Origin of the sequence: Actinoplanes sp. NPDC026670 (genome assembly GCF_040638175.1) — a bacterium.
Classification (GTDB): Bacteria; Actinomycetota; Actinomycetes; order Mycobacteriales; family Micromonosporaceae; genus Actinoplanes.
Genome location: NZ_JBEZXU010000056.1, coordinates 1 through 56,671 on the forward strand (window position 1 = coordinate 1; position 56,671 = coordinate 56,671).

A 56,671-nucleotide genomic window follows, 5' to 3' on the forward strand; every position below is an offset into this window, starting at 1 on the left:
CTGGAAAACGCCCCGGATACCAGTGGTGAGCGACGGCTGGCGGACCGGGTCCGGTCCCGGCTCGCCGGCCGGCCACCGGCCGCCGGTTCGGCGGGCGAGCCCGCCACGACCGCCAGCCGTCGCTCAGCGATGGAAAGCGCCCCCGATGACCATGGTGAGCGACGGCCGGCGGTCTTGGCGGCGTGGGATGAGGGCGTTCCGGATAGCACCGGGGGCGGGGTGGATGCCTCTTTCGCTGGGCGGAGCACGTCGGCCGTACCGAAGGATGGTCCTCGTTTGTGGAACATCGGCCGGTTGCCGGCCGAACCGCTGGCGCCCGGGGCGTCTTTCGCGCCGTTGCTGGAGGTCAGTGGGGTCCGGCGGTCGTTCGGTGGGGTGCGCGCCGTGCAGGATGCCACGTTCACCGTCACTGAGGGTGAGATCGTCGGGATCATCGGGCCGAACGGCGCCGGTAAGACGACGCTCTTCGAGATCCTCGCCGGATTCACCGCAGCCGACGGCGGTGTGGTCCGTTACCAGGGGAGACCGGTCACATCGTGGACTCCGGAGCGGCGGGCCCGGTCGGGTCTGGTGCGATCGTTCCAGGATGCCAGGCTGTTCCCGGCGATGACGGTCCGTGAGAACGTGATGGTCGCCGCCGAGGCCGGCGCCCCGGTCCGTCTCGGACTCGACATGATCGGCGACGACCGTTCCGAGGCCGCGAAGACGGCCGGCGCCGACGCCGCCCTGCACGCCATGGGCCTCGGCTGGCTGGCCGGGCGGCCGGTCGGGGAGCTCTCCACCGGCACCCGCCGCGTCGTCGAGCTGTGCTGCCTGCTCACCCTGCGCCCCCGGCTGCTGCTGCTCGACGAGCCGTCGTCGGGTCTCACCCAGGCCGACGGGAAGGCGCTCGGCGACCTGATGCTGCGGGTCCGCGCCGAGCTCGGCACCACGATCCTCGTCATCGAACACGACCTGCCACTGCTGTCCCGGGTCGCCGACCGGCTGATCGCCATGGACGCCGGAACGGTGATCGCGCAGGGGCCGCCGGACCAGGTCCGTAACCATCCCGCGGTCGTCCTGTCCTACCTCGGCACCGACGCGGCTGCCGTGGCCCGGTCCGGAGACCCTTCCTGATATGGAGGTTCCATCGATGGTCCTTGACACGTTCTGGAGAAGGCTGGCCGCTGCGGCCGCCTCCGGCCTGATCGGTGCGGGCGCCGTGCTGTTCGTGCAGCCGGCCCCGGCGCTGGCCGCGGCGAAACTGCACGTCTCCAAGACCAGCGGCATCGCCGACGGCGAGAAGATCACCGTCTACGGCACCGGGTTCACTCCCGGCCTCACCGATCTGGCGCTCGGCCAGTGCGTCAAGAACCCGGCGACCGCCACCGACTGCAATCTGACCGGCGGCGCCGAGTTCGTCTCCACCGACACGTCCGGCAAGACGAAGACCCTGACCCTGACCATCCAGAAGTCGTTCACCGGCAAGAGCTGCGACAACGGATGCGTGGTGGCGGCACAGCTGCTGCCGTCCAGTCACACCGCGGCCGAGGTCGCGGCCAACAAGGTCCAGGTCACGATCAAATTCGCTTCGGGTACGTCCACGGCCACCGCGACTGCGACCGCGGACGACTCGGATGCCCTGCCGAAGACCGGTCCCGGCCAGGAGTGGGCGACGGTGGTGCTGATCGGCAGCGCTCTGCTGCTGCCCGGAGCGGGTCTGCTGCTCCTGCTCCCGGCGGCCCGGCGCCGGCGGGTCGCGAGTTTCCGGTAGCCGCGTTCCGCCCACTCCGGCGGGCGGAACGGTTCAGGGGTGTGGGGCCGGCTTGCGCGGGGCAGGGTCCCACACCCCCGATCCGTGCCTTACTTGCCCAGGCTGGCCTGGTCGATGACCTGGTCCGCGGCCGGGGCCACGATGCCGTCGAACTTGGCGCCGAACTCGCTGAACGTGACGCCCTCGCCGGTGGCGGACGGGCCGATGCGCACCGGGTACGGCTCGCCGACGGTCGCGACGAACAGCAGGGACTCGGCGTCGCCGGAGTCCTTCAGGGTGATCACCGGCTGCTCGCCGACCTTGGTCGCCTCACCCTTGGACAGGGTGCCGGTCGGCTTCAGCAGCTCGTTCACGTCGGCCGCCGCGAACAGGCCGCTGACCTGGTCTTTCGCCGGCACCAGAACCCACTTGCCACCGGTCGCCGCGGCCATCGTCTTGGCCTGCTCGGGACCTGCGAGCAGCGCCCAGAAACCCTCGGACGGCTTCATGTACTGCTTGCCGCCGACCGACAGGATCTCGACGTCGGCGTCCTTGGCCATCGACATCTTGCCGGTGAAGTCCGAGCCGGAGACCTTGAAGTCCAGCGACATGGTCTCGCCGTCGGTCGTGGCCGAACCGGCGATGTGGAACGAACCGGCCTTGGTCAGGGCCTCCTTGGCCTTCGCCAGGATCTCGTCGGCGGTCAGCGCCGCCACCCCGTTGTCGGCCGGCGCCTGCGAGGCCGCGGTCCCGCCCTTCGACTCGGTGCTGTCGGAACCGCCGCAGCCGGAGAGCAGCATGCCGGCGGCGGCCAGGGCAGCGAGGCCGGCCCGGAAGGCAATCTTCGTCATCGATCTTCTCTCAAATACCGCGGCGTGGACCCCCGCGCCGCGCGGAATCATTCTGAGCTCGGAAACCTATCGGCGGAGCACAACGAATCGATTACCTTTATGCGGCGATTACAAGGCATATCTCATGGTAGGCGGCGGGTTACCCGACGTCACAGGTGACCTCAGTCGGACAGCTCGTCGTAGGTGACGACGTCGGCCTTCGCCGGCCGCTTGATCACCGGGAGCGCGGCGTCGAACTCGGTGATGGTGGCGTTCGACGTCGCGGTGGTCCAGTACCTCGGGTGGCGCTTGCCGGTGGTCAGGATTCCGGCCCGCCATTTCGGGTCGGTCCGGCTGGTCAGGTTGACCCAGGAGTCGGCGCCCGTACCGGAGACTCTGCCCTTGATCAACGTGCCTGCGCCAGGGCCTGCTCCTCAGCCGGCGCCGCCGGGCTTGCGGACGCGGCGGGAGCCGCGCCGGCGGCCGCGCTCGGGGCGGCCGGTGGAGCGGGCCGCGGTGACTCCGCGGCCCCGCATCCGGCCAGCAGCAACGCGGACACCGCCAGCGCGGCGCCGATGCGCGTCGACACGATCGTCATCGTTCCCCCGTCATGATCACTTGAGTGATCCGACTCTATCGACGGGGGCAAATCAGTATTCGCGCAGCAGGGAGCCCGCCCCGTACACCTTGTCCTTGATGCCGTTCTCGCGCAGCGCCATCCACCAGGTCGCCGCATTGATCGCGATCACCGGCTTGCCGAGCCAGCGTTCCGCCTCGTCGGCCAGCCGGACCATGGACAGGTTGGTGCCGCACTGGACGATCGCGTCGACGTCGGGGGCGTTGACGTTGAGGATCGCGGCACGCAACTCGTCCTCGGTGACGTGTGCGATGGACACCGCGGTCGGGCACTTCAGGCCCTCGATGGCGGTCACCTCGAAGCCGATCTCACCGAAGAACCGGACCACGTTGGCGTCACCGACCGGCTGGTACGGGGTGACCACCCCGATCCGGCGGGCTCCGTAGAGTTTCAGCGCCCGTTCGCACGCCTCCGCGCCGGTGGCCACCTCGAGCCCGGTGATCTCCTTGATCTGGGCCACGAACTCGCGGTTGCCCTCGACGCCGCCCCAGAACGTCTCGGCCGACATGCCCATCACCATGTAGTCGGGTTCGCAGGTCAGCACCCGCTCGCAGGCGAAGCCGATCTCACCGCGGATCTGGACCAGCAGGTTCTCGAAGTTCGCGTCGTCGGACAGGTCCTGGTTGCGGATGTGGATGCGGGAGAAGTGCGAGGTCACGCCGGGTACGGCCATCGCGTAGAAGTCGGGTTCGACGATCGTGTTGGTGGACGGGGCGATGACGCCGAACTTGCGGCGCCAGCCGAGGGCGTCGGTCATGAGGAGGCTCCAACGAGTACGGGGCGGGTGGTGGCCCGGAGGGTGAGCCAGGCCGCGACCAGCAGGCAGCCCTGGGCCGCGGTGTTGATCGACTGCTCCAGCCACTGGAAGGCGAGGGTGTGGTGCTCGTCGGACGAACGCAGCGGCACCAGCCCCATCACCAGGACCAGCCCGAGCGCGTAGAGGCTGACCGCCCACCACTGTCTGTGCCGGCCGGCGACGACGGCCCCGAGCACACTGACCGCGGTGACGCCGAGGGTGGCCGCCACGAACAGCGGGTTCAGGCTGCCGGACAGCAGCGCGCCGGCCACGCAGAGCGCGAAGGTCAGCGCGAACGGCCAGAAGTGGGTCCTCCGCCCGCGTCGCACGGTGACCGCGAGGGACCACGACAGCAGGGTGGCGCCCGCCGCCATCAGCGGGAACAGCGACTGTTCGAGCAGCGTCCAGTCGCCGGCGCCGGCGGCGTACCCCAGTTTCCAGAGGCATTTGGCGAAGCCGCCGGCGCCGATCAGGATCGCGCCGGCGAGGCCGGCCTTCTGCGCGGCTGCGGTCGGCGCGGTCCGGCCGAGCAGGGCGAAACCGATGGACCCGAAGATGACCGGTACGAAGTCCTCGACCGCCAGGATGATCGGATAGTCCATCAGGAGTCCCCGAAGAGGTCACGCTTGCGGAACGCGGCGGTGGCGAACCGGTAGGCGGCTTTCGGACCGGTCAGCCAGGCGACCCGGCCACCGTTCCTCGTGCCGGCCAGGACCTTCGCCGCGAGCCACGGGGTGACCGTCTCGACCCGGTCGGCCAGGATGTTGAAGATCTTCTTGGCCTTCTCCAGCTCGGCCGGGTCGTAGTCCTGGAGCAGCAGGTCGGTGACGACCATGCCGGGGGAGAGCAGGGCGACCTTGACCGGGGTGTCCTTGAGCTCCTTGGCCATCGCGAGGGTGGCGTAGGTGAGGGCTCGTTTGGTCGCGCCGTAGGGGGTCAGGCCGGGAACGATCTGGCCGTTGGAGCCGAGGCCCTCCATGTTCCAGAGCGTGCCGTGGCCCTGGGCGAGCATCGCTTCCAGCACGACCGCGCTGGCCTGGAGTGTTCCCTCCAGGTTGAGCCCGACGACACTGGAGATCTCGGCGGGGTCGAGCTCCCACAGCGGCTTCCGCGAGTTGGACATCCCGGCATTGTTGACCCAGATATCGACTTTTCCGAATTTGTCGACCGCGGCGTCCCAGAGCTTGCCGACGTCCGCCCGATTTGTCACGTCGGCGGCCACTGCGAGAGTGCCGGGAATCTCGTCCGCAGGGAGCGTCCGCCCGCAGTAGGCCACCGAAGCACCCTGGGCGAGGAACGCATCGACCAGGCCCCGCCCGATCCCGCGCGTCCCACCGGTCACCACGACGACGGTCATGAGGTCCACTCCAGAAGGCCGTGCAGCACCGAGTCCAGGTTGCCGCCGTGGAACAGCTCGTAGACCACGGCGAGTTGCCTACCGGCCGACATCCCCGGCGCGGCGTCGATCGAGAACTCCCGCGCCTTGACCTTCCAGACGTCGGTGAAGTGCAGCGACTGGAACGACGCCCGCCCGAACCCGACCGCGTTGCCCCACGCGTCAGGCCCCTCGAAGAACAGCCGGTTGCCGTCGCGCCGGGTCTCGGTGGTGAACGTCCGGTCCAGCCCGGCCCCCTGCCAGGACACCGTGCGCCGGGTCCGCAGCAGGTCGACCGGGTCGAGAGCGAGGGACGCCTCGACCGTGCCGCGCAGTTTCTGGTCGGCGCCCCACAGCTCCAGCGAACCGGTGAACGCCCCGGCCTGCTTGGTCGGCAGGATGTACGGCACCGGCCCGTTCCGCGTCTCCGCCTCGATCAGGTCCGCCACGAGTGACGGGGTGCGCGTGTAGAGGCCGTTGAAACAGCCGACCACCGCCCAGCCCTGGTAGAGCACCGACGAGTAGACCTGCGTCTCGCCGTCCGGCAGGACCTGGTTCCAGGTGTTCAGGTCGACCTGCCAGCCCGGGCCGTAGTAGTGCGAGTCGACGAACGACCCGTACGGCTGCCCGGTCCCGAAGAAGTCCGGCCCGGTGTAGACCCGGTTCGAGTCGGAGTCGATCACCCCGAACGAGAACGGCGCGCCGAGCCGGAACTGCCCGGCCAGTGGGCCACCCCCGATCAAACCCCCATCCATCCGGTACGTGGTGACGCCGTCCACGTACTCCGAGGATCGTCTGATCTCCTCGAATCCGCACCACGTGCCGTTGTGGTCGAACAGCGACGGCCGTCCGTGCCACTCGCCGGCGATGCGTTTCTGCCAGACGGACGGCTCAGTCATTGCTCACCAGGGCCAGGCGCACCGATTCGCTCTGCTCCTCGCCGAGCAGCCGGACCGTCTGCTTCCACACCGGATCGATCTCCGGGCTGAACAGCAGCTCCCGGTGGGCGGCGTCACGGTCCGCGGTGCCGGCCGCCTCGACGCCCTTCTCGACCAGCGCCGCCCAGTGTTCGAGGTAGGCGTCGACGGCGTCGCCGATGCCCTCGAAGGCGGCCTGAGTCGCCCGGTTGACCAGCATCCAGGGCGACATGAGCGCGTACTGGCGCGGGGTCAGGTGGGCCGGGGACAGGCCCTCGCGCTCGGAAACGGATGAGTACAGGGAGGTCAGCGGCTCGTAGACGGTGTCCAGGTAGGACAGCGACGTGGCCAGGTCGATCCGCGGGATCAGGTCGAGGTGGAACGCGTAGTTGTCCCCGTTGGCCACCGAGTCCAGCGTGAAGTGCGGGACGCCGGAGTCCGGCGCGGTGAACGCGAAGATCATGTGGCTGTCCAGCCCGATCGGCGGGACGACCAGCGAGACGTTGACGACCTTCACGACCGGTCCGTCGCCGCGCCACACCCGGATCCGGCCGACCGGGCCCATGGCGGAGGTCAGCTCCCGGTCCTCGTCGAGCGAGACCACGAAGCGGGCGAGGATCCTGTCGAGCGTGGTGTCGGAGAGGGCGGCGGGCAGGCTCATTTGGTTTCCTCTTCCTCTGCACCCATCAGGCGGGACGCGGCGACGGTCGGGTGTTCGCCGCGGGCCTTGTGCACCCAGGCGCGGGACAGTTCCGGGCTCTCCCGGCGGGCCGGCGACGGGATCACGGTCGCCGTCCGGCGCGGCACGTCACCGGTGATGAAGTCGTCCTCGTTGAGCAGCCAGCCCTTGTCGGCGAGTTCCTGGCGGCGGCGCCGGTACTCGACCGCGATGATGTCGCTCTTGATGTGCAACTCGGCGCCCAGGTCGAACGGCAGCAACTCGGGCCGGACCTTGTTCACCACCTCGGCGTCCTCGTAGAAGATGCGCATGGTGCGGTTGATGGCGTCCTTGTTGGCCCACGTGCCGGTGAAGAAGGTGCGCAGCGCGACCCACTTGACCAGCGTGGTCGTCTCGTCGATCGGGATGTTGGTGTCGTAGATGATCATGTCGCCGATCGGCAGCCGCACATGCAGCTTGATCATGTTGGGCAGCATCCAGCCGGCCGACGTGGTGACCGGCGGCCGCTTCTTCAGGTCGTTGCCGACCAGCCGGCCGAACTTGCCCCACAGCCCGGACGGCTTCGGCGGGTGCAGATCGACGGTGGCGAACGCCGACCACTCGTCCGGGTGCTCGACCTCGTAGTCGGGGACCTGCGGCATGTCCGGGTTGCCGAACCGGCCGGCGTGCACGAACGGCGCGTGTGCGATGTCGCAGCCGTTCTCCAGGATCCGCTCGTAGTTGGCCTTCCACAGGAACTCGCCGGTCACCGTGCGGAACTTGCCGCCGTTCTCCACCAGGTCGTCGAATTCCGGCCAGACCGGCATCGGCGGACGCTCTTCCTCCGGAAGATCACCCATGAAGACCCAGACAAAACCATACTTTTCTTGTACGGGGTACGAGTCGACGCGTGCCTTCTTCGGGATGCCCCGCCCCGGGAGGTTCGCCGGGATCTTCACGCAGGCGCCGTCCGGTTCGTACTCCCACCCGTGGTACGGGCAGACGATCTTGTCGTCGTTGAGCCAGCCGCCGGACAGCGCGGCGCCCCGGTGCACGCACAGGTCGCTCAGCGCCACCACCCGGCCCTGCTTGGGGGTGCGGTAGACGACGAGATACTGGCCGAGCACCGTGATCCGGGCCGGTTTGGTGGTGACCTTGTCGGAGAACTCCACCGCGTACCAGAAGTTCTTGAGCATGGCAGCTACCTCCGCCGCATTCCGGCGATGTCAGGGTTTTTCAAGGCTTTGTGCAAAGCGCCGGAGTCCGCTCCGCGCAGGTGGGTGTCGAGGAACGCCGCGGTGACGTCCACGAGAGCGGCCCGGGTGGCCGCGGGGTCGGTGGTGGCGGCGAGGTCGAGGAACGCGCGGGCCGCGGTGTCGTCGACCGGGTGCACGATTCCGAAGTGGTTCGCCCCGGCGAAGGTGACCTGCACGTTCGCGCCGTCCGCGGTGGGCAGCGCCTCGTCGAAGGTCCGGCTGATCGGGTCCCTGCGGGTCGCCGCCTCCTCGCCGTAGCGGTCGGCCGAGCCGTTGATGACGCCGTCGTTCTCGCCGTTCATCAGCAGCACCGGGCAGTCCACCTGCGCGGGCAGCACCGTGCCGGCCGGCCAGCCCAGCATGGTCGCCACCATGGTGTGCGTGCCGTAGGCGGCCACCGCCTTGACCTCGGGGAAGAACCGGGCGCTCTGCAGGATGACGGTGCCACCGGCGGAATGGCCGATCAGCGCCACGTTGTCGAGATCCAGGAGCCCTTCGACCGGGCCGGTGATCTCCCGCAGCGCGTTGATCACGGCGGGCACCGACGGGGTGGTGGCCCGCGTTCCGTAGGCGTCCGGTTTCGCGGCGGCCAGCTCGACCCCGGGCGTGATGCCCTTCAGGCCGCCGAACAGCTCACCCACCCAGTCGTAGGTGACGGCGACGTAGCCACGCGAGGCGAGTTCGACGGCCAGCCACCGGTAGGCCTCCTGGCCCACGTTGACGCCGGAGACGATGATCGCCACCGGGTACGGCGCCTGTGCCGGGTCGGCCGGGAAGACGCCGGAGAGCCGTTCCGCGTCCGAGCCGGTCGGCTTCGACGGATAGAAGACCCGCAGGTGCGCGGTGTCGAACGGCGCCTCGGCCCCGGGAATCGCAGCCGCCCACCAAACCGAACGAACCGTCGTGTGCCCCGCTGCCGCCCGGCCGGCGTCGTGCCCCTCGGCCGCCCGGGCATCTTCGTGCCCCTCGGCCGTCCGGGCATCTTCGTGCCCCTCAGCCGCCCCGGTAGTGCCCTGCCCCGCTGTCGTGGTCATCGTTTTTCTCCGGCCCGCGGGAGCTGACGGTCGCCGCCCCACAGGGCCCGGACCAGCTTGTTCGTGGTCTCCTCGCCGAAGAACCGGACGCCCATCACGTTCGCCGGGTCCCGCTCGGCGATGTTGCGCCGGATCGTCTCGTCGGTCCGGGCGAGCGCGGCCTGCTCGTCGGCCGGCACCGGCTCGGCCTCGTCGACCCAGCGCAGCCAGCGGTCCACGTGCGCGTGCGCCCGCTGCGACACGATCTCCAGGTTGCGCTGCGAACGCTCGAACGAATAGCAGTATGCCGTCGGCGACAGACTGGCCCGGATGAACCCGGCCCGGCTCACGAAGTACTCGAACTCCGGGTCGGACCGCAGTTCCAGCCACTCCTCGTCGAGGCCGGCGTAGTACTTGTCGAAGTAGTCGGCGTCCTCGACCATGTTGGTCCGCGGCACCGAGTCCAGGTAGAACCATCCACCCGGCCACACCAGCAGGGCGATGCCCAGGTGCGGCACCCTGACCTGCGGGCCGAGCCAGGCGGTCAGGTGCAGATTGGCGAAACTGGCGCCCGGGTTGCCGATCCACGAGTGGACCATCCAGTCGATCTCCGGCCCGGCGTACGCCTCCAGTGATCCACCGGGCCCGTCCGGGTAGGTGCCGTAGGTCTGCAACTCCAGCGTCGACGGGTCGCGCGTCAGCTCGAACCGGGCGTCGATCTTCGCCTTCAAATCGGCGAGCAACTGCCGGTAGTAGTTGAACGTGTCGTGCACGTCGATGACCGGCGAGTTGTCGACCATGTCCTCTACGTGCTGGATCGTCTCGGCCACTATGTGCACCCTTCGTTATCGAATCAATGCGTCAAGTCGAGTCAATGCGTTCGTCGAGTCAACGCATCAAGTCGATGCGTCAAGTCGAGTCAATGCGTGGACCAGGTCCCTGCCCGGTCAGCGGGTCTATGCGTGGATCAAGTCGATGCGTGATCTGCGGGTCTACGCGTGGATCAAGTTGATGCGTGATCTGCGGGTCAATGCCTGGAACAGGTCCATGCCCGGTCAGCGGATCAAGGCGTCGACCAGTCGCCATGGGCGGCCGTCGACGAGGTCGGTGTTGCGCGAGACCAGCCGGTTCGCTGCTTGGGCGGGTGCGACCTCGGCGGCGCCGTAGGCCGCACCGGCCGGGATGTCGGTGCGGACCGGAGTGGAGATCCGCCCGGTGAACGGCCCCTCCCATTTGGTCCAGAGCGTGAAGTCGGGAGTCATCGCGAGGATCGCCGCGGGCTGGCCGAGCGGGGTGGCGACGACCAGGTTGAGCCGGTTCTCGGCGGCGCGTTCGGGCAGGCCGAGGGCGAGCTCCCAGTCCTCCTGCGCGTCGTAGGGGACCGCCACCACGTCGGCGTCCAGCAGTGCCGCCAGCCGGAACGTCTCCGGATACAGCGCGTCGTCACCGGCGATCACCGCGAGGCGCCCCCATTCCAGGTCGACCGGGACCACCTCGGTGCCCGGCCCGCCATGGATCCGCGGTTGCCGGGCGACGACGCCGTCCGCCCCGATCACGACACCCTCACCGTCGATCACGGTGACCACATGCGCCCCGCTCCCCGCCAGCACCCCCGAAATAGCGTGGCAACGTGCGGCGCAATCCGAACCAGAGGTCACCACGCCGCCGCCGCCCGAGTTCGCGTGGTGAGGTGTGGCTCGATCTGGACCGGAGGTCGGCACGCTGGTGTCGGCCGGGTTCGCGTGGTGAGGTGCGGCTTGATCCGGACCGTAGGTCGGCACGCTGTCGGTTGCGGGGAGCACGATCAGCTGCGCGCCCTTTGCCACCGCTTCGCTCAGGAGCGCGATGTCGCGGACCACGGCCACCGGCAGTGACGGGGCGCCGGGTGGGCGCTGCCGTCCTACCGGTGCGGCGCCGATCGGGCCGTACAGCGCGGGGCGGCGGGACGCGAAGATGTCCGTACCGTCCGGTCGCCGTTTGTCGTCGGCCTGCACCGGGTCGATGTCGGCGACGATCACGGCCTCGCCGGTGCGGGGGGCCTTGGCGACCACCGTTCCGTCGGGGGCGACGATCTGCGACTCGCCCGCCCCGTGCAGCCACTCCGGTGGCACCCCGAGCCGGGCAGCGATCGCCGGCAGCTCGTCGCGGGGCAGCAGCGGACCGACCTTGTTGGCCGCCACCACCCACACCTTGTTCTCCGCGGCGCGCACCGGGATGTGCAGGTCGGCCTCGTCCAGAGCGAAGCTGTTCAAGCTGTTCAGCAGCACCTGGGCGCCGCGCAGGGCGAGCCCGCGGGCCACCTCGTTGAGCACGCCCTCCATGCAGGCGTACATCCCGATCCGGCCGAGCGGCGTGTCCACCACCGGGCCGACCGTGGCGCCGGGCTCCAGGAAGTCGTTCTCGGCGCCCATCAGGGTCTGCTTGTCGCAGGTCCCGACGATCTCGCCGGCCGGGTCGAACAGGAAGTTCGTGCCGCCGGTGGTCCCGTCCGGGTGGGCGTGCGTGAGGTTGATCTTGATCCAGATGCCGTGCCGGCGGGCCCGCTCGGCGATGGCGGTCAGGAATTCGTCACCGGGCCGGGTCGCCCGCTCGTGCGCCTGGGCGCGGGACGCGTACCAGGAAAGATGGTTGCAGAACTCGGGCAGGACCACGAGTTGCGCTCGCTGCTCGGCGGCGGCGTCGATGACGCGCAGGCAGGCGGCGAGATTTTCCGCGACGTCCTGGCCGGCCTCGATCTGGGCGGCGGCGACGCGTACAGCACCGGGCATCCGGTTCCCCCTAGCGAAACGGCGTTTCCCAAAACTACACTCGGGTGCCGCTTAGCAACAGGGGTTATCTCGATGGCAAAGATATTTTTGAGGAGCACAGGGTGCTTGTGCACGTCGTTCTGATGAAGTTTTCGGATGCCGGGGATGCTGCCGAGGCCCGGACGCGCCTGGAGAAGCTGGCCGGGGCGGTTCCGGCGATCCGTTCCCTCCGTGTCCACCTCGACGAGCTGCACACCGAAGTGTCCTGGCACCTGCACCTCGTGACCACCCACCAGGACGCCGATGATCTCCGGGCATATCAGCAGCATCCGGCACATCTCGAACTCGGCGCCTGGCTCCGCCCGCTCCTGACCTCCCGAGCTGTCGTCGACTACACGGAGAACTGACCAACACGGAGAACTGACCAACGCCGAGAACTGACTGCGCCGAGAACTGAAACGCCGGCGGGGCCGGCCGAGATCGCGACCGGCCCCGGTTCAGTTCAGGCGCCGAGGAGCCGGTACAGGGTGGCGGTGGCCTTCTTCGCCTTCGGCGCGGACACCTTCTTGACGGCGCCGAACTTGTCGTACGTGGCGGTGCACGACTTCGCATCCGGCGGGCTGAGCTTGAAGCTCGTCGTGGTCCCGGTGGCCTCGTCGACGATCGCCTCGAACGGCACGGCCTTCGCCCGGTCGCCGAGCTTGGTCATGGTGGTGACCGGCAGGATCCGTTCGTCCTGCGGGATCCTGGTCATGTCGACCGTCCCGGTGAACTTCGTGCCGTCCTGGGACACGTTCGACGCCACCGAGGCGAGACCGCCGACTCCGAGCGGGTCGAGGATCTTGGGGCCGTAGACCAGCATCTGCCGGGACGCCTCGCCGACCTTTGCCGGATCGACCTTGTGCCAGCCCTTCGGGACGCCGTTGGCGGCGTGCAGTGACGCCGGTTTGAAGGCGATGCTGAAGAAGGACTTGTCCTCGCCGATCAGGAGATAGCTCATCGTGACCGAGCCCACTCGCGGAACCGTCGCGGTGGTCGATGCCCGGGCTGCCTTCGCCGCCGGGTCGACCACTCCGGAGATGGTCCCCACGCACGCGCCCTTGGTGGCGAACGCGAAGGCCGGCGTTGCCTCATCCGGGGCCGCGGCCACCAGCTTGCCGACCGGGGTGGCGGCCGCGGCCGCGTCGACGGCGGCTTCCGCGATCCCGCAGGCGGCGGCTCCGAGGCTGAGGGCGGTGACAGCGGCCAGGCCGGCGACGCGTCGGTAGAGGCGCAAGGGTGGCTCCGGGGGAGTCGGTCTCACTGGACGCCGCAAATCATATTTTTTGCCGTGTACGCCTACCAGCCCGCGAAAATCCTGTCAATGCTGGCCGTTCGTCAGCTACTCAGGATTTCGTAGATCTTCTCCTCGGCCTCTTCGCTGCGATCCGTTGCCACCGGCGCGGCCGGGGTGGCCGCCTTGCCGTAGTCGGTGAACGCGATCCGGCACGTGCCACCGGCCTTCCCACCGCCGGCCGGGATCTGGGTGGTCAGCGCGGACAGCCGGCCCCCGGCGTCGACGCTCGCGGTGAACGGCACCGACGTCGCGGCCTCGCCCAGCGCCGTCACCTGCTCGGCGCTGAGCAGCATCGGGTCGGTCACCTTGGTGAGATCGAGGGTTCCGGAGTATCTCCGGTTCCCGGCCCGGGCCACCCCGGCCGCGTTCGCCAGCAGGTCCCCGGCCCCGACCGGATCCGTCCCGCCGCCGTCCGCCTCGATCCGGAACGACTCGACCCGCTCCGGATCGAACGCCACCCACCCGTCCGGGATGCCGAGCTGCTCGCCGATCGCGGCCGGTTCCAGGCGCAGCCGGATCCAGGTCTCCTCGCCCAGCACCAGGAACCCCATGCTGATGCTGCTGCCGGCTTCCGGCCCGTCCATGGTGATCGTCAGCTGGAAGGCCTCCCCGGCGATGTCGGCCACACCTTCGGCGCGCATGCAGGACCCACCGCCGCCGATGGTGAACCGGTAGGCGGGCGCACCCGCACCGGGCACCGATCGCAGCAGTTCCTCGGCGGGCCCGAGCGCCGGGTCGGCGAGCTCCGACTCGTCGATCGGTGGCTCCAGCCAGGCGCACCCACCCAGCAGCAGCGCCACGGCGAACGCGGCGGTCCCACGTCCCAGCTTCATGATCCGCTCCCGCTTCGTGGTGGTGTCCGGCTGGCTCTGGTGGGGACCGCGAACCGTGACCGGGCCGGGCGGCAGCCCTCTCTTCTGCGCCCGGGCGGTCACGGTTCGCGGCGTCTACATCAGCCCGCCGGGTACGCCGACGGGCCACCCGAGACCGGCCCGGCGCCCGGACGGAACGCGGCCGGCGCATGGATCACGCAGGTCTGGACGTACTCGGCGAGGCCCTCGCCGGCGTATTCGCGGCCCCAGCCGGAGCGCTTCACACCGCCGAACGGGGCGCGCAGGCTCATGCCGGTGCGGTTGTGCGTGTTGACGAACGTGAAACCGGCCTCGAACCGCCGCGCGAACGCGAACGCCCGCTCCTCGTCGGCGCTCCACACCGAGGCGCCGAGGCCGAGCTCGCCGGCGTTCGCGGCGGCCAGCACCTGTTCCTCGGAGGTGTAGCCGAGCACCGGCACGATCGGCGCGAACTGTTCCGCGGCGACGAGAGGCGACGCCGGATCGGGGCCGGCCACCAGCGCCGGCCGGACGAAGTAGCCGGTCTCCGGATCGCCGTCGAACCGGCCGAGGTCGTGCACGGTCCCGCCGCCGGAAAGCGCCGGGAGGGCAGGGCCGCCGCGCAGGGTGATGGCGGCTCGCTGGGCGGCGGCCGAGATCACCGGGCCCATGGTCACGCCGTCGGCGAGCGGGTCGCCGGTGACCAGGACCCGGCCGGCGGCGGCCAGGTAGGCCTCGACGAACGAGTCCAGCCGGGACGCCGGGACGTAGAGCCGTTTCGCCGCCATGCACACCTGGCCGCTGGTCGCGAAACTCGCCATCACCAGCCGGTCGACGGTGTCGTCGTCGAACGGGGCGTCGTCCAGGAACACCGCCGGGTCGTTGCCGCCCAGCTCCAGGACCGACGGGGTGAGCCGGTCCCCGGCGAGCGCGGCGACCGCCCGGCCGCCCGGCGAGCCGCCGGTGAACGCGACCTTGCGGACGAGTTCGTGCCCGACCAGCGCCGCTCCCGTGTCGGCGCTGCCGTGCACGACCCGGACCGGCGCCTCGAACAGCGCGATCACCCGGGAGACGGTCAGCGGCGCGAGCGGCGACGGTTTGACGACGACCGCGTTCCCGGCCGCGAGGGCCGGGGCGAGCTTCAGCACCGTGAGGATGACCGGCGCGTTCCATGGCGTGATCGCGGCGACCACCCCGTAGGGTCTGCGCTGCTCGACGATCCGGCCGAGTTCGTCGTCGACGACCCGGTCGGCGTAGGCGGCGGGCGCGTGCTCGGCCACCCACCGCAGGTAGCGGACCGCGAAGCCGATCTCGCCACGGCAGTCCCCGATCACCTTGCCGGACTCGCGGGCGAGGAGGGTGGCCAGTTCCTCGACGGCGTCCTCGATCGCCACGGCGGCCCGGCTCAACACCGCGAGTCGCTCCGGCAACTCCCGGGTGGCCCATTTCCGCTGCTCAGCGTCCGCTTCGCGGACGATCTCCGAGACCGCTGCCGCCGGCGTCTCAGCCACCACCCCGACGATTTCGGTGGTACGGGCGGGGTTCTCCCGGGCGATGACCCCCGCCCCGCCGATCGGAGTACTCATCGGGAAATCCCCAGGCGCGTGCCGGTGTCCGCCCGGCCACGGGGCGCGATGCCCGTACCGCCGCGGGGTTTGAGGAGAGACCGGAGGCCGGAAGCCGCGTTCATGCCGGGACCCGCCGCAAGGAGGCGATCATGGAGCTGCGCAGCAGCGACTGCCGGGCGAGGGCCGGATCGGCGGCGGTCGCGCGCAGACCGTCGAGATGCGCGGCGCGGGCGTCCGGGTCGGTGGCGCGGAGGCGTTCGTAGTTCTGGTGGGAGACGCTCTGCACGTATTCGAGGGCGATCCGCCGCCGGTCGGTGGCGGCCGCCCAGACGGTGGCGTCGTCACCGGTGGCGAGAGCCTCGGCGTACGCGACGGCGTCGTGGATGCCGGAGTTCATGCCGAGCCCGCCGAGCGGGTTGTTGACGTGCGCCGCGTCTCCGGCGAGCAGCACCCGCCCGGTCCGGAACGACGTGGCGACCCGCTGATGGACCCGGTACATGCTGGCGTGCGCGATCCGCCACGGCCGGCCGGGGTCGTGGACGCCGCGCAGCCGCGAGTCGAGACGCGCGTACTCCTGCTCGTCGGGCGTCTCCACCGGAGTCGGCAGCAGCACCCGCCAGTGGTCGGGGGTGCGCAGCAGCACGCACCACTCGACCGGGTCGAAGACGTAGTTGACCGCGGCCAGATCGTCCAGCCAGCCGGTGAGCTCCTCGTCGACCGACGCGACCAGGAACCGTTCCGGATAGGTGATGCCGTCGAAGGTGACCCCGGTGGCCCGCCTGGTCGCCGAGTGCGCCCCGTCCGCCCCGATCAGCCAGTCACCGGTCTCCGCACGCCCGTCGGCGGCGGTCACGATGACGCCGTCCGCCTTCTGCCCGACCCCGGTCACCTGGAAACCGAATTCGATCTCGAAGTCGGCGAACCGGCGCAGATGCGCGAGCAGGATCGGCGTGAGCTTCGACTGCTCGCACTGCAACCGGTAGGGGAAACGGGTGTCGTTGCCGAGAACCGCCAGGTCGAGCATCGCGATCAGGCCCTCGGCGCGGTCCCGGTAGGCGAACGTCGGCGACAGCAGCCCGCGTTCGTGCAGTTCCGCGCCGACGCCGAGGTCGTCGAGCATCTCCAGGGTCGGCGGGTGGAAGGTGGAGGCGCGCGACTCGGCGGCCAGTCCGTCCCCGGATTCGAGGACGGTGACGGCGAAGCCGCGGCGGGCGAGGGCGAGGGCCGCGGTGAGCCCGACCGGCCCGGCGCCGGCGATCAGAATGCGGTTCACGTCTGCAATCTCCCGGGGACGTAGCGGGCGTCGAGGTCGAGGGCCTCGTCCTGACCGACGAGGGCGGTGAACGCGGCCCACGGCATCCGGTCGACGGGTTCGGCGGTGCCGCCGTCGGCGATGGCGCGGTAGGCGAGCGACGCCGCCCGCATCGCGGCGAGCAGGGCCGCCACCGGGTGCAGGACCAGGCGGACACCGACTTCGGCGAGGTCGGCGTCGGAGAGCACGGGCCGGCTGCCGCCGGCCTCACTGCGGTTGATCACCAGGGGTACGCCCGGAAGCGCCCGGTGCACCAGCTTCAGCTCGTCGAGGCTGTCCACGCCCTCCGGGAACACGGCGTCCGCCCCGGCTTCGGCGTAGGCCCGGCAGCGCACGATCGTCTCGTCGAGGCCACGGACCGAGTACGCGTCGGTGCGGGCGATCACCACGATGTTCGGCGCCTGATCGGCCAGGGCGGTGATCTTCGCGGCCGCCTCGCCGATGTCGATGATCTCCTTGCCGGCCAGGTGCCCACACCGTTTCGGGCTGGCCTGATCCTCCAGGTGCAGACCGGAGATGCCGGCCCGGGCGTACGCGAGAGCCGTCCACACCGCATGCAGCGGATTGCCGTAGCCGGTGTCCGCGTCGGCGATCAGCGGGATGTCGCCGAGCGCCGGGACCAGGGTGGACGCCCGGTCGGCGATCTGTGTGCCGTGCACGAACCCGAGGTCCGGCCGGCCCAGCATGATCGCCGAGACGGCCGCCCCGGACAGGTGCACGGCCCGGTGCCCGGCCGCCACCGCGAGCGCCGCGGTGACCGGGTCGTAGACGCCGGGCACGTGGGTGACCCGGTCGGAGGCGAGGATCGCTCGCAAAGCGGAAGCAGTCATGACCGGCTGTGTAGCGCGAAACCGTTCTCGACGCCAACCACACGCGGGTTGGTGAAGAACAGAAGCGTCTCCGCGGTGCCCTCCTCCGAGTACCCGGAGATGCCCCACGCCGGGCGTGGGGTGAACAGGTGCAGGCTCATCACCGACGACCCGTTGACCTTGACCTCGCCGGCCCGGACCCGCTTCGCGACGGCCAGGGCGGCCTCCTCGTCGGCGCCGAAGACGTAGCCCTCCAGGCCGTAGCGGGTGCCGTTGGCCAGCGCCACCGCCTCGTCGACCGTCTCGTAGCCGTGCACCGCCGCGACCGGGCCGAAGATCTCCTCGGTGGTACGAGCGGGGTCGGCGCCGAGGACGAGCGCGGGGGCGAGGGTGTTGCCGGGGCCGGTCAGAGTCGACTCGTTGATCACCCCACCGAGATCATCGCGAGCCTTGATCACGGCTGCACGGTGTCCGGAATGGATCAGAGGCCCGTAGTCCGTGGCCTCATCGGCGGGATCGCCCGCGGTCATCTCGTTCATCCGGGACAGAACCGCGTCTGCAAGAGCCTGCTCCCGGCCGGCCGGCACGATCAGGCGGCCCAGAGCCCGGCACCACTGGCCGTTCAGCGTGGTCAGCAGGTCGGCGGCGGCGCGGGCGGCGATGGCTTCGTCGGCGTCCGGCAGCACGATCAGCGCGTTGTTGCCGCCCAGCTCCAGCTGCACCGGTTTGATGTCGTAGGCGCACGCGGCCGCCACGGCCCGGCCACCGCCGAGACCGCCGGTGAACGACACCGCCCGGATCCGCGGGTCGGACACGATCCGCGCGCCCACCTCGGCGCCACCGTGCAGCAGCTGGAACAGCGCGGGCGGGGCGCCTGCGTCGCGCAGCACGGCGTCGATCACCTCGGCCAGGCGTTCGGTGCCGAACGGGGCGTACTCGCTGGGTTTGAGGATCGTCGGGCAGCCGGCGGCCAGCGCGTTGGCGACCTTGTGGGCGGCCATCGGGGCGGGCGCGTTCCACGGGACCAGGCAGGCGGCCGGGCCCCACGGCAGACGCTCGACCAGGACCTCGCGGCCGTCCTCACGGACCGCCGTCGACGTCAGGATGCCGAGCCGGAGCTGGCTGGCGGCCAGGGCGAACGCGCCGGCCAGGATCATCCCGAGCGGGGTGGTCTGCCGGATCGGGACACCTGTCGCCCGCGACTCCAGCGCGGTGATCTCCGGGGCGGCGCCGGCCACCGCGGCGGCGATCCGGTCCAGGATGTCCGCGCGTTCCTCGACCGGGGCGGCCCACGCACCCAGAGCGTCGGCGGCGGCCAGCGCCTCCTCGGTGCGGGCGGTCGACGAACCCAGGGCGGGGCCGGTCACCTCACTGGTGGCCGGGTTCTCCAGATCCACGCCGACCGGGGTGGCGCAGGCTTCCCACGTACCGTTGACGAGGTCTTTCACGAGGCCACGTTCGCGAACAGCTCGTTGGCCTTGTTGCTGGTGATCACCGACGCCGCCTCGAGGCGGCCGCGCTCCGGCGGGAACGTCATGACCAGGCCCATCGACAGGTCACGCAGCGCCCGGCCGACCGTGCCGTTCATCGTCGCGCTCGACGTGCCGGACGCCTTCAGCGCGCCGATCGCCACGTCGAAGGCGGCCTGGCAGATGCTGCCCTTGGCGATCCGCCACTGCGCGTACACCTCGGATTTGGTGGCGATCGGTGGCTCGCAGGTCTCCAGCAGCAGTTGCCGGCGCAGCCACAGGTACGCCCGTTCCAGGTTCTCCGTCATGTCGCCGATGATCACCTGGTGCATGGGTGATTCGGCGATGGACCGTCCCGTGTCGGCGAACGTCTTGCGGGTCAGCCGGCCCAGCGTGTCGTCGTAGACGCCCTGCGCCGCCCCCACGTAGACCGCGGTGATGGCCAGCTGGTTGCCGACGAAGCTGCCCCGGCTGCACTGCAGCATCTTCACGAACGCGCCCGGCACCGTGAGCGAGTCCTCCTGCGGGATGAAGACCCGGTCCAGGCGGATGCCGTGGTTGGCGCTGCCGCGCATGCCGAGCCCGTCCCAGAACGGCCGCTCGGTGACCCCCTCGGCGTCGCGCGGCACCAGGAACATGACCAGCCCGTCAGCCGTGTCGTAGCCGTCGAGCCGGGCGGTGACCAGGTAGTAGTCGGCGATCCCGGTGGCGCAGCCGAACGACTTCTCGCCGGTGATCTCCCAGCCCTTGACGCCGTCGCGCTCTTTATAGGAAGCCGTGGTCGCGATCGCGATGTTGGCGCTGCTCGACTTGACCGACTCGCTGGCGAAGTTGGCCAGCCACGTGCCGCCGGACATCAGGCGCAGCACCTTCTCGGCGAACGCCTTGACCACCGGCACCTCGTCGTCGGCGAACAGCTCCGACTCGATCGCTTCGAGGGGCAGCAGGCCACGCGACGCGGACGTGTTGTGGAAGAAGAAGGCCAGCGCCGTCGACGGGCAGGCGCTGCCCATCGCGTAGGTGGCGGCGGCCAGGTCACGCAGGGTGCCGCCGAGGCCGCCGTACTCCTCGGGCACGATCAGGCCCATCAGCCCGGCGTCGCGGAGCAGGTCGATGTGCTCGCGTGGGAACGCGCCGTCCCGGTCGGCCTGGTCGGCCTTGGCGCGCAGCGCGGGCAGCACCTGTTCGACGAGGGCGGCGCGGGCCTTCTCCTCGACTGTCATGTCGTCGACGAGCTTCTCGCCGATGAGCCGGTCGGCCATCGTGTCACTCCCTGATCTGGGCGAGGCCGGGCGGGCCGGCGACCTCGAGTTGGCGGGACAGGTGGAGCAGGTCGTCGAGCGGCAGGCCGGACGAGCTGGAGCCGGCGGCGACGACGTCGAAGCAGGACACCCCGCTCTTCATCGCGACGAGCGCGTTGACCAGGGCGAGGCGGTTGTCGCCGGAGAGCCGCACCCGGAGCACGGCCGGGCGGGCCCGGGCCGTGGCGTCCTGGAGCACCCGCCGGACCTGGAGCGGCGACGCCGGGGTCTGCGCCGACTCGGCGCAGCCGATCTCGTCGCAGCCGAGCGCGGCGAGCGCGTCGACGCAGGCCAGCACCTCGTCCTCGCGGTCCGGGTCGAAGGCGTCGGGCACGTAGCCGACGACCGTGACACCCGACTGTTTCGCCGCCCGGACCACCTCGGCCGACGGCGGGCTGTCGGCGGAGAACTCGAAGCAGCCGCCCTCGCCGTGCAGCCGGGTGGTGACCTCCTGCGGCAGCGGGTCGGCGAGCTGCCGCCAGTTGCGCGAGTGGAAGAGCAGTGGCGCGGTGACCCGCGGCAGCGCCGCCCCGGTCACCGCGCCGACGAAGATGGTGTGGTCGCCACCCGGGTAGGCGTGCGCGACGGTGCAGTCCAGCCAGGCCACCGCCTCGCTGAGAACCGGGCAGCCGTTCGGCGTGATGGTCCAGTCGAGGCCGGCGAACCGGTCGGTGACGTTGCGGTCCTGCCCGGCGAAGCGGCGGCCGATGTGCGCCTGGTCCCGGCCGAGGAAGCTGATCGCGAACCGGCCCGCCTCACCCAGCAGCGCCCGGCTGGGCAGATGGTTGCCGAGACAGACCGAGACCATCGGCGGATCGAGGCTCACGGAGGAGAATGAACTGGCGGTCATGCCGTGCATCCCGTGCGGGCCGACCGTGGTCACCAGGCAGACACCGCTCGGCCACTGTCCGAGCACGGATCGGAAGGTCGTGCTGTCGACCGGCACTCATACACTCCGTTCCGGTGGGGCTGTTTCGCTCTAGGAAACGTCGTTACGCTGAACGTAACGACGGGCAGGGTGCCCTGTCAACCGCGCAGCGGTACGTCGTTCCGCTGTGCGAAATGGCAGGCTAGAGTTCGGCAAGGTTTGTTCCGTACCTGTTCCATGGGGGTTTCGCTGTGCCAACGCCTTCGTCTCCCGCGCCTGGCTCTCCCGCGCCCGGCGAAGAAGAGAGCCAGTCGCGCTCCATCGCCGCCGTCGAGCGGGCCATGGACGTCTTGCTCTACTTCGGCCGCGCCGACCAGCCCGACCTCGGCGTGACCGAGATCGCCACCGCCCTCGGCCTGACCAAGGCCGCCGTGCACCGCATCCTCACCGCGCTGCGCAGCCGTGAGCTGATCACCGTCGACCCGGCCACCCGCCGTTACGCCCTCGGGCACGCCGCCGTCGCGCTGGGCCGCGCCTACCTGGCCCGCACCGACGTCCGTGCGATGGCCGCGCCCGAGCTCAAGCACCTCTCCGAGCGCACCCACGAGACGGCCACGCTGTCGCTGCGGCGCGGCGACACCCGGCTCTACGTCGACCAGGTGGTCCCCGACCAGGAGCTGCGCCTCGAGGTGAGCCTCGGCATCCCGTTCCCGCTCAACGCCGGCGCCTCGTCCAAGGCGTTCCTGGCGTTCCTGCCGGACTTCGAGGTGGACGCCTACGTCTCCCGGCACCCCCTCGAAGCGATCACCGACAAGACCATCGTCGACCCGGCGAAGCTGCGTAAGGATCTGGCGGTCATCCGCAAGCGGGGGTATGCGACGTCGCTCGGCGAGCGCCAGGCCGGGGCCGCGTCGATCGCCGCCCCGATCTTCGACCACGACGCCCGGGTGGTCGCCGTGATCAGCCTGGCCGGGCCGGCGCTGCGGTTCCGGCCGGACACCGAGCAGGCGGTCACCGACCTGCTCGGGGCGGCCGGCCGGATCAGCGCGCAACTCGGTTACCGCCCCAGCTAGAAGGGGTGGCTAGAGGTTCGCCAGGGGCTTGGCGACTCCGAGCAGTCCGGCGAGGAGCACCGAGCCCCAGATCACCCAGACGTACGGGAGGCAGCCGTTGACACTGCGCGTGACGATCGCGTTGTCCTCGCCGGTCGCCGTCCCGGTCATCACCTTGCCGAAGAAGGCCGCGCCGAACGGTTTGAGCTGCCGCCGGATGCCCAGCCCGGCTGCGATCGCAAGGGCGTAGAGGATGACCTTGCCGCCCAGCCACTTCGGGTTCGTGGTGACGCCGAACGGCTCGGCGGCGACCAGGGTGAAGACGCCGGCGCCGAACATGCCGGCCACCACCGCGATCCGGATCGCCCAGTCGACCCGCTTCACGGCCGGGTGCTTTCCTGGCTCGTGGTGGTCGGTCCACATCAGCCACACCCAGACGAACGCGAAGATCCAGATCGGCACGAGCAGCCACCAGGGCAGCAGCGGAACGCCCCACAGTTCGGCGCCGTGCGCGTCGAGCGACATCAGGGTCAGGCCGCTGGGCAGGAAGAGGATCAGGCAGATCTTCGGCCCGAGATCCAGACCCAGCATGATCTTCAGGGCGGTGTGCCGGGCGGCCGGGGTCAGCGACGAATCGATCACGTACCGGCTGGAGTAGAAGACTCCCAGGTCGCCGCCGAGCCAGAAGACCATGAGCACGATGTGCAGGTAGAGGAAGATCTCGAGCATACGGCCAATGGAAACACCTTTTCACTGTGCGAAACAAGTGCTAGCTTCGCCGCATGCTCGGCCGCTATTACGAGGACTTCACCGTCGGTGACACGTACCGCCACCCGCTCGGCCGCACCATCTCCGAAGCGGACAACACGTGGTTCACGCTGCTGACGCTGAACACCAACCAGAGCCACTTCAACGCCGACTACGCGGCCCGCACGCCGTATAAGAAGCTGCTGGTCAACTCCACCCTCACGGTGGCGATCGTGACCGGCCTGTCGGTGCCCGACGTCAGCCAGCACGCGTTCGCCAACCTCGGCTGGGAGAAGATCGACATGCCCGCCCCGGTCTTCGTCGGCGACACCATCTACGCCCGGTCGACGGTGCTGGAGCTGCGTGAGTCGAAGTCGCGGCCGTACGCCGGCATCGTCAAGGTCTTCACCACCGGTTTCAACCAGGACGGCGTCGACGTCATCACCTGGACCCGCACCATGCTCACCTACAAGCGCGGCCACGGGCCAGGGGCTCAGTAGTGCGCCTCGACGTGCAGCCGTGGGGCGAGACGATGGCCGAGCTGGTCATCGCCGCCCGGGCCGCCGAGTCGGCCGGCGCCGGCGTCGTCTGGGCGCCCGAGCTGCACCGCAACGCCTTCACCACGGCAGCCGCCCTCGCCGCCGGAACAGGTCAACCCCAAGATCAAAATCAACATCGCATCGGCATCGGTACGGGCATCGCGCTCGCCTTCGCCCGGAGCCCGATGCTGACCGCCCTCGCCGCAGCCGACCTCGACGAACTCTCCGCCGGCCGGTTCCGGCTCGGCCTCGGCACCGGAGTGGCCCGCCTCAACCAGGACTGGCACGGCGCCGAGTTCGAACGCCCGGCGCCCCGGCTACGCGACACCGTGGCGATCATCCGGGCCGTCCTCGCCGGCGCCGACCCGATCGTCCACGAGGGCGTCCGGTCGATCCGGGTCCGCGGATGGCGACGGCCGTACCCGCCGGCGCGCGAACACCTCCCGATCTACCTGGCCGGGGTGGGCCCGGCCATGGTCACGCTGGCCGGTGAGATCGCCGACGGCTGGATCGCCCACGAACTGTGCCCACCCACCGAACTCCGCGACCGCATCCGGCCCGCCCTGCTCACCGGCCGCGCCCGCGCCGCGCTCTCGGGCCCGGCCGCCGCCGCGCCGCCCGGCCCGGTCTCCGCCGTGCTGCCGGGTTTCGATGTCGTCGCCGCGGCCTGCTGTTCGGTCGACGCCGATCCGGCGGTGGCTCGCCGCCGCGCCGCCAACGTGGTCGGCTTCTACGCGTCGGTCCGCTCCTACGCCGGAATGTTCGAGGCCGCCGGCTTCGGCGAGACCTGTGCGACAGCCACCGAGGCCCTGCGCTCCGGCCGTCCCGCCGACTCGCTCGGCTACCTGATCCCGGACGCGATGGTCGACGCGTACACGATCGCCGGCACCCCGGACCAGTGCCTCGCCCGGCTGACCGAGTACCACGGCCTCGCCGACGCGATCAAACTCTCGCCGCCCTCCTACGGCCTGCCGCCCGGCGAGGTGCGATCTGCCCAGAACCGCCTGCTCGACCTCGTGGGGAGCGTGTGATGAGGCCACTTGAGGACATCCGGATCATCGCCGTCGAACAGTACGGCGCCGGCCCGTTCGGCTCGATGCACCTGGCCGACCTCGGCGCCGACGTCATCAAGATCGAGGAGCCGGGGACCGGCGGCGACGTCGGCCGGTACGTGCCGCCCTACGCCCACGGCGAGGACTCGCTGTTCTTCGAGACGTTCAACCGGGGCAAGCGCTCGCTGTCGCTGGACCTGGCCACCACGTCCGGCCGGGAGGTCTTCGAGGACCTGGTCCGCCACTCCGACGCGGTCTGGTCCAACCTGCGCGGCGACGTCCCGGCCAACATCGGCATCACGTACGACCAGCTGAAACACGTCAACCCGAGCATCGTCTGCTGTTCGCTGACCGGGTTCGGGATGACCGGCCCGCGGGCGGCCCAGCCCGGCTACGACTACATCCTGCAGGGCCTGGCCGGCTGGATGGACCTGACCGGCGAACCGGGCGGCCCACCGGCCAAGTCCGGGCTGTCCATCGTCGACTACTCGGGCGGGTTCGTCGCCGCGATCGCCCTGCTCGCCGGGGTGCACGCGGCCCGCCGCGACGGCCACGGCATGGACTGCGACCTGAGCCTCTTCGACACCGCGGTCGGGATGCTCACCTATCCGGCGGCCTGGCACCTGAACGCCGGGTTCGAACCGGTCCGCACCCGCTATTCGGCCCACCCGTCGCTGGTGCCGTTCCAGCTGTTCCCGTCGGCGGACGGCTGGGTGGTGGTCGGCTGCGCCAAGGAGAAGTTCTGGCAGCGTCTGGTGGCCGTCCTCGACGTGCCGGCCCTGACCGATCCGCGTTTCGCGACGTTCGCCGACCGCCGAACCCACGCCGACGTGCTGCTGCCACTGCTGGAGGAGACGTTCGCGACCCGGACCACCGACGAGTGGCTGGCCCTGCTGGAACCGGCGGGCATCCCGTGCGGCCCGGTCAACGACGTGGCGGCCGCTCTCCGCGACCCGCACACGCTGGCCCGGGGCTTGATCGTCGAGACCGAGCACCCGCACTGGGGAACGGTCCGCCAGATCGCCTCCCCGGTCCGCGTCGGTGCGGTGCCTCCGGTGTACCGCCGGGCCCCACGCCGAGGCGAAGACCTCACCTACGTGGCCGACCTGCTCGGCTACGACGAGCATCACCTCAACCGTCTCCGCACCGCGGGAGCCTTCGGCAAGGCACCCGAATGACAGCCGTCCCCACCCCACCAGCCGCCGCGTTGAACGTCGACCCAATCAACAACGACCCAATCAACAACGACGCGATCAACAACGACGCGATCAACCATGACGCGATCAACCTTGATTCGGTCGATGCTGATTCGGTCGATGCTGATTCGGTCCATTATGATCCGGTCGATATTGATTCGATCCATTCTGATTCGGTCAATGTTGACTCGGTTGATGTTGACGCGATCAACGTTGATTCGGTCGATGTTGATTCGGATCTGGAGGAGCCCGCTGCTGTCGTGCTGGCGCGGTGGGCAGCTGGACTTGACGCAGATGGACTGCCGGATGTGGTCGTCGAGGCGGTTCGGGAGCATCTGATCGATGCCGTCGGATGTGGCGTCGCCGGCATCCGTCGCGGTGCCGCCGACCCTGCACTCACGGTTGCCCGTGGGCTCGGTGGGCCGCCGGAAGCACGACTGTTCAGCGGTGAGCGTGTCGGCGCGGTGGCCGCGGCCTTCGGTAACGCCGTGGCTGTGCACGCCCTGGACTTCGACGACACGCATGCGGGCGGGCTGGTACATGCGAGCGCGGTGACCGTACCCGTGGCGCTTGCTGTGGGGGAGCAGACCGGGGCCCGCGGCAGTGACATGATCACCGCTCTGGCCGCGGGTCTGGAGATCGTCTGCCGGCTCGGCGCGGCGGCGCCGCACGGATTCCATGCGCGTGGCCTGCACGCCACGTCGATGTGCGGAGTGATCGGCGCGGCCGTGACCGCCGGCCGGCTTCTCGGGCTCGACGAGACACGCCTCGTGCACGCGATCGGCATCGCAGCCAGCGGGGCGAGCGGTCTGCTGGAGTTCCTGCACAGCCCGGCGAGCACGAAACAGCTGCATCCGGGCATCGCGGCGGCCAACGGCATCCTCGCCGCCCGGCTCGCCGCAGCCGGAGCCACCGGACCGGCCGGCGCCCTCGACGGCGAGTACGGCCTGTTCCGCACCATGACCGGCCGCTCCCCGGACCGATCCGTCCTGCTCGGCGACCTGCCCACCCCCGAGCGTGCCGACCTACGGTCCGATCCGGACCGCACGTCACCACGCAACGTGGGTGTGCCGGAGTGCGCCGGGCCGCGGTCGGATCCGGACCGCACGTCACCACGCGACGTGGGTGTGCCGGAGCGTGCCGGGCCGCGGTCGGATTCGGACCGCGCGTCACCACGCAGTGTGGGGGTGGCGGAGTGTGCCGGGCTGCGGTCGGATTCGGACCGTAGGGCGGCACGCGGGGGTGGGCGCTGGGAGGCGACGCGGATCGGGATCAAGCCGTATCCGGCCTGCCAGCTCACCCACGCGTCGATCGATGCGGCCGGGGAGTTCACCGGTTCGGCGCCGTCGGCTCTCACTGTCACCCTGCACCCGGATGCCGTGCCGATCGTCGGTGGCCTGGAGAAGCGGCGGCCGCGGAGCGCCTACGAGGCGAAGTTCAGCGTCTACTGGTGTGTCGCCGCGATGGTCATCGACGGCTGGGTGGATCTGGACACGTTCGAGGACCTGGACCGCTCCGACGTGCAGGACCTCGCGGCCCGCATCACCGTCGTGACCGGCGCCGCCGACGTGGTCGCCGCCGATGCTCCGGGCATCGTCGCAGGTGACGGGCGGGTGGCGCGGGTGGAACGGCCGGCCGGCGGCGGCGTGCGCACCAAGGCCGCCGCGAATCTCGGCCCCGGCGCCCCGGCTGTCTTCGCCGCAGACGGCCCCGCGGCTCTGCTCGATGCGATCGAAGGGTGTCTGAAGTGACCGTGTACCTGCCGGCGGTGCCCGGCTACCACCACCTCGACGTGCCGGTGGGTGACATCGTCCACGTGACCGAGTACGTCACCACGGCGGCGCTCGCCGACCCGGCGTTGCTGGACGCGGCCCGGTTCGCCGCACTCGGCGGTCACCAGGTCCCGGTCTCGCGGGTGCCGGTCGAGACGATCATCGGCTGGGAGGTGCCGTATGCGGTCGCCGTCATCACCCACCCCGGCGGCGGTGACCTGTTCACCGACGGCGACGACGTGATCCGGGTGGCCGGCGGTATCGCCTACCTGCCGAGCGTGCACACGACCGACGGCGACTTCCGCGACCAGTACCGCTGGTGCCTGGAGCGGATCGCCACCCTGCTGGCGACGGCCGGCCTGGACACCGGCGCCCTGGTCCGGACGGTCGACTACACGGCCACCGCCACGCGCGCCGAGTATCCGCGGTGCGGCCGACCGCGGCGGGACCTCCTCCAGGGGCCGGTGCACCCGGGCGCGGCGGGCATCCTGGTCGACGTCCCGGTGACGCCGGGCGCACAGGTGTCCCTGGACGCGGTCGCCGCGACCGGGCCGCTGACCGCCCTCAACCCGGGCTGGGCCCGCTACGACACCCTCACCTACAAGCCGGCGGTACGGGCGGGCCGGAACATCTTCCTGGCCGGCTTCGGCGCACTGGACCCGGTGAGCCAGCGGGCCATCCACGAGGACGACCTGGTCGGTCAGGCCGCGTTCGTCTACCGGAGCATCGAGACGGTTCTGGCCGAGGCCGGCGCCACCGGCGAGAACGTCGTCCACCTGGCCGAATACCTCACCCCGGAGGCGGTCGCCGGCTACCCGCGCACGAACTTCCTGCGAGCGAAGCACTTCCCGAACGCGGTGGTCACCTCGGTGGTCTGTTCGGCTCTGCTGCGCCCGGAGTTCCTGCTGGAGACGGTCCCGACGGCGGTGCTCGGATGACGCTGCTGACCGAGGCGCTCCGGGCGCGGATCGGCGAGGAACGGGTGTACGTCGCTCCGGAGCCGCTGGGCCGGGCCGCGATCCGCTACTTCGCGCTGGCCACCGGCGACACCGATCCGGCGCATCTGAACGGTGACGTGGCGCCGCCGACGCTGATCTGCGAGACGAACCAGTACGCGAACCTGCCCCGCGACGCCGACGGTTACGCCGGGCACGGCTGGCATCTGGACGTCCCCGGCACACGGCTGGTGCGGGGCGGGAACTCGTACCGCTTCGAGCGCCCGGTCGGCCCGGACGACGTGATCACCGCCCGCTGGAGGCTGGCTGACATGACCGAGCGGGTGACCGGCGCCGGGAAACGGATGCTGGTGGTGACCTCGGTGGCGACGTACACCGACCAGAACGACCGGGTCCTGGCCGTCAACGAGGAGACGCTGATCCATGTCGAGCGATGAGCTGGTGTTCGAGCGCACCATCGAGCTGCCGGACATGATCGCCTACGCGGGCGCGACCTGGGACTGGCACCGGCTCCACTACGACACGGCCTACCTGAAGGACCGGAACCTCGACCGCCCGGTGGTCGACGGCCAGGTCTTCGGCGCCTACCTGGCGATCGCCCTCCGCGAATGGTTCGGCCCGGACGCGGTCGTCACCGCGCTCAGCTTCCGGTTCAAGAACCTGGTCTTCGCCGGCGAGACCATCCGCTGCCTCGGCCGGATCAGCAGCGAGGAGCCGGGCCGGGTGGAGCTGGACCTGCGCGTCGAGACCGGCGCCGGCCGGATCGCGGTGGCGCCGGCGAGCGCCACCGTCCAGCTGCCATGACCGGCGTCGCCATCGCCGGCGCCGCCGAATGTGACCTCGGCCGGACCGGCAAGACGATCCTGGAACTCCAGACCCAGGCGGTGACCAGGGCCCTCGACGACGCCGGCCTCACCCTGGGTGACGTCGATGGCATCGCCACCAACGGCATCTCCCGTTTCTCGGCGACCCAGCTCGCTGACTGGCTGGGCCTGCAACCGTCCTGGTGCGACTCCACCTTCGCCGGTGGCGCGGTCTTCGAGATGTACGTGGCCCGCGCCGCCCAGGCCATCGCCGCAGGTCAGTGCAGCACTGTGGTGATCTCCTACGCCTCGGACCAGCGTTCGGCCCGCAGCCGCAAACTCACCGCCGCCTACGACGAGGGCACCCCGGAAGCCACCTGGGAGGCCCCGTACCGGCCGCTCTACCCGATCTCCTACTACGCGATGGTCGCTCAGCGTTACCTTCATGAGCACGGCCTGACCCGCGCGGACCTCGCGACGGTCGCGGTGGCTGCCCGCGCGAAGGCTCAGATCAACCCCAGGGCATGGACGTACGGCCAGGGGCCCCTGACCGTGGACGAGGTTCTGAACGCGCCGGCAATCTCATCCCCGCTCGGCCGCCTGGACTGCTGCCTGGTCACCGACGGCGGCGGAGCGATCGTGATGACCTCCCTCGATCGGGCCCGTGACCTGCCGAAACGTCCGGTCGTGGTGCTCGGCTACGGCGAGGCGCTGACCCACACCGGGATGGCCACCGCCCCCGACCTGCTGCGCACCGGCGCGATCGACTCGGGCCGCCGCGCGTTCGAACGGGCCGGCCTGACCCCGGCCGACGTCGACGTGGTGCAGCTCTACGACTCGTTCACCGTCTCGGTGCCGCTCGGCCTGGAGGCGCTCGGTTTCGCCGAGCCGGGCGAGGGCCTGTCCGCGACTGTCCCGCACAACACCTCCGGAGGTGGCCTGGCCTACTGCCATCCCGGCCAGTTCGGGGTGCTGCTGCTGGTCGAAGCGGTCCGCCAGTTGCGCGGTGAGTGCGGCGACCGCCAGGTCCGGGACGCGCAGACGGCGCTGGCCCACGGCACCGGCGGCATCTTCTCCAGCCACGCCACGGTGCTGCTGGGGGTGGACCGATGATGCTCCAGCACTGTGTGACCTGCCGTACCGCCCAGTTCCATCCGCGCCCGATCTGTGCCACCTGCGGCAGCGGCGACCTGGTCGAGGTCGAGGCGATCGGCAGCGGCACGGTCGACAGTTTCACGATCGTGCACCACGCCGAGGAGCCGTACGTGCTCGCCCGGGTCCGCCTCACCGAGGGCCCGATCGTGCTGACCCACCTGATCGGCATCCCCGCCCCGTACTGCGACCAGCCGGTCCGGCTCGTCCCGGGCTCCGACCCACAGGTATTCACGGAGTGACGATGGATTTCAACCTCAACGACGAGCAGCGAATGTTCCGGGACGTGCTCCGCGACTTCGTGGACCGGGAGATCCGCCCGGTCGCGCAGGAGTGGGAGGCGTCCGGCCGCTACCCCGCCGAGATCGTCGAGACGATGCGGGAGCTGGGACTCTTCGGCCTCACCGTGCCCGAGGAGTACGGCGGTCTCGGCGCCGACATGGTCAGTTTCGCCCTCACGTTCGAGGAGATCGCGAAAGGCTGGATGGGGATCGCCGGCATCCTCGGCTCCCATTCGCTGTCGTGCTGGCTGATCGCGAGGCACGGCACCGAGGAGCAGAAGACGAGATACCTGCCGGATCTGGCGAGCGGCGTACGCCGTACCGGAATAGCCCTGACCGAACCTGATGCCGGCACGGACCTGCAGGGAATCGCCACCGTGGCCTGCCGCGACGGTGATTTCTATGTCCTCAATGGCCGTAAGACCTGGATCACCAACGCCCGTCACGCCGACCCGCTGCCGGTGTTGTGCAAGACCGACCCGGCCGCGACGCCCGCGCACCGGGGCATGTCGGTGATCCTGGTCGAGGCCGGCACTCCAGGCTTCACCGTCGAACGGGATCTGCCGAAACTCGGCTACCACGGCACCGAGTCGTGCGAGGTGCTGCTGGAGGACGTCCGGGTGCCGGTGTCGCAGCTGCTCGGCGGGGTCGAGGGGCGCGGCATGCAGCAGGTGCTGTCCGGGCTGGAGACCGGCCGGATCAACGTGGCCGCCCGTGCGCTCGGCATCGCGCAGGCCGCCTACGACGAGGCCCTCAGGTACGCCGGTCAGCGGAAGGCGTTCGGCAAACCGATCGGCGACTTCCAGGCGGTCCAGCTGAAGATCGCCGAGATGGCCGCGCAGGTGCAGGCGGCCCGGCTGCTCGTCTACTGGGCGGCGTCCCGTTCCGACGGCGGCCACCGGGTCGACATGGAAGCCGGCATGGCGAAGGCGTTCGCGTCCGAGGCGGCCGTGTTCTGCGCGCTGAACTCGATGCAGGTGCACGGCGGTTACGGCTATTCGAAGGAGTTCGTGGTGGAACGCCTCTACCGGGACGCGCCGCTGATGATGATCGGCGAGGGCACCAACGACATCCAGCGGGTCGTCATCGCCCGCGCGCTGCTGTCCGGCGCCGCGGTGATCGGATGAGATCGTTCCTGTACGTGCCCGGCAACCAGCCGAAGATGCTGGCCTCGGCCCTGAAACGGGGCGCCGACGCGCTGATCGTCGACCTGGAGGACGCGGTCCCGCCGGACGAGAAGGAGGCCGCGCGGTACACGGTCGCCGAGTGGCTGCGCTGGCTGCCCGCCGGCGCGCCGATCTGGGTGCGGGTCAACAGCGGCGACACCGGCCTGGCCGACGCGCGGACGGTGATCGCGCCCGCGCTGCGCGGCCTGGTGGTGGCCAAGGCCTCGGCGGAACGGGTGATGGCTCTCGCCGCACTGCTGGACGAACACGATCCGGCGGGCGCGGTCGGCCTCGTACCGCTGCTGGAGACGCCCCGGGCCATCCTCGAAGCCGCCGCCATCGCAACCGCGCCGCGTGTCACCCGCCTCCAGATCGGCGAAGCCGATCTCGCCGCCGAGCTGGGCCTGACCCCGGGAGATCAAGAGCTTCTGCTGGTACGGTCGACCGTCGTCCTCGCCTCGGCAGCAGCCGGAATCGCCCCGCCCGCCGCAGCGGTGACCACCGATTTCCGCGACCTGGACGCCCTCCGCCGTTCCACGCAGACCCTGAAACGCCTGGGCTTCCGCGGCCGCGCCTGCATCCACCCGGCCCAGATCCCGATCGTCCACGAGGTCTTCACCCCCACCGAAGACGAGCTGACTCAAGCTCGTGACCTGGTGGAACGCTTCGAACAGGCCAGCGGAGGGGTGTGCCTGGACGCGCGCGGCCGGATGGTCGACCTGGCCGTGGTCCGCGAGGCACGTAACGTCCTGGCGATGGCCGGTGGCAGACTGCCGGAGTGACGTTCCGTGGCTGGCCGAGTGAGGCGCTCGAATTCTACGAGGGTCTCGTCGCCGACAACTCGAAGACGTACTGGATCGCGCACCTGCCGGTCTATGAGGAACAGGTGAAGGCACCCGCGCTGGCCCTGCTCGCTGAGCTGGAGCCGGAGTTCGGGCCCGGCAAGATCTTCCGGCCGTACCGGGACGTGCGGTTCAGCCACGACAAGACGCCCTACAAGGACCACCTGGGCATCTGGCTGGAGTCCGGCGGTTACATCCAGCTCGGCGCGGACGGTCTGGCGGCCGGCTCCGGCATGTACCAGATGGCCCCCGACCAGCTGGAACGCTACCGCCGCACGATCGTCGACGAGCATCTCGGCCCGACGCTGCCGAAACTGATCGCCGACATCGAGAAGGCAGGCGTGCCGGTCCACGGCCACGGCACCCTGAAGACGGCGCCGCGCGGTTTCCCGAAGGACCATCCCCGCATCGAACTGCTCCGCCACAAGGGCCTGACCACCTGGCAGGAGTGGGAGCCGGCCCCGTGGATGGGCACCCCGGAGGCCCGCGACCGGATCGCCGGTTTCCTCCGGACCAGCCGCCCGCTGCGCGCCTGGCTCGACCACCACGTCGGCCCGAGCTCTAGCTGAGGCGGTCCAGGACCAGGTCGTGCAGGGCGGTGAGCTGGGCCGTCTCGTCCTCGGTGTGGGCGGTCACGGTGATCGCGGCGCGGCGCGAACGGTCGATCAGGGCGATCTGGCCGTAGGCGCCGTGCATCCGGACCGGGCCGCCCGGCTCCAGCCAGATCCCGAGACCGTAACCGTCGGTGTGCGCGTCGCCCTCGTTCATGTCGACCCGGTCGGTCGCCATCCGCCGCACGAATTCCGCGGGAATCAGCTGCCGGCCCTCCCATTCACCGGATTGCAGGATCAGCCGGGTGAAACGGGCAAGTTCCCCGGTCCGCAGGAACAGATCGCTCTCCGCGAACGGGAAACCCAGCGGGCAGGCATGCCAGGCGGGATTGTGCAGGTCGAGCGGCCGGAAAAGGCGAGGCAGCAGATAATCACGGACATTCGCGCCGGTCACCCGGGCGATCACCCGGCCAAGAGCATAAAAACCGCTTCCGGTGTACGCGAAACGCGTGCCCGGTTCGGCGACGAGCGGTTCCGCGACGAATTCGTGCAGCAGATCGGCCGCATCGACGCGCCCGTCCGCGAACCACATGTGGCCACTGCCGCTCGTCATCGTCAGCAGATGACGCAACGTCACCTTCTCGAATCCGTCGGCGGCCCGCACCTCCGGGAAATGGTCCACCAGCCGGTCCTCGACGGTGAGGCGGCCCTCGGACTCGGCGATCCCGATCGCGACGGCGGTGAACGTCTTCGACACCGAGTAGAGGTTGACCCGGTCGTCGGAGCGGAACCGGTGCTCGACAGGCGGCCGGCCCTCCCGGTGGACGTGAATCCCGTAGGTGCCGAGGCTCTGCTCGCGGTCGGCGCGGACGAAGTCGGCCAGTAGATCGTCGGTCACTCCCCGGACCCTACCCGGCAGAGAGGCGCCGGCCAGGCGACCACGGTGGCCTCAGTTGAACAACGCGGGTACTGGTAACCGCGGCTCGGAGGGGGACTCGGATAGGGCCTCCCTGACGGCCGCCGATGTTCCTAGGCTGGATTCACGGCAGGTGGTGACGAGGTTGGGAGGTCCAGGTGCGTGCGGTTTTCATCCACGGTGACCACGACATCCGTGTCCGGGAGGCGCCCGATCCGGTCCTGCCACGGGTTGGTGGCAGGACCGGGGATCCCGGGACAGCTAGCTCGCGGTCCAGAGGAGGGCGCGGGCGTAGGGGGCGTAAAGCCCCTTCGGGTGGGCTCGGAAGAGCGGCTCCGTGCCGAAAAGGACCGCGTGGCCCCCGCCGGCCGTGACGCCGGAGACGACAGCCGGCTGGCCGGCCGCCTGCGCCGGGCCGTTCGTGCCGGCATCGGTCGGCAGCCAGTGGCCGGCCACCAGTGGGGTGGTGCCGTAACGCTGCTCGACGGTCACTCCGGTGCCGGTGAACCAGAGGGGGGAGTAGATGAAGGAGTGGGCGGGGGAGCCGGCGCCGACGATCCGGCCCTCGTTCGTCACCGTGACGACACCGTTGGCGTCACCGCGCCCGGCGGTCGCGGTGACCGGGAGGACCCGGGCCGCGGCGTTGAAGTTCGCGCCCGTCGCGCCACGGGTCACCACACCGCCGCCACCGGCCAGATATGCGTCGACCGCGGTGCGGGCCGCCGGGGTCAGGGCCGAGTAGGACAGACCGGAGGAGACGATGAGGGTATCGACTGCTGACAGGTCGAAACCGGCGTTGAGGATCGCCGTCGAGACGGGCTGTACTACGAAGCCCATCTCCTTCAGGGCGAACAGTTCGTCGGCGGAGACGGCGGCCGCGATCACCGGCGGCTCGATCACGGTGCCTCGGTCGTGGCCACGGGCGGCGGTGAACCGTACCCCCAGGGCTTTGGCGAGAGCGGATGCCTCGGGCCGCGCCTCGGCCGGGACCAGGACGGTGGCCGCGTCCGTGCGCCGCAGCTTGACACCCCGGGTGAGCAGCTCGTTGACCGCGCGCACATCGTTGCCGTCGCGCAGCGACAGGCTCAGGTCCCGGCCGCGCGGGGCGTCGACCGCACCAGTCGGCGCCGCCCGCGTCACCTTCGTCACCGAGACCCTCGGCAGCGTGCGGAGGCTGCTGTCGACGGTGGCGCCCCAGAGCAGGCCGTGGCTCCAGCCGGAGATGTCGTACATCTGCGGGACCAGGCCGGAGATGTCCCGGCCGGCCTCCAGGAGGACGTTCGCCAGGCCGCGTTTCGGCTGGTGCATGTCGACGAGGTAGGTGCCCTTGGCGTAGTGGCGGCCGCCGAGCCGGAAATCGGAGCGGGCGGCGGTGACCCGGACATCGTGGGAGATCAGGTGGTCGACCAGGCGTGCGGCGGCGGGCGTGCCGGCCGGGATGACGTAGGCGCGCGGGAACGTCGCCGAGTAGCGGTCCTCCGGGCCGAACCCGTCGACGAAACCGTCCGGGATCGTCGGCGACGGCTCACCGGCCCAGCCGCGGCGGAACTGTTCGATCTGGTCGGCGAGCAGAGTGCCCCGGTTCGTGTCGGCGTAGGTGAGGGCCGCCTCGATCGTCGCCGCGGCCACGTCGGTGTTGATCCGGGCCCGCCGCTGGAGCTCCTCGACCGGCAGGTTGTTGTAGGCGGCGTTGTTCACCTGCAGCGGGATCTCCACGGTGTGCCCGACCGCGCCCTGATAGATGGCGTACATCGGGGTGAAGATCGGCGGCCAGTCGTCCCAGTCACCGGGGGCGTAGTCCCGGAACGGGATGTCGGCGGCCGTCGTCTCCGGGTGTCCGAGCTGCTGGATGGCCTTCTCCATGCCGAGCGCGTTCGGCAGGGCGTGCTTGATGTAGAGGTCGTACTCGTAGTTCTGCCCGTGCGGCGGGGTCGCCGGCTCGATCAGGGTCGTCCCGGTGTAGCCGTGTTCGTCGAGCATCACGAACGGCTGCGTCGCGATCACCACGTCCCGGACGGCCCGCGACTCCGGCTGCGAACTGGTCGCGTGATCCCGGTTGATGTCGAACCCGGCGCCGTTCGCCCGGGTGCCCGCGACCCGCCCGTCCGGATTGTTGGTGACCGTCACGTACACCCGGCTGCGCTTGAGGAAGTCCCGGGTCGCCGCATCGGTGGCGGTGGACAGGCGCTCGATGACGCGCAACGCGCCGTCGGTGCCCTCCCACTCGTTGCCGTGGATGTTCGCGTTGATCCAGACCGGGGTCTTGTAGCCGGCCTTCAGGCTCCGGTCCCGCTTCGCGGCGGCCGGATCCTCCTCGATCAGCTCCCGCCAGCGGTCCTGCCGGGCCGCCTCGGCGGCTGACTCGGGCGCGGTCACAGTCACCAGGTAAAGATCACGGCCGCCGGCCGATTTCCCGACGATCTCCGCGGAGACGCGGTCCGAGGCCTTCTGCAGGGCGTTCAATTTCGGAGCGATCAGGTGGTACGGGATGAGCCCCAGCTTGATCGACCGGTCATCCGGGTTCACCGGCCAGACCGGTAGTTCGTTCTGCCGCGGGAAACCTTTCCGCCGGGTGACCGTCCACGCGGTGGCCGGCGTGTCAGCGGTGAGCGCCCGCGCCGACAGCGCGCTGATCGCGGCATCGTCGAGAGCGGCGATCTCGTTGCGTTCGGGCCCGTTCCCGAAGTCACGGGTGGTCTGGCCGCCGCCCGGCACCGGGGCCGGGCCGCCGCCCGACGGCGCCGCGGCCGGGTCGCCACCCGGTACCGCTGACACCGGATTGGCTAGCAGAGCCGTGGCGAGCAACGCGGCGCCGATGCCGGCCAGCGTTCGTGACAGATCCACAAAGCACCTCCGTCTGGGATGCCCCGACCCTTCCCGTCCCATCAGCGAATGCGCAACCTTCGATGGAGGCGTGTCGCCATACCGTTAAGGTCATCGTTCCTGTCCCGGCAACGGACTGTCGCGACATCAACGTCTGGGCGAGCCTGGCACAGCAGCAGCGCGCCCCGCACGGGATTCGCCGGCGACCACGCACCATGACGAACCCGCCGGCGCAGATCCCCACCCGCCCAGGCCGGCTGCCGCCCGCCGGCGCAGATCGCCGCCCGCGAGTGCAGGCTGCCGCTCGCTGGCGCGGATCGCCGCCCGCGCGCCGGCGGAAGCGGTGACGGGCGCACACGTTGACGTTGTGCGTGCCCACATCGTCGCCCTGGTGTGGACGAACGCTCACGTTCGCCCGAACGTGTGCGCTCACCCCTGCCGCGGCAGTAACAGAAGCCCACAATCAGCCAACGTGTGCGCCGATCCACGTTGCCGCCCACGCAGCAGCCTCACCGAAAGGGCCGCGCCCCCAGCCGTCGCTCAGCGCGGTTTAGCCGTACGCATTCCAGTGCTGAGCGACGGCTGGCGGTCTTGGCCGTCGTTGAGCGCGGTTTAGCCGCCGGCATTCCAGTGGCGGGCGACGGCTGGCGGTCTTGGCTGTTGCTGAGCGCGGCTGGCCGCTGGTTTCGGTGTTGAGGGACCGCTAGCCGTCGCTCAGCGCGGTTTGGCCGCACCCATTCCAGTGCTGAGCGACGGCTGGCGGTCTTGGCCGCGCCGGCGAACGGTACCGGTGTGACGTCGGCGCTGCGGACGGGCGCCGGTCAGCCGGGGGTGGTGTGGGACTGCCAGGTGGCGTACATGGCGGCGTAGCGGCCCTGAGCGGCGACCAGTTCGGCGTGGGTGCCCTGTTCGACGATGTCGCCGTCGTCGACGACGATCACCCGGTCGGCCCGGCGGGCCGTGGACAGGCGGTGGGCGACCAGGATGGCGGTCCGGCCTTCCAGGAGGCGCTGGATCGCCGCCTCCACCCGCAGTTCCGAGCGCAGGTCCAGGCTCGACGTGGCCTCGTCGAGGACCACCACCCGGGGTTCGGCGACGAAGACCCGGGCCAGGGCGATCAGCTGGCGCTCGCCGGAGGAGACCGACTGGCCGCGTTCGTGCAGGATCGTGGACAGTCCGTCGGGGGAGCGGTCGACCAGTTCGCGCAGGCCCACCGCGTCCACGGCGGCGTGCACCACCTCGTCGGGGACGTCCGGACGGGCGAAGGCGATGTTGTCGCGCAGCGTCCCGGCGAACAGGAACGGCTCCTGCGGCACCACCCCGACCTGCCGGTGCAGCGAGTCGAGGGTGACGTCGCGCAGGTCGTGGCCGTCGATCAGGACTGTTCCGGAGTCCGGGTCGTAGAGCCGGGACACCAGTTTGGCCAGCGTCGACTTGCCGGCGCCGGTCGGGCCGACACACGCGATCGTCTCGCCCGGCGCGATCCGCAGGTTCACTCCGCGTAGTACTGGCCGCGTGAGATCGTACCCGAAAGTGATCTCACGCAGCTCGATCCGGCCGGACGCCGGCGGCAGCGGCTGGGCGCCGGGTTTCTCGCGGACCGCGGGGACCGTGCCGAGCAGGCCGCGGAGCTTGCCGAGCGCGGCGCGGGCCTGCTGATAGTTGGTGTAGAGCTGGACCAGCTGCTGAACGGGCTGGAAGAACGCGTTCAGGTAGAGGACGAAAGCGGTCAGCTCACCGATCGTCAGGGTGCCGCGCAGCACCATCCGGCCGCCGATCAGCAGCAGCGCGGCCAGGCCGAGCAGCCCGATCACCGACGTGCCGGGGCCGTAGACGGCGTTGATCCGGCCGGTGTGGTCGTTGGCGTCGCGGTAGGCGCCGACCACCTCCCGGTGGGCGATCACGTTGCGGTCCTGCTGGTTGTGGGCGGTGATGACGCGTACGCCGTTCAGGCTCTCGGTCAGGTGAGTGAACAGCCCGGCGATCGTGTCGCGCTGCCGGAGATAGCCGACGTCGGCGGCCTTCCGGAACCAGAGCGTGAGCAGCAGCAGCGGCGGCACCACCAGGAGCAGGGTGATCGCGGCGAGCGTGGCGTCGTAGTGGACGAGGACCGCGGTGACCACCACCATGGTCAGCCCGTGGATGAGGAACTGCGCGAACCCCTCCTGCAGCAGTTGCTGGAGCGCCTCCACGTCGGAGGTCATCCGGGTCATGGTGACGCCGGCCTTCTCCGTCGTGTAATGGTCGAGGCTGAGCCGCTGCAACTGGGTGAACACGCGGACCCGCAGGTCACGGGTGCTGTAGGCGGCGAGCCGCCCGCTGGTGCGGATGCGCACGGCGGTGGCCGCGGCGGTCAGCGCCACCGAGGCCAGGAACGCGACCGCCGCGAACACGAGGACCGGCACGTCCCGCGCGACGATGCCGTGGTCGATGCCGACCTGCACCAGGTACGGCCCGGACTGGAGCAGCATCGCCTCGACCCCGACCGCGAACGCCGCGGTGACCAGCAGCCCGGGACGGCCGGACAGCAGCGACCACAGGGTGAGCCGGCCGTCGTCCGGGGCGTGGCTGAACGTCTCGGCCGGGTCCGGATGGTCGGGCTCGCTCGCTTCCAGCAGGGTGACGCCGGCCGCGAGCTCGGGTGGCACCCCGGCGAACGGCGTGTTGCCCTGCCGGCGGGTGCCGGTGCCGCCCATCCCGGCGATCGCCCCCGACCCGGGACCGCCGCCGGGACCGCCGAAACCGCCTCCGAACATGCTCACGCGTGCACCTCCGTGGCCAGGACCCGCCCGTAGCGGGGTTCGGTCGCCAGTAGCTCGGCATGGGTTCCGGTTGCGACGGCCTGACCGTTGTCGATCAGCACGACCCGGTCGGCGAGGCCGATCGTGGCCAGCCGGTGCGCGACCACGATGGTGGTGCGGTCGCGCATCAGGTCACGTAGCGCCTCGTGGATCTCGTGCTCGACCCGGACGTCGACCGCGCTGGTAGCGTCGTCGAGGATCAGCACCGGCGGGTTGACCAGCAGCGCCCGGGCGATCGCGACACGCTGCCGCTGGCCGCCGGAGAGGGTGTAGCCGCGTTCGCCGACGACGGTGTCGTACCCCTCCGGAAGCTCCTGGATGAAACCGTCGGCGCCGGCCGCGACAGCGGCGGTGACCACCTGGTCGCGTGTCGCCGACGGATGTCCGAAAGCGATGTTGTCGTGCAGCGAGACGGAGAACAGGAACGGCTCGTCCGGCACGATCCCGACCCGGTCACGCAGCGTCTCCAGGGGGTAGTCGCGCACGTCGGCGCCGTCGATCAGCACCCGCCCGCCGCCGGTGTCGTAGAACCGCGCCGCCAGCCGCGCCACCGTGCTCTTGCCGCTGCCCGTCGCCCCGACCAGCGCGACCGTCTCCCCGGGCCGGATGTGCAGGTCAAGACCATCAAGACCGAGGGTCCCATCAGGGTACGCGAACCGCACTCCCTCGAAACGCACGTCGCCCCGAGGCTGGGGGACCACCGGGACGGCCGGATCGTCGAGCTCCGCGGGCGTGTCCAGGATGTCGTAGATGCGCTGTGCGGACGCGGCCGCCCGCTGCCCCATCATGATGATCATGCCGAGCATCCGGAACGGCGGCTGGAGCATCAGCACGTAGGAGTTGAACGCCACGATCGTGCCGACGGTGGCGTTGCCGTCGAGCACCATCAGCCCGCCGACCAGCAGCACCATCGCGAGCCCGAGCCGGGGCAGGTTGTCCATCACCGGCATCCAGCGGCTGCGGATCCGGGCGTCGGTGGTGTACGCCCACCGCACCCCGTCGGCGGCCCGCGCGAGCGTGTCGATCTGCCGTTTCTCGGCCGCGAACGCCTTCACGATCCGGACGCCCTGGATGTTCTCGTCGACCACGGTCGCCACCCCGGCCAGCCGGGACTGGATCAGCCACGACACCGGGAAGATCGCCTTGCGCATCCGGACGCCGAGCACCGCGATCACCGGCATGGTCAGCATCGCCACGACCGCCAGGGGCGCGTTGATCGACACCATCAGGGCGAACGCGATGCCCGCGATGGTGCACTGGACCAGGATGGACGGGCCGAACGCCAGGTACATCTGCACGGCCCGGATGTCGCTGGTGGCCCGGGAGATCAGCTCGCCGGACTGGACCCGGTCGTAGAAGCCGTACGACATCCGCATGAAGTGGCCGAACACCAGGTTGCGCAGGTCGTACTCCATCTCGTACGCGGTGCGCAGCAGGTAGAGCCGGGCCAGGAAGTTGATCACACCCTGCGCGACGGCGAGCCCGGCGATCAGCCAGACGTACTTCTCCAGCCCCTCGGTGCGGTCGACGAGCGCCCGGTCGATGCCGATCCGCACCAGGTCGGGGATCTGCACCTGCACGATCAGGCCGATGAAGGACAGCGTCAGCGAGGTGATCAGCAGCGCGCGGTGGGCACGGACGATGGGCCAGGCGCGGCGTAACCAGCTTTTCGTGGGATCCGGGTGGATGCCGGCCCTGGGGGCCCGGCGTGGCGGCGCGGTCAAGCGGTACTCCTCACGAGAGATACTGCTTAGCCTAGCTAACTATCTGGTCTTCTCAAGCCCGCCGTCGCGCGGTCGATGAATGCGGCATGCTTCGCCGCCTCGCCGTTCTCGCCGCCGCCACCACGCTGACCGCTCTCGGCCTCGCCGCGCCCGCCTCAGCCGCCTCCACCGCCTGCCGGGCGGACGCCGGCAGCCCGCGCTGCCAGGTGTGGACGGCGAAGTTCGACTGGGCGCCGGACGGTGACACGATCCGCGTCGACCTCGCCGGGGACGGCACGAAAGAGCTGGTCTCGGTACGGATCCTGGGCATCCAGGCGATGGAGATGAAGAACTACTCGCACTACCCCGAGCGGCGTAAGGGCGACTGTCACGCGATCGCCGCCAACGCCCGCCTCGAACAGCTGCTGAACTCCGGCGGCGGCACCGTGCGGCTCACCTCGCTCAAGGCGTCCAGCAAGAGCCAGGGCCGGCCGCTGCGGTCGGTCGCGGTCAAGGTCGGCGGGCAGTGGCGGGACGTCGGCGAGCAGATGGTCCGCGAGGGCTACGCGCTCTGGCAGGCGTGGCCCGGCGAATGGGCGATGGACGAGGCGTACCACCGGGCCGCCCAGGAGGCCGCGGCCGCCGGACGGGAGCTCTACGACACCGGCAGCTGCAAATCCGGCCCGGCCCAGAACAGCGGCATCAGCCTGACCGTCAACCCGGACGCCGACGGCATCGACGAGCAGAACCTGAACGGCGAGTGGTTCCAGGTCCACAACCCGTCCGCCGCGGACGTGCCGATCGCCGGCTGGTGGGTGCGCGACTCCGGCCTGCGGCGCTACACCTTCCCGGCCGGAACCGTGGTCCCGGCCGGCGGCGACGTCTACGTCCACATCGGCAAGGGCAAGGACACCGCGACCCACAAGTACTGGGGTCTCACCAAGCCGATCTTCACCAACGTCGACCCGGCCCGGCACAATGTCGGCGACGGCGGCTACCTCTTCGACATGCACGGCGACCTGCGTGCCTGGATGATCTACCCCTCGGTCTGACCTCAGACCGGGCCGGCGTCCCCGTTGCGCCAGTGGCGGCGGCACAGCACCCGGTACGTGACCTCGGCCGCGTCCGACGTGTCGCCGACCGCCACCTGGGCGCCCGACCGGGCCACCCGCCCGTCCTCGATCCGCGCGTTCTGCCGCCCCGGGCGCCCGCACCAGCAGGTCACCTCGACCTGGAGCGACACGATGTTGTCGGCCAGCTCCAGCAGCCGCTGCGCGCCCGGGAACAGGTGCGACATGAAGTCCGTCGAGATCGCGTAACAGTCCACGTCCACACACAGCTCGTCGACCGCCCAGGCCAGCTGCTCGACCTGCTCCGGCCGCAGGAACTGCGCCTCGTCGACGATCACGAACCCGCCGGCCGGCACGGCGTCGGCGATCAGCGCGGTCAGCTCGGTGCCGTCGGTCACCTCGATCGCGTCCGCGGCGACACCGAGCCGCGACGACATCACCCCGGCGCCGGCCCGGTCCATGCTGGTCAGCAGGATCCCGGGCCGGCCCGCCTGCCGCCGGTTGTACGCGTTCTGCAGCGCGAGCGTCGACTTGCCCGCGCCCATGCTGCCGTGGAAGAGCGTCAGCTCGTGAAAGACCGGAGCGAGACTCCTGGCGCGGGGCACCACAGGGGTGCTGACGGTGACCGGGACCAAGGTGAGCCTTTCTCAGGACTTTCGCGGGCCGCCATACGCTACCCGACCCGTTTCGCCCCTTCTTCAGGCCGGCGGAAGGGGTCGCCGTACGCCCGGATCGCCTGCCGTGCGAAAGCCTGCTGCTGGGTGGAGACCCGCTCCGAACGGCCGCGGCCGAGGAAACTGACGAACCAGTGCAACACCGCGGTCACCCGGTTCTTGAAGCCGACCAGGTAGAACAGGTGCACCGCCACCCACACCACCCACGCCGGGAAGCCCGCCAGATGCACCTTCCCGATGCTCGCGACCGCCGAGAAGCGGGAGATCGTCGCCAGGCTGCCCTTGTCGAAATAGCGGAACGGCTGACCCGTCTCCTTACCGGCCAGGCGGCGCTTGATCTGGTCGGCGGCGTGCCGGCCGCTCTGGATGGCCACCTGCGCCACCCCCGGCAGCGGCTTCCCGTCCGCGCCGGCCAGGTTCATCATGTCGCCGAGCGCGAAGATCTCCGGGTGGCCCGGCAGCGAGGTGTCCGGCTCGACCAGGATCCGGCCGGCCCGGTCGGTCTTCGCCCCGGTCGCCGCCGCCAGTTTCGTGGCCAGCGGAGGCGCCGCCACGCCGGCCGCCCACACCTTCGTCATCGCCGGGATGCGCTCGCGCTCCCCGTTCGACTCGACCTCGATGCTGCTCGCGTCGACACCGACCACCATCGTGTTGGTCCGCACCTCGACGCCGAGCTTGTCGAGCTGCCGCTCGGCCTTCGCCGAGAGCTGGTCACCGAACGTGTTCAGCACCGCCCCGACCGCGTCGACCAGCAGGATCCGCGCCTTGCGGGAGTCGATGTGCCGGAACTGCCCGACCAGGTTGCGGTGCGCCAGCTCGGCGATCTGCCCGGCCATCTCGGTGCCGGTCGGGCCCGCCCCGACCACCACGAACGTCATCCACCGCTCGATCGTCTCCGGATCGGTGTGCAGGTCGGCCACCTCGAACGCGCCGAAGATCCGGGCCCGCAGCTCCAGGGCGTCGTCGATGCTCTTCATGCCCGGCGCGTGGTCGGCGAACTGGTCGTTGCCGAAGTAGGACTGCGAGGCGCCGGCCGCCACGATCAGCGTGTCGTACGGCACCGTGTAGTCGATGCCCGGACCGGCCACCGACACGATCCGGTTCTCCACGTCGACGTCCTGCACCCAGCCGAGGCGCACGTCCACGTTCTTCTGCTTGCGCAGCACCTCCCGGATCGGCGGCGCCACCTCGCCCTCCGACAGGATCCCGGTCGCGACCTGGTACAACAACGGCTGGAAGAGGTGGTACGCCGTACCGTTGATCAGGGTGATCTCGACGTCGGCGCGTCGCAGCGCCTTGATCGCGAAGAGGCCGCCGAAACCGGCCCCCACGACTACCACTCGATGACTCATCAGTACTTCCTCACCCTCCGGGGCACCCAGCAATCACTCTGGTATGCCCAAGGTTCCAGCGGAAGTACCGGCGATCAGGTCAAGCGCTGTGTGATTCGTCCCAGCCAGCGGGCCACCACGTCCAGTTCCTCGTCGCTGAACCCGTCGGAGATCTCGGTGTTCAGCTCCTTCACCACGTCCCTGGCCACGGCGACCGCCTCCCGCCCGGCCGGGGTCAGGCTCAGCCGCACCGCCCGGGCGTCGGCCTGATCCGGCGTCTTGATCAGGAAGCCGCCCTTCTCCAGGCGGCTGACCAGGCCGCTGATCCCGGACGGCGACGCGCACAGGGCCGCGCTGACGTCACCGACCAGCGCGTTGTCATACGCCGCCAGATGGAACAGCACCCCCGCCCCGGCCGCGCCGAGCCCGCTGTCGCCGGACCGCGCGTCGATCCACCGCCGGACCGAACGCTCGGCGATCATCATCTGGAAGACGAGGCGGTGGCCGCTCATCGCTGTGTGTCGGTCCCGTCGGGCGCGTCGGCTCGCTGGGGCGAGTCGGCTCCCTGGGGCGCGTCGGCGATCCGCTTCTGGAGCCAGGTCAGCAGGTCGGGCCAGAGGGTGTCGCGGGCGGAACGTCGCATGAACCCATGGTGGCCGATCCGCTGCACGCCCGCATCGGCCGGGGTGTGGGTGCGGCGCTCCACCTGCGCGTTCGGCAGCCGGGCGGCCAGTTCGCCGACCTGCCCCGGCGTCGCCCACGGGTCGTCGCTCAACCCGATCACCAGCACCGGCTGGGTGACGGCGGCGGCCCGCTCGGCGCCCCGCATGACCGGATCGTCGAACAGATAGTTCGGCAGCGCGCCCCAGCCGGCCCACTGCCGCACGGCGGCCACCGAGATGTCCTCGCCGAGACCCAGGCGGCGGGCTGGAACATATCCGAGAAATCCGGCAAGAGCCGGACCGAGCAAAGACAGCACGAGTCGTACGCGCAGCCGCTCCACCCGGTCCGGAATGGCCGCGATCGACGCCACGTGCGAGGCCACGAGCACGAAGGCGGTCAGCCCCGGCCCGCCGCGCCCGAGAGCGAGAGCGTGCCCGCCGACGCTGTGCCCGACTGCGAGCTGTGGCAGCCCCGGGAACCGGGCGGCCGCCCAGGCGGTCATCGCCGGCACGTCCTGCTCGATCCAGTCGCGCATGCCCACCTCCCGATGGTCACGTGGCGAACCGGACCGCCCGGTGCCCCGGTAGTCGTAGGTGACCACCGCGATCCGGTTCTCTGCCAGGAACGACGCGAACCCGGTGTAGAACCCGGCCGGTGTCGCCGTCGCCGGGTGCACCACGAGCACGGCGGCCGGCTCCTCCGCCGGCTCGAACAGCGTCCCGCCCAGCCCGTCCACGTCGATCAAAGTATTTCGCATGCGACATAAACTAGCGCCCGCCCTCCGTTCTTCAAAGCCACCCCTCCGGCTCGCGCACGGGCGCTTCCACGCCGCGCGGGCGTCGCGTCCGAGCCCGCCGGCCGTCTTTCCGGGCCGTCCTGGCGTCCCGTCCAAGCCCGCCGGCCGTCGCCTACGGCGGTTCTGCGGTGCGGATTACCGTTCTGGCGTACGGCCGGGCCTGCGGGCCGTCGCCTACGGCGGTTCTGCGGTGCGGATTACCGTTCTGGCGTACGGCTCGCGGGCTTGCCGGAACGGTGGGCGGCGGATCACGGATGAGGAGATGGAATGGCGGAATCGCCGAGGATCACGTCGATCGTGTGGGGGACGATGGAGGTCGAAGGGCTCGAGCCGGGCAAGGACTTCAAGCTCTGGCCCGGCGGCGGGCGGCCCTGGGACTGGCGGGAGACCGGCACCCAGCACAGCCCGGGTGTCCAGCCCGCCGACGTGCAGGAACTGCTCGACAACGGCGCGACGGTCGTCGTGCTCTCCCGCGGCATGGACGAGCAGTTGCAGATCGACCCGGCGACCCTGGAGTTCCTGCGCGGGCACGACATCACCGTGCACGAGGCGGAGACCACCGAGGCGGTCCGGCTGTACAACGAGCTGGCCGCGACCGAGGCGGTGGGCGGGCTGTTCCACAGCACGTGCTGACGGATTGAAACGTTACGGACGAGACGGCAGGATGGCCGCCATGACGTACGTGTGCTTCACGCTTCAGGTCGACCCGTCGAAGCTGGACGCCTACCGGGAGGCGCACGCCGCCGTCTGGCCGGACATGCTGCGGGCGCTCCACGACACCGGCTGGCGTGACTACCGGCTCTTCCTGCGACCGGACGGGCTGCTCGTCGGCACCCTCCAGACCGACGACTTCGCCGCCGCCCAGGACGCGATGGCGCGCACCGAGGTCAACGCCCGCTGGCAGGCCGCGATGGCCGAGTTCTTCCCCACGCTCGGCGAGTCCCGCCCGGACGAGGGCATGCTCGTCCTCGACCAGGTCTTCCACCTGGAGGAGCAGATCGAGCGCCTGAAGTAGGTGATCACGCTCATCGACGCATCGTGCCGTCCGGCCCGGCTCACCGGAAACAGACAGGGAACGTACAGGTCAGGGGTGGAACGGGCGGCCTACCCTGGAATCCGGACGGCACGCGGATCGCGGGCCGGGCAGAACGAGGAGACGTTCGGTGGGCTTCGTCAAACGGTTCGTGCTCTCGATGGTCGCGTCGAAACTTCAGCGCATGTCCCACAAGGGGCACAACCCGATCGCCGACGGCATGCTGCGTGAGGTCAACCGCAAGCTCTACGGCCACGGCTACCACCACCCGGGCGGCTACGGGCACCCCGGCGCGTATGGGCACCACGGCCACTACCGGCATCACGGGCACTATCGCCACCACGGCCACTACCGGCGGCGCCGCTGGTTCTGACCCGGTGGTGTCAGTTCCCGCCGTCCGGTGCCGATAGGGGGCAGGTGGGGAGCGAGCGGGAGCGGCGGCGCGTCGCTGCCCTGCGCGAGTACCACCTGCTCGACACGCCGCCCGCCGCCGAGCTGGAGGCCGTGGTCCGGGTGGCCGCGACCGTCGCCGGGGTGCCGACGGCGACACTGAACCTGCTCGACGACCGGCGGCAGTACCAGCTGACCACGGTCGGGTTCGCCGGCCGGCAGTGCGACCGGGCGGACTCGATGTGTGCGGTGCGCCTGGACCGTGGTGACTTCGTGCACCTGCCGGACGCCCGGGAGGAACCGGACTACCGGAACAATCCGTGGGTGGACGGACGGCTCGGGCGGATCGTGTTCTACGCGTCGGCGCCGCTGATCAGCCCCCGTGCGCATGTGATGGGCACGCTGTGCGTCTTCGACGGCCGGCCGCGGCGGCTGTCGGCGGAACAGATCGGCCGGCTGGAGGACCTGGCCGGCATCGTGGTCGCGTTCTTCGAGCGGCGTCGGCTGGCCCGCCTGTCGGCCGGGCTCAACGAGACGATCCGGGCCAGGGAACAGTGGACCCGTACCGTGCTGGACAGCATCGACGAGGCGGTGATCGCGGTCGATCCGGCCAGCCGGATCGCCCTGTTCAACCAGGCTGCGCACCGGCTGCATCCGGACGCCGACCTGGTGGCCGGCCCGGCCGGCTCGGCGGCCCGTCTCCAGTTGTACGAGCCGGACGGCCGGACCCTGATTCCCGACGACGAGGTGCCACTGGTGGTGGCGATCCGTGACGGTGTGCCGGTCCGGGGCCGGGAACTGATGATCCGGGAGCCCGGCCGGGAACCGCGGTCGGTGCTGGCGAACGCGGCGCCGCTGCGGACCGCCGACGGGCTGGTGACCGGCGCGGTCGTGGCGCTGCACGACGTCACCGCGGAACGCGCCCGGCAGCGGATCCTGGAGGAGGCGCACGAGCGGCTCGCCACCGCCAACGCCGAGCTGCGCCGCTCCAACGCCGACCTGGCCAACTTCGCCGGGGCGGTATGCCACGACCTGGTCGCGCCGCTGGCCGCCGTCGGCGGGTACCTGGAGCTGCTCGCCGATCCGGATGAGCCGTCGCCGCGCATCAGCGGCTGGGTGGAGTCGGCCGCGCAGGCGGTGGCGCAGATGCGAGACCTGATCGACGCACTGCTCGACCACGCCCGGGCCGGCAGTGCCCCGGTGCGTTCGCTGGCCGTACCGCTGAATGATCTTGTCGTTGAGGTCCTGAACGACCTGGACCGGGAGATCACCGCGGCCGGCGCACGCGTGAGCGTGCCCGGACCGCTGCCGGTGGTGACCGGCGACCCGGTGCTGATCCGGCAGCTGATGCAGAACCTGATCGGAAACGCCGTGCGGTACCGGCACCCGGACCGGCCGCCCAGCATCGAGATCACCGCCGCCGGTCCGGGGGTGCGGATCGCCGACAACGGGGTCGGCATTCCGCCGGCCCGCCGCGAGGAGGTGTTCGACATGTTCGCGCGGGTCGGCGACCGGGCGGCGGCGGGGCACGGCATCGGCCTGTCGAGCTGCCTGCGGATCGTCGAACGGCACGGCGGGTCGATCACGGTCGAGGAGACGCCGGGCGGCGGCACCACGATGACTGTCACGCTGCCCGGGAAAGCGTCAGATAGCCGGTAGCGGTGCCGATCTGATACTTGTGGATCTGGCTGAACGGGTGCCGCCGAGGGAGCGTCTCCGCCTTGCCGCGCTGCACGAGTATCGGCTGCTCGATGCGCCGGCCGGGGACGAGCTGGAGGCTGTCGTCCGGGTCGCCGCCACGGTGGCGGGCGTGCCGAACGCGTCGCTCAACCTGATCGACGAGAACCGCCAGTGCCAGCTCACCACGGTCGGGTTCGAGGGCTCGGACTCGGAGCGCTCCGATTCGATGTGCGCGGTCCGGTTCGAGACCGGTCTGTTCACCCATGTCCCGGACGCCAGCGTCGACCCGGTTTTCCGCACCAATCCGTGGGTGACCGGAGTGCTCGCCGAGGTCCGCTTCTACGCCTCGTTTCCGCTGGTCACGCCGGAGGGGCACGCGCTCGGGTCGCTGTGCGTCTTCGACTCCGAGCCGGGGGAGCTGGACGGCGGGCAGATCGAGCGGCTCAAGGACCTGGCCCAGATCATTCTGGCGCTGTTCGAGCGGCGGCGGCAGGCGCGGATCAACGGCGAGCTGGCCGCGCTGGCCGAGGAGCGGCAGCGGTGGACCGACACGCTGCTGGAGACCATCGACGTGGCGGTGGTGGCGGCCGACCAGGCCGGGCGGCTGACCCTCTTCAACCGGGCCGCGCGCGAGTGGCACGGCATGGACGAGCTGCCCGGCGAGTACCGGCTGTTCGAGACCGACGGGCGCACGCCGTTGCGGCCGGAGATGGCGCCGCTGGCGAGGGCCCTGCGCGACGGCAGCGTCAAGGACGCCGAGATGATCATCAAGCGGCCCGGCGGAGAGCCGCTCCAGGTCAGCGTCAGCGGCCGGTCGCTGATCGGGCCGGGCGGCGTCGCGCAGGGCGCGGTCGTCGCGATGAACGACGTGACCAGCGCCCGCGCCCAGCAGCGGGCGATCGAGGAGGCCCGGCGTGAGCTGGCCGCCGCCAACGCCGACCTGCGCCGGTCGAACGCCGACCTGAGCAACTTCGCCGGGGCGGTCAGTCACGACCTGGTCGCGCCGCTCACCTCGGTCGGCGGCTACCTGGAGCTGATCGGCGACGAGGTGGAGGGCCGCCCGAAACAGTGGGCGGACTCCGCGTCCCGGGCGGTCACCCGGATGCGGGACCTGATCATGTCGCTGCTCGGGTACGCGCAGGCCGGCAGCGCCCCGGTGCGCCAGGCCACCGCCGACCTGGGCGACCTGTTCGAGCAGGTCCGCACCGACCTGCGCCCGGCCGCGGAGGCCGCCGGGGCGACGGTCGGGACGCCCGGCCGGCTGCCGCTCGTCGACGGCGACCCGGTGCTGGTCCGGCAGCTGCTGCAGAACCTGATCGGCAACGCGATCAAGTACCGCGACCCGGCCCGGGACTGCCAGGTCACGGTCACCGCCGAGCACGGGCCGGGCGGCTGGACCGTGGCGGTCGCCGACAACGGGCTGGGCATCCCGCCGGAACAGCGGCGGCGGGTCTTCGAGATGTTCACCAGACTCGGCAACGGCGCCGCCGGCGGCCACGGCATCGGGCTGTCCACCTGCTGGCGGATCGTGGAACGGCACGGCGGCGACATCCGGGTCGACGAGACCCCGGGCGGCGGCACCACCGTGCTGTTCACCCTGCCGGAGCGGGCCGGCGAATCAGAAGAGCGGTGACCGACCCTTGTAGCCGGTGCTGACCCGCAGCCCGGCGACGAAGCCCTTGCCGTTGCCGCGGTAGACCATCAGGTAGCCGGTCGACGTCTGGATCGCGGCCAGGTCGGTCCAGCCGTCCCGGTCGAAGTCGCCCACGCCGAGCAGGTCACGCAGCCCGGTCGCGGTGCCGACCTTCAGCGCCGCCTGGAATCCGCCGGCCTTGCCGCGGTACAGGTAGAGCGCCCCGGTGCTGTTCAGCTTGACCAGCAGGTCCTGGTAGCCGTCCCGGTTGAAGTCGCCGACGCCGGCGAACTCACTGCGGTTGTTCCAGTCGCCGTACGCCAGCGCCACCCGCTTGCCGAACTTGGTTCCGGCCGTTCCCGGGTAGAGGTAGACGTTGCCGTTGCTGGTCTGCGCGGCGAGCATGTCCGGGTAGCCGTCCCGGTTGAAGTCGCCGATCGCGGTCAGCTCCCGCATGTGGCCGAAACTCTTGTACAGCTGCTTGCGGGCGCCGAACTTGCCGGTGCTCAGGCCGGGGTAGAAGAACACCGCGCCGGCCTTGGTGCGGACGATCAGGTCGGTCAGGCCGTCCCGGTTGAGGTCCATCCGCAGCAGCGCGTTCGCCGACGCGTAGGCGCCGACGGAGGTGCGGCCGCCTTCGGAGACCCACGTCCCGTTGCCGGGGTACGCGAACAGGTTGCCGGTCGACGAGGTCCGGGCCATGATGTCGGACCAGCCGTTGCGGTTCCAGTCGGACAGCTTCGCCGACGGCAGCAGGGCGAAGTCCAGGTAGTCGTTGTCGATGTTGATCGTCACGCCGCCCCAGGTCTCCTGGTGGGCGCCGCGGTACTGCTTCATCCGCCGCTTCGGGGCCCAGTAGCTCGCCGGGATCACCTTGTCGGTGACCGTGACGACCTGGTCCCAGCGGGCGAAGTCGACGTAGTCGGGCCGCACGTACCCCGGCCGGTTCCAGACGGCGACCATGTCCGCGATGCCGGTGGCGGCGCTGCTGTAGTAGCCGGAGAAGTAGCCGAAGTCGTGCAGGCGGGCGGTCCACGAGTTCATGAACGTCAGCACGCCGTCGCGGCAGGCGATGTTCTTGCTGTCGTACGACTCCATGTCGTAGATCAGCACGCTCTCCTTCGACAGCCCGAGCGCGGTGGCCTGGCGTACCGCGTCCTCGGCGGTGGCCCGGCCCTGCGCGGCCGCGTTGGCGTTGTCGATCAGGTTCCGTTTCGTCAGCGTGGTGCAGCTGGCCTGCGGGCCGACGTAGAGCGGGATCAGCCGCCAGCCGCGGGTGATCTGCTCGCGCACCCACTCCGGGGTGAGGTTGGCCTGGGTGCAGCCGCGGTTGTTGCCGCCGAAGTAGATGCCGGCCGCCCGGTACGGCGACGACGCCAGCCACGCGGCCATCGTGTCGCTGGACGGGGCGGTGCAGGCGTCGAACCCGTATCCGGTGAAGTTGCCCGGCTGCGGGGCGAGCGCGGCGGCGGCGCCCGCGTTGCCGTTGATCAGCGCCAGCGGGGCGACCGAGAGTGTCACGATCGCTGCTGCGAGTAGCCGCCTCCGGTATCTGACCACGCCGGCGGTGAACTTTCGCAGCATGGGAACTCACTTCATCGATACGGAGGGCCCATAGAGGTAAGCAGACCGGGTGCCGCCGGTCAATGCCGGTTCCAGGCGGTCACCAGATCCGCGTACCGGCCGGGCCCGGCGGCCAGCGTGGCGTGCGGTCCGGACTGGACGATCCGGCCGTCGTCGAAGACCAGCACCCGGTCCGCGTTCTCCGCGGTGATCATCCGGTGGGCGATCGAGACGGTGGTCCGGCCCCGGGTCAGTGCCGCGAGGGCGGCCTGCACGGCGACGTCGGTGGCCGGGTCGATGCCGGAGGTCGCCTCGTCGAAGACCACCAGGTCGGGGTCGGCCAGCGCGGTCCGGGCCAGCCCGGCCAGCTGCCGCTCGCCCGCCGACAGCAGCTCGCCGCGCAGCCCGACCGGGGTGTCCAGGCCGTACGGCAGCGCGTCCAGCCAGTCCCGCAGACCGAGTCCATCGAGGATGCGGGCCACGTCGGCGTCGGTGGCGCCGGGCCGGCCGAGCCGGATGTTGGCGGCGAGCGTGCCGTCGAACAGGAACGGGTCCTGCGGCAGGATCACCACCCGCCCGGCTGCCGGGCCGAGCCGGTCCAGCGGCACTCCGCTGAGCCGGATCGTGCCGCTCGCCGGGTCCAGCCTGCGGGTGAGCAGCTTGGCGAACGTCGACTTGCCCGACCCGGTACGCCCCACCACCGCCACGTGCTCCCCGGGCTCGATCGTGACACTCACCTCGTGCAGCACCAGCGGGCCGTCGCCGTACCTGGCGCTGACGTGCTCGACGCGTACCCCGACCGGCCCGTCCGGCAGTGGCCGCCCGTCGCTGACCTCGGCGCTCGGCGTGTCGGCCAGCTCCCGCGCCCGTTTCCAGCCGGCCAGCGCGTTCTGCGCCTCGCCGAGGCTCTGCACCAGGAACTGCAACGGCCTGACGAAGAACGTGACCAGGAAGACCATCGCCACCACCTGCCCCGGCGACAGCCGCGGCACGCCGTCCCCGGCCAGCGACCACCACACGCCGCCGAGCAGCACGGTCACCGTCATCGTGGCGATGGTGATCTCACCGAGCGAGGCGTTGCCGTGCAGGGCCGGCTGGGTGCGGATCAGGCTGTCCCGGGCCCGGTCCACGGCCACGTCGAGTTTCGCGCGGGCCCGCTGCTCGGTGCCGGTCGACCGGATCAGCGCGGCGCCGCCGACCGACTCGGTGACCGCCCGCTGCAACTCGGACAGATCCCGGCGGGCGGCGCCGAACCGGCGCCCGATCACCCGCTGCATCAGCGCCATCCCGGTGATCAGCACCCCGGCCAGCAGCAGCACCGGAAGCGCCAGCTGCCAGCTGTACACCGACATGATCACGCCGGCGATCAGCAGCTGCGCGGCGTTGGTGACGAACTGGACGCCGCCACCCTGGAGGAACGTCGTCATCTGGTCGAGGTCGCTGGTCAGCCGGGCCACCAGGTCGGCTGTCGGGGTGCGGTCGGCGGTGCCGGCCGCCATGTCGTGCACCCGGCGCAGCCCGGCCCGCCGCAGCCGGGCGATGGCCGCCTCGACCCGGGTCTGCAACCGCCGGTTGAGCAGCAGCGACGAGCCGCCGGCGACCAGCACGGCGACCGCGCCGACCGCCACCGCGGGCCCGACCGTGTGCGGCGCCAGGCCGGTGTCGATCACCCGCTGCACGGTCAGCGGCGCGACGATCCGCCCGCCTCCGGCGGTCAGCGCCAGCAGGCCGGTCAGGGCCAGGCCGGTCCGGAGCTCCGGTTCATCGAGCAGGGGTACGCGCATCGCCCGCCGCCTCCTCGTCATGGTCGTAGGCGGTCACGATGCGCCGGTACTCCTCGACGTCACGCAGCTGTTCCGGGGTGCCGTCGGCGACGATCCGCCCGGCCCGGACCAGCACCACCCGGTCGGCGATGCGCAGCGGACCCGGCCGGTTGGTGGTGAACAGCACGGTCGCCCGGACACCGGCCAGGGCGTCGAGGACCTGCCGTTCGACGGCCGGGTCGAGGGCCGAGGTGGCGTCGTCGAGCAGCAGCAGGCGCGGCCGGCGCAGCAGGGCCCGGGCCAGGCAGATCCGCTGCCGCTGCCCGCCGGACAGGGTCGCCCCGCGCTCGCCGGCCACCGTGTCCAGGCCGTCCGGCAGCGCGCGGACGATCTCGTCGGCGGCGGCCAGGCTCAGCGCCTGCCACAGCTCGTGCTCCTCGTACCGCTCGCCCAGGGTCAGGTTGTCGCGGATCGGCTCGGCGAACAGGAACGGGTTCTGCGACACCACCGCCACCGCCGCGGGCACCTCGCCGTGGGCCAGGTCGCCGACGTCGGCGCCGTCGAACAGCACGGTTCCGGCGTTCGGGCGGGACTGGCCGCCGGCCAGGTCGAGCAGGGTGGTCTTGCCGGACCCGACCGCGCCGACGACCACCGTGACGGTGCCCGGCTCCAGGGTGAGCCGTACATCGCCGATCAGCACCCGGTCGTCGCGGACCACGCTCGCGCCGCGCACCTCGACCCGCAGCGGGCCGTCGCCGGGCAGCTCGCGGTGCCCGTGCCGGACGGTCTCCGCGCTGGTCAGCACCGACTGGACACGGGACCGGCCGGCGCCGGACATCGGCAGCATGGACAGGAACCGGCTGATCACGTTGAGCGGGATGGCCACCGTGATCAGCAGGTAGACCACGCCGACCAGATCGCCGACGGTGATCGAGCCGGACGCCACCCGGGGCGTGGCGACGGCCAGCACCACCAGCACGGCCACCGTCGGCAGCAGCTCCAGCACCGGGTCGAAGACCGAGCTGACCGAGGCCATCCGCAGGTCGGCCACGCGCAGCCGGTCCACGGCGGGGGCGAACCGGGCGTCCTCGGCGTCGATCAGGCCGAGGCTGCGGACCACCGGCCCGCCCTCGATCGACTCGTGCGCGACGGCGCCGGTCAGGCCGCGGGCCTCCTGGGCCTGCCGGGCGCGCGGCGCCAGCAGCCGCTGATAGATCAGGTTGATCCCGAGGACCAGGCCGATCAGCCCGAGACCGGTCAGGCCCAGCGCCACGTCCCGGCGGAACAGCTCGGTCAGGGCCAGCAGCAGCATGAACAGCATGCCGAAGGCGAAGAACATGAACTGCACCGGCGACCACTGGGCGTCCACGTCGGAGACCGCGTGGGCGAGCAGCCGGCCGGGGGAGTGGCGCCGGTGCCAGGACAGGTCGAGGTCCAGGTAGCGGTGGGCCACCGCGCGGCGGGTCTCGGCCTGGGCCCGGAACTGGACCCGGCCGGTGGCCACGCCGCGGACGAAGATCGTGCTCCAGCGGACCGCCGAGACGCCGAGCACGAGGGCCGCGCTCGTCCACCAGGCGCCGGCCGGCACGTGCCGGCCGGTCAGGGCGGGGATCACCACGTGGTCGGTGGCCCAGCCGACGGCAGCCGCGCCGCCGACCATGGTGGCGCCGTTGACGAGACCGGCGAGGGCTGCGGCGGAGGCGGGCGCCGGGTGGGCGCGGGCGCCGGCGAGCAGGTACTTCAAGCGGTGGCCCCAATTCGGTCGGAGGTGCTCCTAATTCCTACCAACCTGATGGGTGAAATGGAAAGTGGATCCCACGACGATTCGTGATCGGCACCCATCACGAACATTGATAGTTCACCTGATGTCCATGTCTCGTTGTGCCGGGTGAACATAAGGCCGCGCCTATGGTGGTCAGACGCCTGAACGCACGGTTAACGAGAGGCAAGTGCGATGCGAGACCCGGTTCTCGAGGTCAGCACGAGCGCCGACGGCAGTGTGGTGATCCAGCCGCACGGCTCGGTCGGTCCGGACGAGGCGGTGGAGCTCCGGCAGCTCCTGGTGCACACGGTGCGCCGCGTAAGGCCGTTGCGCCTGATAGTCGATCTCGCGGATGTCCGCGAGCTCGACCCGATCAATCTCGGTTCCGTGGTCGCCGCGTGCGGCCTCGGCGACGACCACCAGGTGGCCGTCTTCGTCGACAATCCCAGTGGCCCGCTGGCTGCCCAGCTCGCCGCGGCGGGCGTGCCGTCCCAGCGGTTACGCCTC

Annotated in this window: 55 protein-coding genes (1 of these 55 cut by a window edge); 23 read left to right on the top strand and 32 right to left on the bottom strand. The window is 70.8% G+C overall.

Annotation, left to right across the window (positions count from 1 at the left end):
- The first annotated feature begins 294 nt into the window (after positions 1–294).
- Entirely contained in the window at positions 295–1,116 is an 822-nt protein-coding gene (locus AB0E94_RS38425; protein WP_360336716.1) for an ATP-binding cassette domain-containing protein, read from the top strand.
- A 16-nt stretch (positions 1,117–1,132) separates the two neighbouring features.
- On the top strand, positions 1,133–1,753 hold the full coding sequence (locus tag AB0E94_RS38430) for a neocarzinostatin apoprotein domain-containing protein (RefSeq protein WP_360336718.1): 621 nt from the start codon (positions 1,133–1,135) through the stop codon (positions 1,751–1,753).
- Positions 1,754–1,842: 89 nt separating this feature from the next.
- On the opposite strand, the gene AB0E94_RS38435 is transcribed toward AB0E94_RS38430, so the two are convergent.
- From AB0E94_RS38435 to AB0E94_RS38490, 12 genes are all read right to left on the bottom strand, one after another.
- On the bottom strand, positions 1,843–2,583 hold the full coding sequence (locus AB0E94_RS38435) for a hypothetical protein (RefSeq protein ID WP_360336720.1): 741 nt from the start codon (positions 2,581–2,583) through the stop codon (positions 1,843–1,845).
- Positions 2,584–2,744: 161 nt separating this feature from the next.
- Positions 2,745–2,972, bottom strand: coding sequence for a hypothetical protein (locus tag AB0E94_RS38440; RefSeq protein WP_360336722.1), 228 nt, complete (start codon positions 2,970–2,972; stop codon positions 2,745–2,747).
- Positions 2,969–3,151, bottom strand: a complete 183-nt coding sequence (locus tag AB0E94_RS38445; RefSeq protein ID WP_360336724.1) for a hypothetical protein — start codon at positions 3,149–3,151, stop codon at positions 2,969–2,971. Before AB0E94_RS38445 ends, AB0E94_RS38440 begins: the two co-directional genes overlap by 4 nt.
- Positions 3,152–3,212: 61 nt before the next feature.
- Positions 3,213–3,956, bottom strand: coding sequence for an arylmalonate decarboxylase (locus AB0E94_RS38450; RefSeq protein WP_360336726.1), 744 nt, complete (start codon positions 3,954–3,956; stop codon positions 3,213–3,215).
- Positions 3,953–4,597, bottom strand: a complete 645-nt coding sequence (locus tag AB0E94_RS38455) for a hypothetical protein (RefSeq protein WP_360336728.1) — start codon at positions 4,595–4,597, stop codon at positions 3,953–3,955. The genes AB0E94_RS38450 and AB0E94_RS38455 overlap by 4 nt, the downstream gene beginning before the upstream one ends.
- The gene (locus AB0E94_RS38460) at positions 4,597–5,352 is read right to left on the bottom strand and encodes an SDR family oxidoreductase (RefSeq protein ID WP_360336730.1); all 756 of its coding nucleotides are present in this window, start codon (positions 5,350–5,352) and stop codon (positions 4,597–4,599) included. The genes AB0E94_RS38455 and AB0E94_RS38460 overlap by 1 nt, the downstream gene beginning before the upstream one ends.
- Positions 5,349–6,269 carry a hypothetical protein gene (locus AB0E94_RS38465; protein ID WP_360336732.1) on the bottom strand — a complete coding sequence of 307 codons (921 nt, stop codon included), beginning with the start codon at positions 6,267–6,269 and terminating at the stop codon, positions 5,349–5,351. The genes AB0E94_RS38460 and AB0E94_RS38465 overlap by 4 nt, the downstream gene beginning before the upstream one ends.
- Positions 6,262–6,948 carry a hypothetical protein gene (locus tag AB0E94_RS38470; protein ID WP_360336734.1) on the bottom strand — a complete coding sequence of 229 codons (687 nt, stop codon included), beginning with the start codon at positions 6,946–6,948 and terminating at the stop codon, positions 6,262–6,264. The genes AB0E94_RS38465 and AB0E94_RS38470 overlap by 8 nt, the downstream gene beginning before the upstream one ends.
- Positions 6,945–8,141 carry an aromatic ring-hydroxylating dioxygenase subunit alpha gene (locus AB0E94_RS38475; protein ID WP_360336736.1) on the bottom strand — a complete coding sequence of 399 codons (1,197 nt, stop codon included), beginning with the start codon at positions 8,139–8,141 and terminating at the stop codon, positions 6,945–6,947. The genes AB0E94_RS38470 and AB0E94_RS38475 overlap by 4 nt, the downstream gene beginning before the upstream one ends.
- Positions 8,142–8,146: 5 nt before the next feature.
- Positions 8,147–9,235: a dienelactone hydrolase family protein gene (locus AB0E94_RS38480; RefSeq protein WP_360336738.1), complete on the bottom strand. Its 1,089-nt coding sequence runs from the start codon at positions 9,233–9,235 to the stop codon at positions 8,147–8,149.
- On the bottom strand, positions 9,232–10,044 hold the full coding sequence (locus tag AB0E94_RS38485; RefSeq protein WP_360336740.1) for an oxidoreductase: 813 nt from the start codon (positions 10,042–10,044) through the stop codon (positions 9,232–9,234). Before AB0E94_RS38485 ends, AB0E94_RS38480 begins: the two co-directional genes overlap by 4 nt.
- 225 nt (positions 10,045–10,269) lie before the next feature.
- On the bottom strand, positions 10,270–11,982 hold the full coding sequence (locus tag AB0E94_RS38490) for a nitrilase-related carbon-nitrogen hydrolase (RefSeq protein ID WP_360336742.1): 1,713 nt from the start codon (positions 11,980–11,982) through the stop codon (positions 10,270–10,272).
- Between the two features lie 107 nt (positions 11,983–12,089).
- On the opposite strand from AB0E94_RS38490, the gene AB0E94_RS38495 reads away from it, so the two are divergent.
- On the top strand, positions 12,090–12,368 hold the full coding sequence (locus AB0E94_RS38495) for a Dabb family protein (protein WP_360336851.1): 279 nt from the start codon (positions 12,090–12,092) through the stop codon (positions 12,366–12,368).
- Between the two features lie 95 nt (positions 12,369–12,463).
- Here the strand turns inward: AB0E94_RS38495 and AB0E94_RS38500 are convergent, their stop codons facing one another.
- From AB0E94_RS38500 to AB0E94_RS38535, 8 genes are all read right to left on the bottom strand, one after another.
- Positions 12,464–13,237, bottom strand: a complete 774-nt coding sequence (locus AB0E94_RS38500; RefSeq protein WP_360336744.1) for a hypothetical protein — start codon at positions 13,235–13,237, stop codon at positions 12,464–12,466.
- A 101-nt stretch (positions 13,238–13,338) separates the two neighbouring features.
- Positions 13,339–14,130: a hypothetical protein gene (locus tag AB0E94_RS38505; RefSeq protein WP_360336746.1), complete on the bottom strand. Its 792-nt coding sequence runs from the start codon at positions 14,128–14,130 to the stop codon at positions 13,339–13,341.
- Between the two features lie 119 nt (positions 14,131–14,249).
- Positions 14,250–15,713, bottom strand: a complete 1,464-nt coding sequence (locus AB0E94_RS38510; RefSeq protein WP_360336748.1) for an aldehyde dehydrogenase family protein — start codon at positions 15,711–15,713, stop codon at positions 14,250–14,252.
- A gap of 100 nt (positions 15,714–15,813) precedes the next feature.
- Positions 15,814–16,968, bottom strand: a complete 1,155-nt coding sequence (locus tag AB0E94_RS38515; RefSeq protein WP_360336750.1) for an NAD(P)/FAD-dependent oxidoreductase — start codon at positions 16,966–16,968, stop codon at positions 15,814–15,816.
- Positions 16,965–17,837, bottom strand: a complete 873-nt coding sequence (locus tag AB0E94_RS38520; protein WP_360336752.1) for an isocitrate lyase/PEP mutase family protein — start codon at positions 17,835–17,837, stop codon at positions 16,965–16,967. The genes AB0E94_RS38515 and AB0E94_RS38520 overlap by 4 nt, the downstream gene beginning before the upstream one ends.
- Positions 17,834–19,264 carry an aldehyde dehydrogenase family protein gene (locus AB0E94_RS38525; RefSeq protein ID WP_360336754.1) on the bottom strand — a complete coding sequence of 477 codons (1,431 nt, stop codon included), beginning with the start codon at positions 19,262–19,264 and terminating at the stop codon, positions 17,834–17,836. The genes AB0E94_RS38520 and AB0E94_RS38525 overlap by 4 nt, the downstream gene beginning before the upstream one ends.
- The gene (locus tag AB0E94_RS38530; protein ID WP_360336756.1) at positions 19,261–20,547 is read right to left on the bottom strand and encodes an acyl-CoA dehydrogenase family protein; all 1,287 of its coding nucleotides are present in this window, start codon (positions 20,545–20,547) and stop codon (positions 19,261–19,263) included. The genes AB0E94_RS38525 and AB0E94_RS38530 overlap by 4 nt, the downstream gene beginning before the upstream one ends.
- Before the next feature lie 4 nt (positions 20,548–20,551).
- Positions 20,552–21,502, bottom strand: a complete 951-nt coding sequence (locus tag AB0E94_RS38535; protein ID WP_360336758.1) for a flavin reductase — start codon at positions 21,500–21,502, stop codon at positions 20,552–20,554.
- A 203-nt stretch (positions 21,503–21,705) separates the two neighbouring features.
- Here AB0E94_RS38535 and AB0E94_RS38540 point away from each other — a divergent pair, with 203 nt between their 5' ends.
- On the top strand, positions 21,706–22,527 hold the full coding sequence (locus AB0E94_RS38540; RefSeq protein WP_360336760.1) for an IclR family transcriptional regulator: 822 nt from the start codon (positions 21,706–21,708) through the stop codon (positions 22,525–22,527).
- A gap of 9 nt (positions 22,528–22,536) precedes the next feature.
- On the opposite strand, the gene AB0E94_RS38545 is transcribed toward AB0E94_RS38540, so the two are convergent.
- Positions 22,537–23,235 carry a hypothetical protein gene (locus AB0E94_RS38545; RefSeq protein ID WP_360336762.1) on the bottom strand — a complete coding sequence of 233 codons (699 nt, stop codon included), beginning with the start codon at positions 23,233–23,235 and terminating at the stop codon, positions 22,537–22,539.
- A gap of 53 nt (positions 23,236–23,288) precedes the next feature.
- Between AB0E94_RS38545 and AB0E94_RS38550 the strand changes: the two genes are divergently transcribed.
- The 12 genes from AB0E94_RS38550 to AB0E94_RS38605 all read left to right on the top strand — a co-directional run bounded on the left by AB0E94_RS38550 (position 23,289) and on the right by AB0E94_RS38605 (position 33,581).
- Positions 23,289–23,753: a MaoC family dehydratase gene (locus tag AB0E94_RS38550; protein ID WP_360336764.1), complete on the top strand. Its 465-nt coding sequence runs from the start codon at positions 23,289–23,291 to the stop codon at positions 23,751–23,753.
- Positions 23,753–24,823, top strand: a complete 1,071-nt coding sequence (locus AB0E94_RS38555; RefSeq protein ID WP_360336766.1) for an LLM class flavin-dependent oxidoreductase — start codon at positions 23,753–23,755, stop codon at positions 24,821–24,823. The genes AB0E94_RS38550 and AB0E94_RS38555 overlap by 1 nt, the downstream gene beginning before the upstream one ends.
- Positions 24,823–26,022 carry a CoA transferase gene (locus AB0E94_RS38560; RefSeq protein WP_360336768.1) on the top strand — a complete coding sequence of 400 codons (1,200 nt, stop codon included), beginning with the start codon at positions 24,823–24,825 and terminating at the stop codon, positions 26,020–26,022. Before AB0E94_RS38555 ends, AB0E94_RS38560 begins: the two co-directional genes overlap by 1 nt.
- Positions 26,023–26,300: 278 nt before the next feature.
- A complete protein-coding gene (locus tag AB0E94_RS38565; RefSeq protein ID WP_360336770.1) occupies positions 26,301–27,791 on the top strand; it encodes an MmgE/PrpD family protein in 1,491 nt (496 codons plus the stop codon).
- Complete coding sequence (locus tag AB0E94_RS38570; RefSeq protein WP_360336772.1) at positions 27,788–28,750, top strand: RidA family protein; 963 nt, start codon at positions 27,788–27,790, stop codon at positions 28,748–28,750. The genes AB0E94_RS38565 and AB0E94_RS38570 overlap by 4 nt, the downstream gene beginning before the upstream one ends.
- Complete coding sequence (locus AB0E94_RS38575; RefSeq protein ID WP_360336774.1) at positions 28,747–29,205, top strand: MaoC family dehydratase N-terminal domain-containing protein; 459 nt, start codon at positions 28,747–28,749, stop codon at positions 29,203–29,205. Before AB0E94_RS38570 ends, AB0E94_RS38575 begins: the two co-directional genes overlap by 4 nt.
- Positions 29,192–29,572 carry a MaoC/PaaZ C-terminal domain-containing protein gene (locus tag AB0E94_RS38580; RefSeq protein WP_360336776.1) on the top strand — a complete coding sequence of 127 codons (381 nt, stop codon included), beginning with the start codon at positions 29,192–29,194 and terminating at the stop codon, positions 29,570–29,572. The genes AB0E94_RS38575 and AB0E94_RS38580 overlap by 14 nt, the downstream gene beginning before the upstream one ends.
- Positions 29,569–30,684 (top strand): thiolase, encoded by a 1,116-nt coding sequence (locus tag AB0E94_RS38585; RefSeq protein ID WP_360336778.1) that lies wholly within the window; start codon positions 29,569–29,571, stop codon positions 30,682–30,684. The genes AB0E94_RS38580 and AB0E94_RS38585 overlap by 4 nt, the downstream gene beginning before the upstream one ends.
- A complete protein-coding gene (locus AB0E94_RS38590) occupies positions 30,681–30,965 on the top strand; it encodes an OB-fold domain-containing protein (RefSeq protein ID WP_360336780.1) in 285 nt (94 codons plus the stop codon). Before AB0E94_RS38585 ends, AB0E94_RS38590 begins: the two co-directional genes overlap by 4 nt.
- Positions 30,966–30,967: 2 nt before the next feature.
- The gene (locus AB0E94_RS38595; protein WP_360336782.1) at positions 30,968–32,131 is read left to right on the top strand and encodes an acyl-CoA dehydrogenase family protein; all 1,164 of its coding nucleotides are present in this window, start codon (positions 30,968–30,970) and stop codon (positions 32,129–32,131) included.
- Positions 32,128–32,952: a CoA ester lyase gene (locus tag AB0E94_RS38600; protein ID WP_360336784.1), complete on the top strand. Its 825-nt coding sequence runs from the start codon at positions 32,128–32,130 to the stop codon at positions 32,950–32,952. Before AB0E94_RS38595 ends, AB0E94_RS38600 begins: the two co-directional genes overlap by 4 nt.
- A complete protein-coding gene (locus tag AB0E94_RS38605; protein WP_360336786.1) occupies positions 32,949–33,581 on the top strand; it encodes a DUF2461 domain-containing protein in 633 nt (210 codons plus the stop codon). Before AB0E94_RS38600 ends, AB0E94_RS38605 begins: the two co-directional genes overlap by 4 nt.
- Here AB0E94_RS38605 and AB0E94_RS38610 read toward each other — a convergent pair.
- The 4 genes from AB0E94_RS38610 to AB0E94_RS38625 all read right to left on the bottom strand — a co-directional run bounded on the left by AB0E94_RS38610 (position 33,574) and on the right by AB0E94_RS38625 (position 41,827).
- Entirely contained in the window at positions 33,574–34,461 is an 888-nt protein-coding gene (locus AB0E94_RS38610) for a serine hydrolase domain-containing protein (RefSeq protein ID WP_360336788.1), read from the bottom strand. The two genes, AB0E94_RS38605 and AB0E94_RS38610, sit on opposite strands and share 8 nt — an antisense overlap.
- 279 nt (positions 34,462–34,740) lie before the next feature.
- Positions 34,741–37,323 carry a M14 family zinc carboxypeptidase gene (locus AB0E94_RS38615; RefSeq protein ID WP_360336790.1) on the bottom strand — a complete coding sequence of 861 codons (2,583 nt, stop codon included), beginning with the start codon at positions 37,321–37,323 and terminating at the stop codon, positions 34,741–34,743.
- Positions 37,324–38,123: 800 nt separating this feature from the next.
- Positions 38,124–40,058, bottom strand: a complete 1,935-nt coding sequence (locus AB0E94_RS38620; RefSeq protein WP_360336853.1) for an ABC transporter ATP-binding protein — start codon at positions 40,056–40,058, stop codon at positions 38,124–38,126.
- 2 nt (positions 40,059–40,060) lie between these two features.
- Positions 40,061–41,827, bottom strand: a complete 1,767-nt coding sequence (locus AB0E94_RS38625) for an ABC transporter ATP-binding protein (RefSeq protein ID WP_360336792.1) — start codon at positions 41,825–41,827, stop codon at positions 40,061–40,063.
- A gap of 86 nt (positions 41,828–41,913) precedes the next feature.
- Between AB0E94_RS38625 and AB0E94_RS38630 the strand changes: the two genes are divergently transcribed.
- Positions 41,914–42,858 carry a lamin tail domain-containing protein gene (locus tag AB0E94_RS38630; RefSeq protein ID WP_360336794.1) on the top strand — a complete coding sequence of 315 codons (945 nt, stop codon included), beginning with the start codon at positions 41,914–41,916 and terminating at the stop codon, positions 42,856–42,858.
- A 2-nt stretch (positions 42,859–42,860) separates the two neighbouring features.
- Here AB0E94_RS38630 and AB0E94_RS38635 read toward each other — a convergent pair whose 3' ends face one another.
- The 4 genes from AB0E94_RS38635 to AB0E94_RS38650 all read right to left on the bottom strand — a co-directional run bounded on the left by AB0E94_RS38635 (position 42,861) and on the right by AB0E94_RS38650 (position 46,301).
- Complete coding sequence (locus AB0E94_RS38635) at positions 42,861–43,481, bottom strand: thymidine kinase (protein ID WP_360336797.1); 621 nt, start codon at positions 43,479–43,481, stop codon at positions 42,861–42,863.
- A gap of 68 nt (positions 43,482–43,549) precedes the next feature.
- Positions 43,550–44,902, bottom strand: a complete 1,353-nt coding sequence (locus AB0E94_RS38640; protein ID WP_360336799.1) for an NAD(P)/FAD-dependent oxidoreductase — start codon at positions 44,900–44,902, stop codon at positions 43,550–43,552.
- A 74-nt stretch (positions 44,903–44,976) separates the two neighbouring features.
- A complete protein-coding gene (locus tag AB0E94_RS38645; RefSeq protein WP_360336801.1) occupies positions 44,977–45,393 on the bottom strand; it encodes a MarR family winged helix-turn-helix transcriptional regulator in 417 nt (138 codons plus the stop codon).
- Positions 45,390–46,301: an alpha/beta hydrolase gene (locus AB0E94_RS38650; protein ID WP_360336803.1), complete on the bottom strand. Its 912-nt coding sequence runs from the start codon at positions 46,299–46,301 to the stop codon at positions 45,390–45,392. The genes AB0E94_RS38645 and AB0E94_RS38650 overlap by 4 nt, the downstream gene beginning before the upstream one ends.
- Before the next feature lie 306 nt (positions 46,302–46,607).
- Here AB0E94_RS38650 and AB0E94_RS38655 point away from each other — a divergent pair, with 306 nt between their 5' ends.
- The 5 genes from AB0E94_RS38655 to AB0E94_RS38675 all read left to right on the top strand — a co-directional run bounded on the left by AB0E94_RS38655 (position 46,608) and on the right by AB0E94_RS38675 (position 51,076).
- Positions 46,608–46,973, top strand: coding sequence for an Mth938-like domain-containing protein (locus tag AB0E94_RS38655; RefSeq protein WP_360336805.1), 366 nt, complete (start codon positions 46,608–46,610; stop codon positions 46,971–46,973).
- A 40-nt stretch (positions 46,974–47,013) separates the two neighbouring features.
- Positions 47,014–47,355 carry an L-rhamnose mutarotase gene (locus AB0E94_RS38660; protein ID WP_360336807.1) on the top strand — a complete coding sequence of 114 codons (342 nt, stop codon included), beginning with the start codon at positions 47,014–47,016 and terminating at the stop codon, positions 47,353–47,355.
- Positions 47,356–47,503: 148 nt separating this feature from the next.
- The gene (locus tag AB0E94_RS38665) at positions 47,504–47,746 is read left to right on the top strand and encodes a hypothetical protein (protein WP_360336809.1); all 243 of its coding nucleotides are present in this window, start codon (positions 47,504–47,506) and stop codon (positions 47,744–47,746) included.
- Positions 47,747–47,790: 44 nt separating this feature from the next.
- Positions 47,791–49,422, top strand: a complete 1,632-nt coding sequence (locus AB0E94_RS38670) for an ATP-binding protein (protein ID WP_360336811.1) — start codon at positions 47,791–47,793, stop codon at positions 49,420–49,422.
- A 19-nt stretch (positions 49,423–49,441) separates the two neighbouring features.
- Positions 49,442–51,076: an ATP-binding protein gene (locus tag AB0E94_RS38675; protein ID WP_360336813.1), complete on the top strand. Its 1,635-nt coding sequence runs from the start codon at positions 49,442–49,444 to the stop codon at positions 51,074–51,076.
- On the opposite strand, the gene AB0E94_RS38680 is transcribed toward AB0E94_RS38675, so the two are convergent.
- The 3 genes from AB0E94_RS38680 to AB0E94_RS38690 all read right to left on the bottom strand — a co-directional run bounded on the left by AB0E94_RS38680 (position 51,062) and on the right by AB0E94_RS38690 (position 56,146).
- Positions 51,062–52,597, bottom strand: a complete 1,536-nt coding sequence (locus AB0E94_RS38680; protein ID WP_360336815.1) for a glycoside hydrolase domain-containing protein — start codon at positions 52,595–52,597, stop codon at positions 51,062–51,064. The genes AB0E94_RS38675 and AB0E94_RS38680 overlap by 15 nt on opposite strands.
- A gap of 122 nt (positions 52,598–52,719) precedes the next feature.
- Entirely contained in the window at positions 52,720–54,423 is a 1,704-nt protein-coding gene (locus AB0E94_RS38685; protein ID WP_360336817.1) for an ABC transporter ATP-binding protein, read from the bottom strand.
- Entirely contained in the window at positions 54,401–56,146 is a 1,746-nt protein-coding gene (locus AB0E94_RS38690; RefSeq protein ID WP_360336819.1) for an ABC transporter ATP-binding protein, read from the bottom strand. The genes AB0E94_RS38685 and AB0E94_RS38690 overlap by 23 nt, the downstream gene beginning before the upstream one ends.
- A gap of 210 nt (positions 56,147–56,356) precedes the next feature.
- On the opposite strand from AB0E94_RS38690, the gene AB0E94_RS38695 reads away from it, so the two are divergent.
- Positions 56,357–56,671 carry the 5' portion of a hypothetical protein gene (locus AB0E94_RS38695; RefSeq protein WP_360336821.1) on the top strand. It continues 6 nt past the right edge of the window, so 315 of the gene's 321 nt are visible here — the first part of the coding sequence; it begins with the start codon at positions 56,357–56,359; the stop codon falls past the right edge of the window.

Bases quoted from the DNA above. Each gene is read 5' to 3' on its own strand.
- AB0E94_RS38430 (WP_360336718.1), top strand. From the start codon at position 1,133: ATGGTCCTTGACACGTTCTGGAGAAGGCTGGCCGCTGCGGCCGCCTCC.
- AB0E94_RS38435 (WP_360336720.1), bottom strand. From the start codon at position 2,583: ATGACGAAGATTGCCTTCCGGGCCGGCCTCGCTGCCCTGGCCGCCGCC.
- AB0E94_RS38450 (WP_360336726.1), bottom strand. From the start codon at position 3,956: ATGACCGACGCCCTCGGCTGGCGCCGCAAGTTCGGCGTCATCGCCCCG.
- AB0E94_RS38455 (WP_360336728.1), bottom strand. From the start codon at position 4,597: ATGGACTATCCGATCATCCTGGCGGTCGAGGACTTCGTACCGGTCATC.
- AB0E94_RS38460 (WP_360336730.1), bottom strand. From the start codon at position 5,352: ATGACCGTCGTCGTGGTGACCGGTGGGACGCGCGGGATCGGGCGGGGC.
- AB0E94_RS38465 (WP_360336732.1), bottom strand. From the start codon at position 6,269: ATGACTGAGCCGTCCGTCTGGCAGAAACGCATCGCCGGCGAGTGGCAC.
- AB0E94_RS38470 (WP_360336734.1), bottom strand. From the start codon at position 6,948: ATGAGCCTGCCCGCCGCCCTCTCCGACACCACGCTCGACAGGATCCTC.
- AB0E94_RS38475 (WP_360336736.1), bottom strand. From the start codon at position 8,141: ATGCTCAAGAACTTCTGGTACGCGGTGGAGTTCTCCGACAAGGTCACC.
- AB0E94_RS38480 (WP_360336738.1), bottom strand. From the start codon at position 9,235: ATGACCACGACAGCGGGGCAGGGCACTACCGGGGCGGCTGAGGGGCAC.
- AB0E94_RS38490 (WP_360336742.1), bottom strand. From the start codon at position 11,982: ATGCCCGGTGCTGTACGCGTCGCCGCCGCCCAGATCGAGGCCGGCCAG.
- AB0E94_RS38505 (WP_360336746.1), bottom strand. From the start codon at position 14,130: ATGAAGCTGGGACGTGGGACCGCCGCGTTCGCCGTGGCGCTGCTGCTG.
- AB0E94_RS38510 (WP_360336748.1), bottom strand. From the start codon at position 15,713: ATGAGTACTCCGATCGGCGGGGCGGGGGTCATCGCCCGGGAGAACCCC.
- AB0E94_RS38520 (WP_360336752.1), bottom strand. From the start codon at position 17,837: ATGACTGCTTCCGCTTTGCGAGCGATCCTCGCCTCCGACCGGGTCACC.
- AB0E94_RS38530 (WP_360336756.1), bottom strand. From the start codon at position 20,547: ATGGCCGACCGGCTCATCGGCGAGAAGCTCGTCGACGACATGACAGTC.
- AB0E94_RS38545 (WP_360336762.1), bottom strand. From the start codon at position 23,235: ATGCTCGAGATCTTCCTCTACCTGCACATCGTGCTCATGGTCTTCTGG.
- AB0E94_RS38550 (WP_360336764.1), top strand. From the start codon at position 23,289: ATGCTCGGCCGCTATTACGAGGACTTCACCGTCGGTGACACGTACCGC.
- AB0E94_RS38560 (WP_360336768.1), top strand. From the start codon at position 24,823: ATGAGGCCACTTGAGGACATCCGGATCATCGCCGTCGAACAGTACGGC.
- AB0E94_RS38575 (WP_360336774.1), top strand. From the start codon at position 28,747: ATGACGCTGCTGACCGAGGCGCTCCGGGCGCGGATCGGCGAGGAACGG.
- AB0E94_RS38580 (WP_360336776.1), top strand. From the start codon at position 29,192: ATGTCGAGCGATGAGCTGGTGTTCGAGCGCACCATCGAGCTGCCGGAC.
- AB0E94_RS38585 (WP_360336778.1), top strand. From the start codon at position 29,569: ATGACCGGCGTCGCCATCGCCGGCGCCGCCGAATGTGACCTCGGCCGG.
- AB0E94_RS38590 (WP_360336780.1), top strand. From the start codon at position 30,681: ATGATGCTCCAGCACTGTGTGACCTGCCGTACCGCCCAGTTCCATCCG.
- AB0E94_RS38595 (WP_360336782.1), top strand. From the start codon at position 30,968: ATGGATTTCAACCTCAACGACGAGCAGCGAATGTTCCGGGACGTGCTC.
- AB0E94_RS38600 (WP_360336784.1), top strand. From the start codon at position 32,128: ATGAGATCGTTCCTGTACGTGCCCGGCAACCAGCCGAAGATGCTGGCC.
- AB0E94_RS38620 (WP_360336853.1), bottom strand. From the start codon at position 40,058: ATGTTCGGAGGCGGTTTCGGCGGTCCCGGCGGCGGTCCCGGGTCGGGG.
- AB0E94_RS38630 (WP_360336794.1), top strand. From the start codon at position 41,914: ATGCTTCGCCGCCTCGCCGTTCTCGCCGCCGCCACCACGCTGACCGCT.
- AB0E94_RS38640 (WP_360336799.1), bottom strand. From the start codon at position 44,902: ATGAGTCATCGAGTGGTAGTCGTGGGGGCCGGTTTCGGCGGCCTCTTC.
- AB0E94_RS38645 (WP_360336801.1), bottom strand. From the start codon at position 45,393: ATGAGCGGCCACCGCCTCGTCTTCCAGATGATGATCGCCGAGCGTTCG.
- AB0E94_RS38650 (WP_360336803.1), bottom strand. From the start codon at position 46,301: ATGCGAAATACTTTGATCGACGTGGACGGGCTGGGCGGGACGCTGTTC.
- AB0E94_RS38655 (WP_360336805.1), top strand. From the start codon at position 46,608: ATGGCGGAATCGCCGAGGATCACGTCGATCGTGTGGGGGACGATGGAG.
- AB0E94_RS38660 (WP_360336807.1), top strand. From the start codon at position 47,014: ATGACGTACGTGTGCTTCACGCTTCAGGTCGACCCGTCGAAGCTGGAC.
- AB0E94_RS38685 (WP_360336817.1), bottom strand. From the start codon at position 54,423: ATGCGCGTACCCCTGCTCGATGAACCGGAGCTCCGGACCGGCCTGGCC.